Genomic DNA, 57,671 nt, shown 5'->3' on the forward strand with positions numbered 1-57,671 from the left:
GTGAGCATGGTGTCGAGTTCGGCGGAGCTGCGCGCCGCGGAGAAGAGCAGCTCCGCCTCGTCCTCGGCGAACACGCAGCCGGCGGCGCGCAGTCGGGAGACGGTGGCGGAGCGAAGGGAGAGAGAAGGGTCGAGCGACATGGAAACCTTCCGGGAAGCCGATGGGGCGCTCCCGTGGTCACCTGTGTCGGGCGGACCACACGTTCGTCGAGGGGGAGCACCCTGCCTGCATGGCGTTGATGGGGCCCACCTCCTCGGTCGATCTCTGCTGGAATCGCACACATTACATGATCGACATCGCCGTCCCGTGCGGACCGCCCGACAGGTCTCGTCTCAGACCGCGAGCTGCGCCTCGATCGCGGCGACGACCTCGGGCGCCTCGGGCTCGGTGCGCGGGCGGAAGCGCGTCACCTCACCGTCGCGGCCGATCAGGAACTTCTCGAAGTTCCACTGGATGTCCCCGGACTCGCCCTCGGAGTCCGCCGTCTTCGTCAGCTCCGTGTAGAGGGGGTGGCGGCCGTCGCCGTTCACGTCGGTCTTCTCCAGCAGGGGGAAGGACACGCCGTAGGTCGCGGAACAGAAGGTCTGGATCTCGTCGGCGCTGCCCGGCTCCTGGCCCGCGAACTGGTTGCAGGGCACACCCAGCACCGTGAAGCCGCGCTCCCCGTACTCCTTCTGCAGCCGCTCCAGGCCGGCGTACTGCGGGGTCAGACCGCACTTGGACGCCACGTTCACGACCAGGACGGCCTGGTCGCGGTAGTCGGCCAGCGAGATCGGGTCGCCGGTCAGGGTGCGCAGCGGAATGTCGTACAGGCTCATGGACTGCTCCTCGTGAGAACGGGGTCGGTCATAGGGTTGGATCCCAACATGGGTGATGAACCACTGGCAATCGCGATCGATTCCGCACCGGACGGGGAGCCCCGGCGGATCCGGTGCCGCCTGTGCGGCCGGCCGCTGACCGGGACGGAGTCCCGCCGCACGGGACTGGGGCCGTCCTGCGACGCCAAGCTCCATCCCCCGGGCCCGGACATCCGCGCCCGCCGCCACGAGGTCGAGCAGGACCCGCTGCCCGGCACCTGAAGGAACGGACGGGACGACGCGCCACGGCGGCCGTCCCCCGCGCGGGTCTCACAGTTTCCGGAACAGCCCCTCCTGCACCACCGACACCAGCAGCCTGCCCTCGCGGTCGTAGATCCGGCCTCGGGCCAGCCCCCGGCCGCCCGTCGCGATCGGCGACTCCTGGTCGTAGAGGAACCACTCGTCCGCCCGGAAGGGACGGTGGAACCACATCGCGTGGTCCAGCGACGCCATGTCGAAGCCGCGCGGCCCCCACAGCGGCTCGACCGGGATGCGGACCGCGTCCAGCAGCGTCATGTCCGAGGCGTACGTCAGCGCGCAGGTGTGCACCAGCGGATCGTCGCCCAGCGGGCCGACCGCCCGCATCCAGACCGCGCTGCGCGGGTCCGCACCCTTGACCTCGTCCTTCGTCCAGCGCAGCCGGTCGACGTAGCGGATGTCGAAGGGCTGGCGCCGGGCCATCCGCTCCAGCGCCTCCGGGAGCGCGCCCAGATGGTCGCGGATCTCGTCCGCGACCTTCGGCAGGGTCTCCGGATCCGGCACGTGCCGCGGCGGCAGCTGGTGCTCCAGACCCGACTCCTCCGGCCGGTGGAAGGAGGCCGTCAGGTTGAAGATCGTGCGGCCCTGCTGGATCGCGGTGACCCGGCGGGTGGTGAACGAGCGCCCGTCCCGCACCCGCTCGACCTGGTAGACGATCGGGACCCCCGGCCGTCCGGGGCGCAGGAAGTAGGCGTGCAGCGAGTGCACAGGCCGGTCGCCCTCGGTCGTCCGGCCGGCCGCCACCAGGGCCTGGCCGGCGACCTGGCCGCCGAAGACCCGTTGCAGCGACTCCTGCGGGCTCCGGCCGCGGAAGATGTTCGCCTCGATCGGCTCCAGGTCCAGCAGGTCGACGAGCCTCTCGGCGGGGTTGGTCACGGCTGCGCTCCTTCGGTGCCGGCGGGTTGGTTCCAGGGTGTCCTGCCGATCGTGCCGTGCCCGACCGGCAGGACGCTTCCTACAGCTGCCCCACGGACGTCACACGGACGATGGCGCGGCCCTCCTCGTCGGAGGCGGCGAGATCCACCTCCGCGCTGATGCCCCAGTCATGGTCGCCGTTCGGGTCGGCGAAGGTCTGCCGGACGCGCCACAGACCGTGCGCCGCGTCCTCCTCGATCGACAGCAGCTTCGGACCGCGCGCGTCCGGACCGGTGCCCAGGTCGTCGTACTCGTCCCAGTACGCGTCCATCGCCTCACCCCAGGCGTCCGCGTCCCAGCCCGACTCGGCGTCCAGCTCGCCCAGCGCGTCGACGTTGTCCAGGGCCGCCAGCTCGACCCGGCGGAACATCGCGTTGCGGACCAGGACCCGGAAGGCGCGGGCGTTCGCCGTGACGGGCTTGACCTGGTCGGCCTTCTCCTGGGCCTCCTCGGCCGACTCGACCTCGGGGTTGGCCAGCTGCTCCCACTCGTCGAGCAGCGAGGAGTCGACCTGGCGGACCATCTCGCCCAGCCACTCGATCAGGTCCTCGAGGTCCTCGGTCTTCAGGTCGTCCGGGATGGTGTGGTCCAGGGCCTTGTACGCGCTCGCGAGATAGCGCAGCACGATGCCCTCGGTCCGCGCCAGCTCGTACCAGGACGTGAACTCCGTGAAGGAAAGCGCGCGTTCGTACATGTCACGGATGACGGACTTCGGGGAGACCGGGTGGTCCCCCACCCACGGGTGCGACTTCCGGTAGACGTTGTACGCGTGCCAGAGGAGCTCCTCCAGCGGCTTCGGGTACGAGATCTCCTGGAGCCGCTCCATGCGCTCCTCGTACTCGACGCCGTCCGCCTTCATCCGCCCGACCGCCTCGCCGCGCGCCTTGTTCTGCATGGCGGCGAGGATCTGCCGCGGGTCGTCGAGGGTCGACTCGACCACCGACACCATGTCGAGGGCGTACGACGGCGACTCCGGGTCCAGCAGGTCGAACGCGGCCAGCGCGAACGTGGAGAGCGGCTGGTTGAGCGCGAAGTCCTGCTGGAGGTCGACCGTGAGCCGGATGGTGCGCCCCTCGGCGTCCGGGGTGTCGAGCTGCTCCACGACACCGCCGTCGAGCAGCGAGCGGTAGATCGCGATGGCCCGCCGGATGTGCCGCAGCTGCGCCTTGCGCGGCTCGTGGTTGTCCTCCAGCAGCTTGCGCATCGCCTCGAAGGCGTTGCCGGGCCGGGCGATCACCGACAGCAGCATGATGTTCGTGACCTTGAACCGCGAGGTCAGCGGTTCGGGCTCGGAGCCGATCAGCTTCTCGAAGGTGGTGTCGCTCCAGGCGACGAAGCCCTCGGGTGCCTTCTTGCGGACGACCTTGCGGCGCTTCTTCGGGTCGTCGCCGGCCTTGGCGAGCGCCTTCTCGTTCTCGATGACGTGCTCGGGGGCCTGCGCGACCACGAAGCCCGCCGTGTCGAAACCGGCGCGGCCCGCGCGGCCCGCGATCTGGTGGAACTCCCGCGCGCGCAGCGTCCGCACCCGGCTGCCGTCGTACTTGGTGAGCGCCGTGAACAGCACCGTACGGATGGGGACGTTGACGCCCACGCCGAGCGTGTCCGTGCCGCAGATGACCTTCAGCAGACCCGCCTGGGCCAGCTTCTCGACGAGGCGGCGGTACTTGGGCAGCATGCCCGCGTGGTGCACGCCGATGCCGTGACGCACGTAGCGCGAGAGGTTCTGGCCGAACTTGGTGGTGAAGCGGAAGCTGCCGATGAGCTCGGCGATCCGGTCCTTCTCCTCGCGCGAGCACATGTTGATGCTCATCAGCGACTGCGCCCGCTCGACGGCCTGCGCCTGGGTGAAGTGGACGATGTAGACCGGTGCCTGCTTGGTCTCCAGGAGCTCGGTCAGCGTCTCCGTGATCGGGGTCAGCTCGTACTCGTACGACAGCGGGACCGGGCGGGTGGCCGAGCGGACCACCGAGGTGGGCCGGCCGGTGCGCCGGGTGAGGTCCTTCTCGAACATCGCCACGTCGCCGAGCGTCGCCGACATGAGGACGAACTGGGCCTGCGGCAGTTCGAGCAGCGGGATCTGCCAGGCCCAGCCGCGGTCGGGCTCCGCGTAGAAGTGGAACTCGTCCATGACGACCTGGCCGATGTCGGCGTCCTTGCCGTCCCGCAGCGCGATCGAGGCCAGCACCTCGGCCGTGCAGCAGATGACCGGGGCGTCCGCGTTCACGGAGGCGTCGCCGGTCAGCATGCCGACGTTCTCGGTGCCGAAGAGCTTGCAGAGGTCGAAGAACTTCTCCGAGACCAGCGCCTTGATCGGCGCGGTGTAGAAGGTCACCTGGTCGTTGGCCAGCGCGGCGAAGTGCGCACCGGCCGCGACCAGCGACTTTCCCGATCCGGTGGGCGTCGAGAGGATCACGTTCGCCCCGGAGACCACCTCGATCAGCGCCTCCTCCTGGGCCGGGTAGAGGGTGATGCCCCGGCCCTCCGCCCAAGAGGTGAAGGCCTCGAAGAGGGCATCGGGGTCGGCGTTCGGCGGCAGCTGATCGATAAGGGTCACGCCCCCATCTTGCCTGGATTCCGGTCGGATGCGGGAACCGGCCATCGGAACGAAGATCACGGGCGATACGCTGCCCTGTCGACCGGTCGTCAACTGCACGCCGGCGCGTGAGGAATGGGGCGGGACGACCATGATGGGACCGGCGCACTCGCTGTCCGGAGCAGCGGCCTGGCTGGGTGTGGGCGCCGCGTCGGCCGCCCTGGGGCATCCGATGCCGTGGCCGGTACTCGTCGTCGGAGCGCTCATCTGCGCCGGAGCCGCCCTCGCGCCGGACCTCGACCACAAGTCCGCGACCATCTCGCGCGCCTTCGGGCCGGTGTCCAAGGGCCTGTGCGAGATCGTCGACAAGCTGTCGTACGCCGTCTACAAGGCCACCCGCTCCACGGCGGACCCCCGCAGGTCCGGGGGACACCGCACGCTGACCCACACCTGGCTTTGGGCCGCCCTCATCGGCGCCGGGGCCTCCGCCGTGGCCGTCACCGGAGGCCGCTGGGCGGTCCTGGCGATCCTCTTCGTCCACCTGGTCCTGGCCGTCGAGGGCCTGCTGTGGCGGGCCGCGCGGGTCTCCAGCGACATCCTGGTCTGGCTGCTGGGTGCCACCAGCGCCTGGATCCTCGCCGGCGTCCTGGACCAGCCGGGCAACGGCTCGGACTGGTTCTTCACCGGCACGCAGCAGGACTACCTGTGGCTGGGAGCGCCGATCCTCCTCGGCGCGCTGGTACACGACATCGGTGACGCGCTGACCGTCTCCGGCTGCCCGATACTGTGGCCGATCCCGGTGGGCCGCAAGCGCTGGTACCCGGTCGGGCCGCCGAAGGCGCTGCGGTTCCGCGCCGGCAGCTGGGTCGAGCTGAAGGTCCTCATGCCGGCCTTCATGCTGCTCGGCGGGGTGGGCGCCGCGTCTGCCCTCGGCTACCTCTGACCCCGGCGCTGCCGCGCCCGGTGCTCCTGAGCCCGGTGCATCGATGCCTCCGGCACGGTGTTCACGCAGAGTGACGCCCGTCCGACTGTTCGTCCGCCGTCCGCCGCCGGGCCCCAGGGCTGTTCGCGGCCGGGGATGCCCGGCCCGTCCGGGCCAGTCCGCGGCCTCCCGTGGTGGGGGCCCCGGACGGGCCCGGACGCGCCGGCACCGGGCCCGTGGCACGGTCAGCCGTGCCACGACCTCCACAGCGCCGCGTACGCGCCGTCCGCCGCGACCAGTTCGTCGTGGCTGCCCAGCTCGCTGATCCTGCCCTCCTCGACCACCGCGATCACGTCCGCGTCGTGCGCGGTGTGCAGCCGGTGGGCGATCGCGACGACCGTGCGCCCCTCCAGGACCCGGGCCAGCGAGCGTTCCAGGTGACGAGCGGCCCGCGGGTCGAGGAGCGAGGTCGCCTCGTCCAGGACCAGTGTGTGCGGATCGGCCAGGACGAGGCGGGCCAGGGCGATCTGCTGGGCCTGCGCCGGGGTCAGCGCGAGCCCGCCCGACCCCACCTCGGTGTCCAGGCCCGCGTCCAGCGCGCGCGCCCAGCCGTCCGCGTCCACCGCGCCGAGCGCCGCCCACAGTTCGGCGTCCTCGGCACCCGTCCGGGCGAGCAGCAGGTTGTCGCGGAGCGAGCCGACGAAGACGTGGTGCTCCTGGTTGACCAGGGCCACGTGCTCGCGGACGCGCTCCGCCGGCATGTCGGCCAGCTCGGCGGACCCGAGGGTCACCGTGCCGGTGCGCGGGGCGTAGATGCCCGCCAGCAGCCGGCCGAGCGTCGACTTGCCGGCGCCGGAGGGACCCACCAGGGCCAGCCGGGTGCCCGGCGGGACGTCCATCGACACCCGGTGCAGGACGTCGACCCCCTCGCGGTAGCCGAAGCGCACCTCGTCCACCCGGACCGTACGGCCCTCGGGCCGCAGATCCGCGTCGCCCGCGTCCGGCTCGATCTCCCGGACGCCGACCAGCCGGGCCAACGACACCTGTGCCACCTGGAGTTCGTCGTACCAGCGCAGGACGATGCCGATCGGATCCACCAGCATCTGCGCCAGCAGCGCGCCCGTGGTCAGCTGCCCGACGTCGATCCAGCCGCGCAGCACGAAGGCCCCGCCGAGCAGCAGCACGGCCGCGAGGACGGTGACGTGCGTGAGGTTGACGACGGGGAAGAGCACCGACCGCAGGAAGAGGGTGTACCGCTCCCAGGCCGTCCACTCCCGGATGCGCCGGTCGGACAGGGCGATCCGGCCCGCGCCGAGGCGGTGCGCCTCCACCGTGCGGCCGGCGTCGACGGTCTCGGCGAGCGCCCCGGCGACGGCCGCGTACCCCGCCGCCTCCGAGCGGTACGCCGCCGGTGCCCGCCGGAAGTACCACCGGCAGCCCGCGATCAGCAGCGGCGCGGCGATCAGGATCGCGAGGGCCAGGGGCGGCGCGGTCAGGGTCAGGCCGCCGATCAGCAGTCCCACCCAGACGACACCGATCACGAGCTGCGGCACGGCCTCCCGCATCGCGTTGGCCAGCCGGTCGACGTCCGTGGTGATCCGGGACAGCAGATCGCCGGTCCCGGCCCGTTCCAGGACCCCCGGCGGCAGCCCGACCGAACGGACGAGGAAGTCCTCGCGCAGGTCGGCCAGCATCTCCTCGCCGAGCATCGCGCCCCGTAGCCGCACCAGCCGCACGAAGAGGGTCTGTACGACGACCGCGACGGCGAACAGGGCGACGGTGCGCTCCAGATGGAGCTCCCGGCCGCCGTCGCTCAGCCGCTCGACGAGCGAGCCGAGGAGCTGGGGACCGGCCATGGAGGCCAGGACCGCGACCGCGTTGACGCCGATGAGCAGGGCGAACGCCCTGCGATGGCGGCGCAGCAGACCGCGGACGTACCCGCGGACGGTCGTCGCCGTCCCGACGGGCAGGGTGGCCGCCGACTGTGGGGCCGCCGGATCGTATGTCGGTGGCGCCAGGCCGATCATGCCGACTCTCCTTCCAGCGCCGGGAGTTCTTCCATCCCGTCGAGGCCGCGGAGGCCGTCGAGCGTGCCGGGCCCGGCGGGGTTCCCCGGCGCCGTGGATGCCACCGGTGTCCCGGGTGCGGCGGACGCGGCCTGTTCCTCGTCGGTCTCCCGGGTGACGACCGCCCGGTAGAGCGGGGCGTCGCGCAGCAGCTCGCGGTGGGTGCCGACCGCCGCCACCGCGTCCCCGTCGAGCAGCACGACCCGGTCGGCGAGGTCGAGCAGCAGCGGCGACGAGGTCAGCACCACCGTCGTCCCGCCCGCCCGCAGCTTCCTGACGCCCGCCGCGACGCGCGCCTCGGTGTGCGAGTCGACCGCCGAGGTCGGCTCGTCCAGGACGAGCACCTCCGGGTCGGTGACCAGGGAGCGGGCCAGGGCGAGCCGTTGTCGCTGGCCGCCGGAGAGCGACCGGCCGCGTTCGGTGATCCGGGTGCGCATCGGGTCGCCGTCGGTGTCCACGGACGCTTGGGCGAGCGCGTCGAGCACGTCCCCGCACTGCGCGGCGGCCAGGGCGTCCTCCGCCCGGACGGCCCCCGAGGAGGGGACGTCGAGCAGTTCGCGCAGCGTGCCCGAGAGGAGGACGGGGTCCTTGTCCTGGACGAGCACGGCGGTCCGCGCCGCGTCGAGGTCCAGCTCGTCGAGCGGCACCCCGCCCAGGAGCACGGAGGAGTGGCCCTCACCGGGATCCGCCGGGTGGCCGCCGAGGCGCTCCGCCAGCCGTCCGGCGGCGTCGGGGTCCCCGCACACGACCGCGGTGAGGCGGCCCGCGGGGGCCAGGAGCCCGGTCACCGGGTCGTACAGGTCGCCGGTCGCGCCCTGCTCACGGGTTCCGCTCCGGGAGGCCCCGGCCGCGGTCGTCGTCCGGGTCAGCGAGAGGACCCGGGCGGCCCGCTTGGCGGACGGCCGGGAGAAGGAGAAGGCCATGGCGATCTCCTCGAAGTTCCGCAACGGGTGATGGGTCAGCATCACCGCGCCGTAGACGGTGACGAGTTCGCCGACGCTGATCCGGCCGTCCAGGGCGAGACGCGCCCCGTACGCCACCACCGCGATGAGCAGCGCACCCGGCAGCAGGACCTGGATCGCGGCGATCAGCGCCCACATGCGGGCGCTGCGGACGGCTGCCCGGCGGACCTCCTGGGAGGCGGCGCGGTAGCGGCCGAGGAAGAGCTCCTCGCCGCCGATGCCCCGCAGCACCCGCAGTCCCGCCACCGTGTCCGAGGCCAGTTCGGTGGCGCGGCCCGCCTTCTCGCGCTGCTCGTCGGCCCGGCGGGTGGCGCGGGGCAGCAACGGCAGCGCGGCGAGGGCGAGCACGGGGACGCCCACGGCGACGACGACACCCAGAGCGGGCTGGTAGAGGACCAGGCCCACGCAGACGACGACCAGTGTCAGGGCCGCCGCCGCGAACCGGGACAGCGCCTCGACGAACCAGCCGATCTTCTCGACGTCCCCGGTGGAGACCGCGACGACCTCGCCCGCGGCGACCCGCCGGGTCAGCAGGGAGCCCAGCTCGGCCGTCTTGCGCGCGAGCAGCTGCTGCACCCGGGCGGCCGCCGTGATCCAGTTCGTCACGGCGGTGCGGTGCAGCATCATGTCGCCGACGGCGAGGGTCACGCCCAGCAGCGCCAGCAGGCCGCCGGCCAGCCAGAGGCGGCCTTCGTCGCGGTCGACGACCGCCTGCACGGCGAGGCCCACGGCGAGCGGCAGCGCGGCGATGGACAGCTGGAGGAGCAGGCCCCACAGGGTGGACCTGAGCTGCCCGCCGAGTTGGCGTCGGCCGAGCCAGAGGAGGAACCGGGTGCCCGAGCGGACATCCGGGGCCCCTGGGTCGGCGTACGGTAGATCGCGAATCTGCATGGCGTCCCAGGGTCTTCCGGTGCGTGTCCCCGACGGTGGCCGGGGCTCCAAACCGTGCAAGGTTGGCCCTCCGGCGCCGGAGGCGGCAATCGATTTTCTGGCAATCGGCACAGAACGCGCCAAGATCCCCCGACGCCCTCTGGACGCCACCGACGCCCCGCGCTTCACTCGCCTGCCATGAGGCCTCAGAAGATCATGAGCATGATCGGCGGGCTCGTGCTGGCCGCCGGCGCCCTCCTCACCGCGCAGCCGGCGGCGGCGGACGGCCCGACCGGCACCCCGCCCCCCGAGTTCACCAGTGACTGGCACGACCCGGTGACCGCCGCGCCGCCCGTCACGGTCCCCGGCACCCGCTCCTGCGAGGTCGTCCTCGCCGCCGCGCGGTTCCGCGACTTCACCCCGTACAAAGGGAGTTACGCCCCGCCGAAGGAGTGCGGCACCCGCTGGAACAAGGTCGTCCTGCGCCTCGAAGGACAGGTGAAGGGGCGTCAGTACGACCGGCTCGGCCACGTCGCGGTCGGCGGCGTGGAGATCTTCCGCACCTCCACTCCGCAACCCTCGCCCGACGGCATCACCTGGTCGGTGGAGAAGGACGTCACGCGCTACCGCGACACCCTCAGCCGCCCGCAGCCGGTCGAGATGCTCATCGGCAATGTCGTGAACGAGACCTACACCGGCGTCCTCGACGTCCGCGTCACCCTCACCTTCCACACCGCGCGGGGGAGGACGGCGCCCGTCGCCGACACCCCCGACCGGGTGATCCCGCTCGACACCCCGACCGTCACCACCCCGCGCAACACCGAACGCCTGCTGGCCGAGGTGTACGCCACCGGCTCCGGCGGCGGCTGCGAGGAGTACTGGTACCTGACCGTCCCGGACGCCGCCCCCTACTCCTGCAAGGCGACCGACGGCCCGTACCGCGAAGTGCGGATCTCCGTGGACGGCCGCACCGCGGGCATCGCCGCCCCGTTCCCGACCGTGTGGACCGGCGGCTGGTCCAACCCCTTCCTCTGGTACGTCACTCCCGGCCCGCGCGCCTTCGACATCCGGCCCGTCGTCTACGACCTGACCCCCTTCGCCGCCCTCCTCAACGACGGCCGCGCCCACCGCGTCGAGGTGTCGGTGGCCGGTGTGCCCGCCGGGCAGACCGGCTGGTCCACCCCCACCAACCTGCTCCTGTGGCAGGACGGGGGCCGGGCCGTCGTCACCGGCGCGCTCGACCGGTACGAACTCTCCGCCCCGCGCAACTCCTCGGTGCACACGCCGGGGGAGGTCCACCGCCTCGACACCGACGGCGGCCACCGGCTCACCGTCGCCGGCCACCTGGACACCTCGCACGGCCGCGTCGACACCACCGTCACCCGTACCCTCGCGAACACCTCCGTGCACCGCTGGGGCGAGGGCGAGAACCCCGACGCCCTCACCGCCCGGTGGACCGACGACGAGACCGTGACCGTGGGCCGCACCAGCACCCGCACCCACCGCGCCTACACCATGGACGGCGAGACGACCGTCGGTGCCGGGGACCGGCTGCGGACCGTCCTCACCCTCGGGGACCGCGCCGACACCGTCGTCCTGCGCGACGGGAGGCCGCTGTCCTTCTCGCACCTCGACGACACCTACGGCGGCGACGCCACCTACACCACCGGAGTGCCGCGCGACCAGCGTCACGCCGTCGGGACCACGGCCCAGCACTATCGGGTGTACGGCTCGGACGGCTGCTACGACCGGAGCCTGAAGACCGTCCAGGGCACGGTCACGGAGGACCGCCGGCGCTGCTGAACACCCCCGCCGCCGCGCGGCGCGGCGCCGGGTCCGGGGCTCCCGAACCCGACGCCGCCGGCACCGGCTCCGCGCCGGCCGCGGAGCCGGTGCCGGTCCGCACGGCAAGGCCCGGCGCCGCCCGCCCCCGGCTCAGGGGCGCGTCGCCCGCTCCAGGGCCAGCAGCACCGACTCGTAGCTCCGCCCGGTCGCCCGGTCCATCCCGATCTCGCACATCCGGTTGGCCGACAGGTGCGCGTCGAAGGGCCGCGCCGTCACCTCCGCCGCCTCACGGGCCGTCGCGGAGGCCGTCAGCTCGGGATGCAGCATGCCCCGGTCGCCGGCGAAGGCGCAGCAGCCCGCGTCGGCCGGCACCACGACCTCGTCGGCGCAGGCGGCGGCGAGCGCGGTCAGCCGGTCCTCGTCCCCCAGATGCCGCATGGAGCACGTCGGATGGACCACCGCCGACCCGACCTTGCGGCGCACCGTCAGACGCGGCAGCAACTCGTCCGCCGCCCACACGAGGGAGTCGATCACGGTCAGCTCCGCGTGCAACTCCCGGTTCTCCTCGGTCAGATGGGGAACCACCTCGTGCGCGATGCCGAGGGCGCACGAGGAGGCGTCGACCACCAGCGGCAACCGCCCGCCCGCCGTCCAGCCCCAGGCCGCCTCGACGATCCGGTTCGCCATCACCTCGTTGCCGCGTACGTACCCCTTGGAGTGCCAGATCGTCGCACAGCACGTACCGGCGACGTCCTGGGCGATCCACACCGGCCTTCCGGCCCGGGCCGACAGCGTCACCACCGCCTCGGGCAGCGAGGGGCCGCGCCGGCCGGCGGGACCGCCGAAGATCCGGTTCACACACGCCGGGTAGTAGACGGCGACCGCCGCCGGGCGGTGGGTGCGCGGAAGGCGGCGAGGCGCCGCACCGGGGATCTCCGGCAGCCACTTCGGTACGAGGTCCGGCCGTACCGCCGTGCGTGCCAGGGCGGTCACCGACGCCAGGAACCGGTCGCCGACCCGGTCGGCCGCGGCGGCCGCGAGCCGCGCGGACGCCTCCACTGCACGGAAGTTCCGGGCGGTGAGCGCGGCGATCCGCTCCTCGCGCGCGGAGTGCCGCTCGTGCCGGAACTCCTTCATCAGCGCCCCGGTGTCGATCCCCACGGGGCAGGCGAGCTTGCAGGTCGAGTCAGCGGCACAGGTGTCCACGGCGTCGTAGCCGTACTCCTCCAGCAGGGCCGTCTCGACCGGGGACCCGTCGCGCTGCCGCAGCATCTCCCGGCGCAGCACGATCCGCTGGCGCGGAGTCGTCGTCAGGTCGTGGCTGGGGCAGGTCGGTTCGCAGAAGCCGCACTCGATGCACGGGTCGGCGATCGCCTCGACCCTCGGAATCGTCTTCAGGCCGCGCAGGTGCGCGTGCGGATCGCGGTCCAGGACGATCCGCGGGGCGAGTACCCCGTCCGGGTCGATCAGCTCCTTCGTGCGCCACATGAGCTCCGTCGCCCGGGGCCCCCACTCCAGCTCCAGGTACGGCGCGATGTTGCGCCCGGTCGCGTGCTCCGCCTTCAGCGAGCCGTCGAAGCGTTCCACGGTCAGCTTGCAGAACGCGTCCATGAACGCCGCGTACCGCTCGACGTCCGACGGTTCACCGGCGTCGAAGGCGAGGAGGAAGTGCAGGTTCCCGTGCGCGGCGTGCCCGGCGACGGCCGCGTCGAAGCCGTGCCGGGCCTGCAGCTCCAGCAGTTCGGCGCAGGCCTCGGCGAGCCGGGCCGGCGGCACCGCGAAGTCCTCGGTGATCAGCGTCGTACCGGCCGGCCGCGAACCGCCCACCGCGGTCACGAACGCCTTGCGCGCCTTCCAGTACCCGGCGATCGTCCTCGCGTCGCGGGTGAAGGCGTTGTCGACCGAGGCGACGGGAGCGACCAGCTCCAGCCGCTCCAGGACGCCCGCCGCCCTCGCCTCGTACGTCTCCAGGGCCGCGAGGTCCGGGGCGCGGAACTCCACCAGCAGCGCGGCCGTCTCCCGCGGCAGTCCCGCCCAGTCGGCCGGCACCCCGGCCACGCTGACCGAGGCCCGCAGCGTGTTGCCGTCCATCAGCTCGACCGCGACCGCCCCGGCGTCGTTGAAGTGCGGCACGGCCGCGGCGGCGGCCGGCAGCGAGGGGAAGAAGAGCAGCGCCGTCGACACCTCGCGGTCCAGCGGCAGGGTGTCGAAGACGACCTCGGCGATGAAGCCGAGGGTGCCCTCCGAGCCGACCATCAGCCCGCGCAGGATCTCCACCGGGGTGGCGCCGTCCAGGAAGGCGTCCAGCCGGTAGCCGTTGGTGTTCTTGATGGTGTGCTTGGCGCGGATCCGGGCCGTGAGCTCCGGGTCGGCCTCGATCTCGGCCTTGAGCGCCAGCAGCCCGGCGCACAGGCGCGGCTCGGCGCGGGACAGCTCCTCGTCGGCGTCCGGATCCGCCGTGTCGACGACGGTGCCGCTCGGCAGGACGAACGTGAGGGAGGCGACGGTCCGGTACGAGTTCCGGGTGGTCCCGGCCGTCATCCCCGAGGCGTTGTTGGCGACGACGCCGCCGATCGTGCAGGCCACCGCGCTGGCCGGGTCGGGGCCGAGGACCCGGCCGTACGGGGCGAGGGCGACGTTGGCGCGCACGACGGTGGTGCCGGGCCGGATCCTGGCCCGGGCGCCGTCGTCCAGGACCTCGACGCCCACCCAGTGCCGGCGCACGTCCACCAGGATGTCCTCGCCCTGAGCCTGACCGTTCAGGCTGGTGCCGGCCGCCCGGAAGACCACTTCACGGCCTTTGCCGTGCGCGTAGGAGAGCACGGCGGAGATGTCGTCGATGTCCTGAGCGACCACCACGACCTGCGGGACGAACCGGTAGGGGCTCGCGTCGGAGGCGTACCGCACCAGATCGGAGACCGTCGCGAGCACCTTCTCCGCGCCGAGGACCGCGGCCAGCTCCTCCCGCAGGTGCCGCGGCGTGCCCTGGGCCTGGAGGTCGGGGACCCGGTCCGGAGCCGGTCTGCGCCGCCCACCGGGGCGTAGGGCCTGCGGGTTCGGCTCCAGCAGCGGCATGGCACGGCTCCCCTCGGCGCTCCCGGTGCCCCGAGGTCAGCAGCGGCGCTCCGGCCCGGGGTCGACCAGAGCGGACAGCAGACCTCCGAGCTCCTCGCGCTGATCGACGGTCAATGGAGCAAGGATGTCCTCTGCGGCGGCCCGGCGCGCGCTGCGCAGCGCGCGCAGCGTGGCGCGTCCCGCGTCGGTCAGTTCGATCCGCACCACCCGGCGGTTGGTCGGGTCGGCGACCCGGCGCACCCGGCCGGCGGCTTCGAGACCGTCGACGAGGCTGGTCACGGCTCGTGGGACGACCTCCAGGCGGGCGGCGATGTCCGCCATCCGGGGCGGACGGTCGTAGTGCGCGACGGTGCGCAGCAGGCGGGACTGAGCGGGGGTGATGCCCACCGGCTCCAGGTGCAGCTTCTGGATGCGGTGCAGGCGGCGGGTGAGGCGTAGCAGCTGCTCGGCCAGCAGTCCGTCGGCGTCGGTGCCGCCCGTGCGGACGGTGCGGACGAGGCCGTCGGTGCCGTCGGTGCCGTCGGTGCCGCCCGTCGGGCCGGTGGCCGCCGGGTGGCGCGGTGCGTCCTGGCTCGCCGCACCTGCGGGGCGGTCCGTGTCCTGAGGGACGTCCGCGCCCTGCGGGAGGCTCGGGGCGTCCGGGGTATTCATGCCGGGAACCGGGGTGCTCATGCCCGGAACAATATCAGGACCTGGTTCATTGTGAGTATAGGTAACAATGAGCTAGGCTCTCATCCGCCGTACTGTCTCACCTCTCGTAGGAGCTCATGCACCCCCACGAACAGTCCACCTGGACACCTCCCAGCCGCGATCCCGCGGAGCCCAAGGAGCCGGCGCAGGTCCGGCGCATCCTGCGCCTCTTCCGGCCCTACCGCGGGCGCCTCGCCGTCGTCGGACTGCTGGTCGGCGCCTCGTCGCTGGTCTCGGTCGCCTCGCCGTTCCTCCTCAGGGAGATCCTCGACACCGCCATCCCCCAGGGGCGCACCGGGCTGCTCAGCCTGCTCGCCCTGGGCATGATCGCGACGGCCGTCATGACCAGCGTCTTCGGCGTGCTGCAGACCCTGATCTCCACCACCGTCGGACAGCGGGTGATGCACGACCTGCGAACCGCGGTCTACGCCCAGCTCCAGCGGATGCCGCTGGCCTTCTTCACCCGCACGCGCACCGGCGAGGTCCAGTCCCGGATCGCCAACGACATCGGCGGCATGCAGGCGACGGTCACCTCGACCGCCACCTCCCTGGTCTCCAACCTCACCGCCGTCGTCGCCACCGTCGTCGCCATGCTCGCGCTCGACTGGCGGCTCACGGTCGTCTCGCTGCTCCTGCTGCCGGTGTTCGTCTGGATCAGCCGCCGGGTCGGCCGCGAGCGCAAGAAGATCACCACGCAGCGCCAGAAGCAGATGGCCGCCATGGCCGCGACCGTCACCGAGTCCCTCTCCGTCAGCGGCATCCTGCTCGGCCGGACCATGGGCCGCGCCGACTCGCTGACCACGTCCTTCGCCGAGGAGTCCGAGCGCCTCGTCGACCTCGAAGTGCGCTCCTCCATGGCCGGCCGGTGGCGGATGTCGACGATCGGCATCGTCATGGCCGCCATGCCGGCCCTCATCTACTGGGCCGCGGGGCTGGCCCTCCAGTCCGGCGGGCCCGCCATATCGCTGGGCACCCTGGTCGCCTTCGTCTCGCTCCAGCAGGGCCTCTTCCGGCCCGCCGTGAGCCTGCTGTCCACCGGCGTGCAGATGCAGACGTCCCTGGCCCTCTTCCAGCGCATCTTCGAGTACCTCGACCTGCCCGTCGACATCACGGAGCCCGCGGAGCCGGTCCGGCTGGCGAAGATCAGCGGCGAGGTGGCCTTCGAGGGCGTCGACTTCCACTACGACCGCGAGGCGTCCGGCACGGCGACGCTCAGCGGCATCGACCTGGCCGTTCCCGCCGGCGGCAGCCTCGCCGTCGTCGGCGCCACCGGCTCCGGGAAGTCCACCCTCAGCTACCTCGTGCCCCGGCTGTACGACGTGACCGGCGGCCGCGTACTGCTCGACGGGGTCGACGTGCGCGACCTGGACTTCGACACCCTCGCCCGGGCCGTCGGCGTCGTCTCCCAGGAGACCTACCTCTTCCACGCCTCGGTCGCGGACAACCTGCGCTTCGCCAAGCCCGACGCCACGGACGAGGAGATCGAGGCCGCCGCGCGCGCCGCGCAGATCCACGACCACATCGACTCCCTGCCGGACGGATACGACACCCTGGTCGGCGAGCGCGGCTACCGCTTCTCGGGCGGTGAGAAGCAGCGTCTGGCGATCGCCCGGACGATCCTGCGCGACCCGCCCGTGCTGATCCTGGACGAGGCGACCAGCGCGCTGGACACCCGCACCGAACACGCGGTGCAGCGGGCCATCGACGCGCTCTCCGCCGGGCGGACGACGATCACCATCGCGCACCGGCTCTCCACCGTCCGCGACGCCGACCAGATCGTCGTCCTGGAGTCCGGCCGGATCGCCGAGCGCGGTACGCACGAGCAGCTCCTCGCCCAGGACGGCCGTTACGCCGGACTCGTGCGCCGGGACGCGGAATCCGCCTCCGGCGGAGCCGCGGCGGGCGCCCCGCGGGCCGGGACCGCCGACGCCGGCGAGGTCGCCGAAGGGGCCGCACCCGGTGCGGCCCTCGGCTCCGGAAGCGAACAGACGAACGCGGGAGCGGTTGTTCCCCAGAACGTGTGATCGTTCCGCTTTTCGTTGCCCCGCTCCCGTGCGTCGCATGATGATGACGGTGCGCAAGCGACGGGCTGCAGACCGTGACTGCGCAGTCCCACTGATGCACCTGTACGAGGAGAAGCACCACCATGAACGTGATCACCAACCTGCTCGCCGGCGTCCTCCACTTCCTGGGCTGGCTCGTCTGACGATCGCAGTGCCACGGCGCCGCCGGCCCCCCGTCCCAGGGGACCGGCGGCGCCGCCGCGTGTGCGGGGTCCGCGGATTCGCCCGGACACCGGGTTAGCGTGCGCGCATGACGCACCGGTCCTGGCAGCCCGCCCGTCGTCGCCGCACCCGGCTGACCCGCCGCGGCCGGCTGACGGTGCTCGTCACGCTCGCGGTCGCCGTGGCCGCCGCGATCACCCTGCCCCTGCTGCTGACACGGGACGAGCCCGCGGTGGAGAAGCCGCGGACCCTGCTGATCCCCGAGGGCTGGCGTGCCGGACAGGTGTACACGGCCGTCGACCGTTCCCTCGGCCTCGCGGCGGGAGCGACCCGCGGAGCCGCGGGCGGGGACGGCACCACGCTCGGACTCCCGGCCGCCGCGGCGGGCAACCCGGAGGGCTACCTGTTCCCGGCGACCTATCCCGTGCCGGCCGGGACGACGCCGCGGTCCCTGCTGCGCTACATGGTGGACACGGCCAAGCAGAGGTTCGCCGCAGACGACTTCGCCACCGGCGCCCGGCGCAACGGACTGAGCGTGTACCAGGCCGTGATCGTCGCGAGCATCGTGCAGGCCGAGGCGGACAGCGCGCAGGACATGGCCAAGGTGTCCCGGGTCGTCCACAACCGGCTCGCCCGCGGCATGGCGCTCCAGATGGACTCGACCCTGAACTACGCCCTCGGACGCTCGACCGTCGACGTCACCCGGGCGGACACCCGGATCCCCGGCCCGTACAACACCTACACCCGGGCGGGGCTGCCGCCCACGCCGATCGGGAACCCGGGGGAGGACGCCATGTCGGCCGCGATCGCCCCCGCGAAGGGGGACTGGCTCTACTTCGTGACCGTGAAGCCGGGCGACACCCGGTTCACCGCGGACTACGCCGAACACCAGGCCAACGTCGCCGACTTCAACGCGCAGCGGGGCGCGGCGAAGGCGGACTGACGGAACGGCGCTCCGGCCGGAGGCCGGACGGGCAGGGCGCCGAAGGCCCCCGCGTCAGCCCGGCGAACGCCTCCGCGACCCGCGCCCCCGCCCCGTCCCGCAGTGGCCCGCCGGCCTCCGCCGGCACCTGCGCCCGGTCCTGCCCCGGTATCCGTGCCCGGTTCTCCTCCGGCAAGCGTGCCGGGTCCTGCCCCGGCAGCCCGCCCTGTTCCCGTTCCTCCCGCTCCTCGCGCCGCAGCAGGCGCCGGATCTCGCCGACGGCCGCCCGGCCCGCCCGGTTGGCGCCGATGGTCGAGGCGGACGGACCGTAGCCGACCAGGTGGACGCGCGCGTCCCGGACCGCGCGCGTGCCGTCCAACCGGATGCCGCCGCCGGGCTCGCGCAGCCTCAGCGGTGCCAGGTGGTCGATGGCGGCGCGGAACCCGGTCGCCCACAGGATCACGTCGGCGTCCACGGTGCGGCCGTCGTCCCAGGCCACTCCGGTGGGCGTGATGCGGTCGAACATGGGGTTGCGGTCCAGGACGCCCTGCTCCCGGGCCCGCTTGATCGAGTCGTTGAGCGGGAGGCCGGTGACGGAGACGACGCTCTGCGGCGGCAGTCCCTGCCGCACCCGCTCCTCGACCAGGGCGACCGCCGCCCGGCCCTCCATCTCGCCGAACGGGCCGTCGCGGTAGACCGGTTCACGCCGGGTCACCCAGGTGGTCCGTGCCGCGAACTCGGCGATCTCCATCAGGTGCTGGGTGCCGGAGGCGCCGCCGCCGACAACGATCACCCGCAGGCCCGCGAACGCCTCGGGCCCGGGGTAGTCCGCGGTGTGCAGCTGACGCCCGCGGAAGGTCTCCTGTCCCTGGTAGCGCGGCCAGAACGGACGGTCCCAGGTGCCTGTGGCGTTGATGAGCGCCCGGGTGCGGTACGTCCCCTCGGACGTCTCGACCAGCAGCCGACCGGGTGTCCCCGTCCCGTCCGGGTCCGGGTCCGCGCCGGAGTCGGGGGTGGCACCGGCACCGGCGTCGCGTACCGCGGACACCTCCACGGGCCGGTGGACCCGCAGGTCGAAGCGTTCCTCGTACGCGGTGAAGTAGGCCCCGATCACCTCCGACGAGGGCCGGCTCGCGTCGGCGTCGGTGAGCTCCATCCCCGGCAGCGCGTGCATGCCGTGCACCTTGCCGTAGGTGAGGGACGGCCAGCGGAACTGCCAGGCGCCGCCGGGGCGCGGCGCGTGGTCGAGGACGACGAAGTCCCGGTCGGGCCGCAGACCGGTGCGCCGCAGGTGGTAGGCGGCCGAGAGGCCCGCCTGACCGGCACCGATCACGACCACGTCGATGTCCCGGACCGTCGCCTTCGCCTTCACCTCGAAATCGTTCACGATTCCACTAACCGTGGCGCGCGCGAGGATCTTCCCGGACCGGGCGGCGCCCCGCGTTCCCCTCGCCGGGGGATGCGCAGGGCGCCCGTCCCGGGCGCCCCCGTACGGCGCCCGCTCGCAGGCCGGCGGCGCGGGCGGCCCCGCGCCGCCGGCCGGTCCGCCTACCTCCCGCCTCCGACCAGCAGCGGCGCTCCGCCCGGAGCGGAGGCGGGCCTGCCGTTGGACGCGGGGACACCGAGCAGCGGCGACGCCGGGATGGTCGGCAGCAGGCCGCGCGCCGCGAGCTCCGGCGTCACCCCCTCGCCGAACCAGTACGCCTCCTCCAGGTGCGGGTATCCCGACAGGACGAAGTGCTCCACGCCCAGGTCGTGGTACTCCTCGATCCGGTCGGCCACGTCCGCGCGGCTGCCGACCAGGGCGGTGCCGGCGCCGCCCCGGACGAGTCCCACGCCCGCCCACAGGTTCGGAGAGATCTCCAGCTTGTCGCGCTCCAGCGAACCGCCGCGGTGCAGCGCGAGCATCCGCTGCTGCCCGACCGACTCGCTGCGGCCGAGCGTCTGCTGTGCCGCGGCCACGGTCTCCGGATCGAGGTCGGAGAGCAGCCGGTCCGCCGTCGCCCACGCCTCGCGCGACGAGTCACGCGAGATGGTGTGCAGCCGGATGCCGAACCGCACCGTACGGCCGCGCTCCTCCGCGAGCCGGCGGATCCAGTCGATCTTCTCCTTGACCTGCCACGGCGGTTCGCCCCAGGTCAGGTAGACGTCCGCGTGCTCGGCCGCGACCGGGCCCGCCGCCTCCGACGAACCGCCGAAGAAGATCTCCGGCAGCGGGTCCGGCGGCAGCGCCGTGAGCCCGCCCTCCACCTGGTAGTGCTCGCCGTCGAAGTCGTACGGCTTCCCGGCCCACACGCCCCGCACGACCGAGAGGAACTCGGCGGTGCGCGCGTAGCGCCGGTCGTGGTCGAGGTGGTCGCCGAAGCGCCGCTGCTCGATGGAGTCGCCGCCGGTCACCACGTTCAGCAGCAGCCGGCCGCGGGTGATCCGCTGGTAGGTCGACGCCATCTGCGCGGCCAGCACGGGGGAGATGACGCCGGGGCGGAAGGCGACGAGGAACTTGAGGCGTTCGGTGTGCTGCGCGAGCGCCACGGTCGTCAGCCAGGCGTCCTCGCACCACGTCCCGGTGGGCGTCAGCACGGCCTCGAAGCCCAGCCGCTCCGCCGCCTTGGCGATCTGCGCGAGGTACTCGATGTCGGGGGCCCGCACCCCGCTGACCGTACGCGGCCGGGTGATCCCTCCGTCGGTGTAGGCGTGCCGGTCGACCAGGGTGCGGCCGTCGCCGCCCGTCGGCAGGAACCAGTGCAGATGGACGGTCATCAGGAGTTGCCCTTTCCGTAGAGCCGCGCCGGGGTGGTGGACGGCGGCAGGTTCTTGTCGAAGCGGTCGTCGACGTAGTCGGCGAATGCGAACCGCCGGGGAATCAGACCCAGTTCGGCGAAGGTGTCCGCGATCTTCTGTTCCGAGTCGATGGCGGCCTGGTCCAGGGCGACCGGGATCCGGGTTCCGTTGCTGCGCTTCACCGCGGCGAGCGCCACCTCGTACGGCAGGCCCGTCTCCTTCGCCCAGACCTTGGCCCACGCCTCGGGGTGCTTGTGGACCCAGTCCTGGGCGCGGCGCAGTCGCTCGATGAGGTCGCCGATCGCGGCCGCCTTCTCCTTGTCGGCGAGCGCCGACGGCGAGGCCACCTGGAAGCCGAGCCCGTTGACCACGCCGCGGCCGTCGGTCAGCACGCGGCCCTTGCCGCTCTGCAGGACCTGCGAGGTGTACGGATCCCAGACGGCCCAGGCGTCGACCTTCCCGCTGGTGAACGCGGCCAGTGCGTCCGCCGGCTGGAGCAGCGTCACCTTGACGTCGGCGAGCGAGAGCCCGGCCCGCTTCAGCGAGGCGATCAGCTGGAAGTGGGCGGAGCTGCCCTGGGCGACGGCGACCGTCCTGCCCTTCAGGTCCTCGGGCTTGCGCAGCGGGGAGTCGGAGGGGACCAGGATCGTCTCGCCCGCCGAGTCCCCGTGGGTCGCCGCGACCACGGTGATCTTCGAGTTCGCCCCGGCGGCGAAGACGGGCGGCGTGTTGCCGACGGAGCCGAAGTCGACGGCCTTGGCGTTGCCCGCCTCCAGGAGGGGTGGTCCGGAGGTGAAGGTCGACCACTTGATGCGATAGCCGAGGTCGTCGAGTTCTCCGGCGGCGCGCAGGACGGCTTCGGAGCCGCCCTTCTGGTCGCCGACGTTGAGGACGAGCGATCCCTTGCCGTCCGAGTTCGAGGCGGAGTCGGCGACGGAGGCGGTGGTGCAGGCGGAGGCGAGCAGAGCCAGCGGCAGCAGCAGGGCGGCGGGCAGGAGAGAGCGCTTCACGGGGTGTTCCTTCGTGTTCAGGCGGCGGGACGGAGGGCGTCGCCGTCGGCGGCGTCCTCGTCGACGCCGAGTTCGGCGAGCAGGCGGGTGCGGAGGGCGGCGAACGCGGGGTCGCCGGTGGCGCGGGGCCGGTCGAGCGCGACGGGTGTGTCGTACGCGATGACGCCGTCACGCATCACCAGCGCCCGGTCCGCGAGCAGCAGGGCCTCGTCGACGTCGTGCGTGACGAGCAGCACCGCGCAGCCGCGCCGCTGCCACAGGTCGGCGACGAGTCGCTGGGCCTTGATACGGGTGAGGGCGTCGAGGGCGCCGAACGGCTCGTCGAGCAGCAGCAGATCCGGTTCGCGTACCAACGCCCGTGCGAGTGAGGCGCGTTGGGCCTCGCCGCCGGACAGCGTCTTGGGCCACGCACCGGTCCGGTGGGCCAGCCCGACCTCCTCCAGGGCCTGCTCGGCCACGGCCCGGTCGGGCCTGCCGGGGAGTCCCAGCAGGACGTTGCGCCACACCCGCTTCCAGGGCATGAGGCGGGGGGCCTGGAACGCGACGGCCCGGCGCTTGGGGACGAGGACGGTCCCGGAGATGTCCCGGTCGAGGCCGGCCAGGACCCGCAGGAGTGTGGACTTGCCGCAGCCGCTGTGACCCAGGAGCGCCGTGAACTCGCCCGCGTTCAGCGTCAGATCGAGGTCGTCGATGACGGGACGGCCGTCGAAGGAGCGGGTCAGCCCCTTGAGGGTCACTGCCCGGTGAAGGTCGGTCGCCATTGGAGCAGCAGCCTTTCGAGAGTGCGGACGACGGCGTCGGCCAGCAGGCCGAGGAAGGCGTAGACGACGAGGCAGACGACGATGACGTCGGTGCGGAAGAACTCCCGGGCCTGGTTCATCAGGAAGCCGATACCGGCGTCGGCGTTGATGGACTCGCCGAAGACGAGGGCCAGCCAGGCGGTGGCGAGCGAGTACCGCAGGCCGGTCATGGCGCCCGGCAGCGCGCCGGGCAGCACGACGTGCCGGATCAGTCCCCACCGTCCGAGCCCCAACGACTGGCCCGCCTCGACGAGTTGGGCGTCGACCCCGCGGATTCCCGCGTACACGTTGAGATACAGGTGGAACGCCACCCCCAGCGCGATGAGGGCCACCTTGGGGGCCTCGCCGATGCCCAGCCAGATGATGAACAGCGGGATCAGGCCGACCCAGGGCACGGTCCGCAGCATCTGCACGCTCGCGTCCACCAGGTCCTCGCCCAGCCGGGACAGGCCGGAGACGAGGGCCAGGGACACGCCGATCGTGCCGCCCAACAGCAGTCCCACGGCAACGCGTTGGAGGGACACGCCCATCGCGTGGGGGAGTGTGCCGTCGCCGATGAGCTCCCCGGCGGCCCGGGCGATGGTCCCGGGCGAGGCGAGCACATCGGCCGGCAGGACGCCGGTCGAGCTGAAGACCTGCCAGAGCACGAGCAGCAGAAGCGGCCCGACGGTGCGTCGGAGCCAGCGCGGCACGGCGGTGCCATGACCCGATCGGTGATCGGGTGTCAGCTCCTCCAGTTCGGTGGAGGGCAGAGGTCGATCCTCTGAAATGGGGGATATGTCCGGCGGTGATTCGGGCGGGGCATGGCCGACCGTCATGGAGAGCTCCGGGGAAGGGAGAAGAGTGGGAGGTACGCGTCAGCGCCCGTGGGCGCGGAGGATCCACGCGACCACGGTGGTCACTGCGTCAGGGGATGAGAAGGCGTCAGCAGCCGCGACGACAGGCGGCGGAGGCCACCCGCAGCAGGTCGATGTGACCGCGCGTGGTGAGCAGGGCTGTACGCAACATGGCGCGAACGTAGCGGCCTGTTCCGGTCGCGGTCAACGGTGTCTCGGAGTGTGGATGCGCGATCTTGCGGTACGAACGGCAGGATGAACCTATGTCCACTTTCGCGACCCGCGTCCTCACTCTGACCACCGGCACGAACGAGTCGGTCACCGACCTGACGTCCGCCTGCGCCGACTTCCTCACCGAGACGGCCCCGGGCCTCGACGGCCTCCTCAACCTCTTCGTCCCCCATGCCACGGCGGGCCTGGCGATCCTCGAGACGGGCGCGGGCAGCGACCGGGACCTGCTGGCCGCCCTCCACCTCCTCCTGCCGGCCGACGATCGCTGGCAGCACCGCCACGGCACCCCCGGCCACGGCCGCGACCACGTCCTCCCGGCCCTGGTCCCACCGCACGCGACGGTCCCGGTGGTGGCCGGCCGCGTGCAGCTGGGCACGTGGCAGTCGATCTGCCTGGTCGACACGAACAAGGACAACCTGGAGCGCCAGGTACGACTGAGCTTCCTGGGCTGACCCGGGGCGGAATCTGCACGGCCCGGACCCGCGAGCGACCGGGCGACCGGGCGTCGTCGGGGTGGGTGCGGGTGAGGCCCTGTCGGAACGGCTCCGGCCCGACAGGGCCGGAGCCGGCGCCCACGAGCGATCACTTCACGCCACGCGTGGCCAACTCCGCTGCCCGTGCTGCCTTTTGGATCCCTCCAGCAGCTGTTGGCGATATGTTCGTACGGCCCGGTCAGGTCACCGGGAGGTGTATCGGACGGTGGCACGAGGGACCGGCGGGAGCAGATGAGCACAGGGCAGCCAGGCGGAGGGCAGGACCAGCGGTGGAGGGTCCTGCGGAGTACGACGCTCCGGCTGCTGAGCGCGACGCTCATCGGCGCGCTCATCGGGCTTGCCGTCTTCAGCATGACCCAGGTCACGAGCCGTAGCCTCTTCGTGATCACCGGTGGCATCGCGGGCGCGGCGGCGGTACTGGTGGTGCAGTGGTACCAGCGCACCGCCCGCCTCACCGAGGTGAAGGTCACGGTCCCACAGCTGAGCGAACTCACCTTCACCGTCAACAACGATTCCCGGCAAGTGGCTTGGCAGATGTTCGTGGAGACGGTCACGAGGGTGTCCACCCAGCCGCTCGCCAGCGATCAAGGAGTGGTCCGAGAGTCCCTCACGTCGATGTACGGTCTCTTCGCGACGACGCGCGAGACGCTCAAGGCCGCCCGCCCCTCCGCCGCGGTCCCGGGCGGGCAGACGGTGGAATACCTGGCCATCACCATGCTCAACCAGGCGCTCAGGCCGTTCTTGTCCCACTGGCACCCTCGCCTGCAGGAGTTCGAGAGGAACCACCCCAACAGCCGGGAGTCCGAGTGGCCGGAGAACGAGACCTGCCGGGCCGCGCTGCGGGTCGTGCAGCGCGACGTCTACGACTACGCGGTCGGTTTCGCCCGCCTCGCCGGCGTGCGTGAGGCCGAGGCGCTGATCGGAGTCGTTCCCGCCCCCCGTGTTTCCGTCGACGGGGACGGGGCCGGGGGCGGCCAGGCTCATGCGGCGGGCGGCGTTACGCGGCCCGGCGATTGATCGCCGTCCCAGGCGCGGCAGGTCGGCGACAGCGTGCCGGCAGGCCGACGACGGTCCTTCGGTCCCGATCCGAAACGGGGGAATGTCAGTTGCCTCGCCATCCATCACCAGGCGCGCGTCGACGGTCCTTACTACTCGGCCCCCGATCGGCGGTGACTCGGACCGCGCTCCTGGTCTCGGCACTGGCGTTGGCCTTCGCCGCCGGATGCGGCGACGGGGGTGAAGCAGGGCCGACGGCCCCCGGCACAGCACGCGGCGAGACCCGGGCGACCCCCTCGCCCGCCTCGTTCCCGTCCAGCCCGCCGGCTGCCGCGAAGTGCTCCGGCACGGTGCTGGATCACCGGGACGTCCAGCATCCGAGCCTGGGGACGGTCCGCGTCTTCCTGGTCCGGCGGACCACCTACAAGCCTGCCTTCGGATGTGTCGCGGCGGTCACCGGCAGCGGTCGCACCCTGGCGACGACCGACGTGGACATCTACGAGAAGTCCCTGAAGTTCGCCGACCCGGTCACCGACAGCACCAAGAACATCTTCGTGACCTACAACCCGGGTCGCTACGACGGGGTGCTGGTGCTCGTCCCGAAGGCGGACGGATTCGAGGACGTCGACTGGAGCGACGCCACGATCTACTACAGAGGCGGCAGGTACGCCTTCTACAACGCGGGTCTCGTCGGTCCCGGCAAGGACGGACGGTACGAGCTCTTCGTTCTGAGCAACTCGTGCAATCCCAGCTGCGCCGAGGCCGCGATCTCGAAGCAGACACTGCGGTGGAACGGGCGCGACTACGTGCCGATGGACTGATTCCGAGGAGCAGGTCGGCTCGGGTGGGGGATTCGTATGGCGTTCACACGACTGCGGTCGAGAACGGCGCGGCGGGGGCGGGTCAGGACCGACCTCGGGTACGGCGTCTTTCTCTCCTACAGCGGTGACCGTGACCGGCGATGGCTGCCGCATCTCCAACGTGTGATCGAAAGACAGTCCCGCCCCTGGTACAAGCCACCGCGCATCAGGGTCTTCCTCGACGACAGCGGCGTCTCGATCGGGCCGGAGCTCTGGGGCAAGATCGAAGCCGGTCTCGCCCGCTCCGACTGGCTCGTGGTCCTCGCGTCCCCTGAGTCGAAGGCATCTGCATGGGTACGCCGGGAGATCGAGTGGTGGCTGGAGCACAAGACGGTGGAGAGCATCCTGCTCGTCGTCACCGCTGGACAGCTGGTGTGGGACGAGCGGCGAGGCGATTGGGACCCGGAACTGTCCACGGCACTGCCGGCCCCGTTGTCGGGAAGGTTCGAGCAGCAGCCGGTCTGGAAATCCGTGGACCTTCGACATGTCGACGGAGATGGGGACCTCCTGCCCGTTGTCGACGGGGTGGCATTCGGGATCGCCTCGGTCGTGCGCGGCCTTTCCGAGGACGAGCTCAGATCGGAAGGTCTCCGCGACACCCGGCGGAACCTGCGCACCGCCAAGATCGTCGCGGCCGTGCTGGGCCTTCTCTTCCTGATCGCGAGCACGGTGTCGGTGATCGCGATGGTGTCCCGTGCCGAGGCCACCCGGCAGCGGGACCGTGCCGTCGCGCAACAGCTGATCACCCAGAGTGCCCAGCTCGGGACCCAGGACCCCTTCGGTGCCCGGGTGAAGGCGCTGGCGGCGTGGCGTATCGACCCGTCTCCGGAGACGCGCCTCGCGGTGCTCAACGCCTCCGTCGATCCGCCGTCCGGTCTGCTGTCCCACAAATGGCCCGTGCAGTCGGTGGCCTTCAGTCCCGATGGCAGGACGATCGCCTCCGGCGGTGGCGACGGTGTGGTGCGGATCTGGGGCACAGCGAGTCAGCGGAAGACGGGGGAGTCGCTGATCGGGCATCGTCTGACTGTCACGGCGGTGGCCTTCGGGCCGGACGGGAAGACGCTGGCCAGTGCGAGCTTCGACGGCACCGTCCGGGTCTGGGACGTCGCAGGCCGCACACAGATCGGCGCACCGTTCAACCTCCGCGCCGGGATCATCCATTCGGTGGCATTCAGTCCTGATGGCCGGACACTCGTCACCGCAGGTGATGCCCCGGAGTCCTTGCAGGTATGGGACGTCGCGACCCACAGCCGGATGGGTACGCTCGGCGGATACCCCAAGAGCACCTACCAGGTGGCCTTCAGCCCTGACGGCAGGACGATCGCCGCTACGGGCGGTGGCGAGGTGCAGCTCTGGGACGCCGGTAGCCGGACTCCGAAGGGGAAGGCATTCGCCGCCGACTCCTCCTGGGGCGGATCGGTGGCCTTCAGCCCCGACGGCAGGACTCTCGCGTCCGCTTCCGGTGACGCCGTGCAGTTGTGGGACCCGGGCAGCCGGACTCCCAAGGGGGAGCGGCTCTCCTCCGGTTCCGCCCATGTGGAGTCCTTGGCCTTCAGCCCCGACGGCGCGGCGATCGCAGCCGGGTACGGGGACGGCAGTGTGCAGTTGTGGGATGTCCTTCGACGCAGACCGCTGGGGGAGCCGTTCATCGGTCACTCCACGCAGGTGTGGGCTGTTGCCTTCAGCCCTGACGGCTCGGCTCTGGCCAGCGCGAGCGACGACACCACGGTCCGTCTCTGGGACATCCGCACCCAGCGTCAGGCAGGCCCGCCGATCGGCATCGGCGACGAATACGGGACGGCACTGAGCCCGAACGGCCGGACACTCGCCGTCGTCGGCACGGACGACAGCGTGCGCTTCTGGAACGTCGCCACACGTCGCCAGACCGGCGCCCCCCTGGTTGACGCTGCCGTGGTGCTGAGGGCCAGTGTCGCCTTCAGCACGGACAACGCAACACTTGCCGTCGCCTCGAACGAGCTGCGCCTGTGGGACGTCGCGGCACGTCGTCCCATCGGCCAGGTGTCGCTCGGCACGGACGACGTCATGTCGCTGGCCTTCAGCCCGGACGGCAAGACCCTCGCCGGCGCCGGCGCCGGCTCCGCGCACCTGTGGGATCTGACGGCGCCCCGCCTGGCCGGCGCAGCGCTCGACGTCAGTGCGACGGCCGTCGCGTTCAGCCCGGACGGCCGCACCCTCGCCACGAACACGGAGCGCGACACCGTGGTGCTCTGGGACGCCGCCACGCGCCGCCGTATCGGCGAAACGCCTGCCGGCCACACGTCGCAGATTGCCTCCGTGGTGTTCAGCCCCGACGGCAGGGCCCTCGCCACCGCGAGCCGCGACAGCACCGTCCGCTTGTGGGACGTGGACACACGCCGTCAGATCGGGGCTCCGCTGGTCGGGCACCGCAGCGGCGTCACGTCCGCGGTGTTCAGCCCTGACGGGAGCACGCTCGCGACCGGCAGCATGGACCACACCATCCGGCTCTGGGACGTCGCCACCGGGCGACAGGTCGGCGCACCGCTCACAGGACACGAAGGCAAGGTCGTCGGTGTGGCCTTCGATCCCGGTGGTCGAACCCTGACCAGCTGGGGCGAGGACGATACCGCCCGGCTGTGGAACGTCGAAGCGACGGTCGACCCGGTGCGTTCCCTCTGCCGATGGGCGCGAGGTGCCTTCACCCCCGACCGGTGGCGCGAGGAGGTGCCGGCGGGGCCCGCCACTCGCCCCCTGTGCCCGGAGTCCTGACCGGGGCGCCGATCGCGGAGCGCCGGGTGCGGCTCACGTTCCTCCGGTAGGGGCCGCCTCCGCCCGAGGGGCCGGTGCGCGTCCTACGGTGGTTCGATGCGATCTGTGCCGAGATGGTCCCTGATCTCGTCGGGTTGTGCCCCCGTCCTGCTCATCGGAGGCTGGACGGTCGCCGCCAGGCTGGAGGGACCCGCCTACGATCCCGTCAGCCAGACGATCAGCGTGCTCGCGGCCTACGGCGCCGCGGGGTTCTGGGTGATGACGACCGCTCTCTTCGCCCTGGGCGTCTGCCACCTCGTCACCGCGTGGGGGCTCCGCCCCGCCGCGACCGCCGGACGGGTGGCGCTGGCCTGCGGGGGAGTCGCGGCCGTGGCGGTGGCGCTGGTTCCGGCGCCCAGCAGCGGCGGCTCGCTGCGCCACGGATCGGTCGCCGCGGTCGGCTTCGCCCTCCTGGCCGCCTGGCCGGTGCTGGCCACCCGCCGCGAAAGCCGCGCCCCCTGGGGACTGCGACCCGCGCCCGCCGTCACGGCAACCGTCCTGATGGCCCTCGGAGCCGCCTGGTACCTGTTCGCGACGCAGGGGCACGGGCCCGCCGGCGTCGCCGAACGTTTCGTGACCTGTCTCCAGGCCGTCTGGCCCTTCGTGGTCGTCGCCTCGTGCCTGCGCCGTTCCGGCGAGCGGGAGACGCCGCGCGCCCGCGCCCGCGGGTGACGGGGTGCCGTCGGTGGCCGATCCTGGTGACATGAGTGCCAACGGTGCCGACGCCGAGGACACCAAGGGCGCCGAGGTCACCGACCGGGGAAGACGCCCGCGCCGGCTGCCCGCCGCCTACGTCGCCGCGGCCCGCCGCTCGCTGCGGGTGACACTCGCCGCCGGGACCACGTTCTACTTCTTCCTGTACGGCCTCGACCAGCCCGTCGCCGCCACGTACGCGCTGTTCGCGGCGGTCTCGCTGGCCGGTCTCGCCCGCATCCCCGGCACCGGACGGCAGCGCGCGGGCATGCTGCTGCGACTCCTGCCGGTCGCCTGGTTCCTCGTCGCCGCCGGGACCCTGCTCGCCGTGCAGACCTGGAGCGCCGTCGCCGGCATGCTCGTCATCGGCTTCGTCCTCGCGTTCGTCGCCGTCGGCGGCCCACGCCCGGCCGGAGCCGCGCCGGGACTCCAACTGCTGTACATCCTGCCGTCCTTCCCGCCGTTCGCACCGGAGGAACTGGGCGAGCGGCTGATCGGGGCGACCACCGGGATCCTGCTCCTCGTCCTCGCCGAGGCCTTCGTGTTCCCGGAGCCGCCGACCGTGTCGTACCGGGAGCTGTCCGCCCGCGCCGCCCTCGCCGCCGAACGCTGCGCCGCCGACCTCGCCCGGGCGCCCTTCCTCCTGTCCCCGGCGACGGCGGCGGCGGCCGCCGCCGCGTCCGAGGCGCTCCGGCCCTCACGCGTGCCGGAGGCGGAGCGTCCGGCCGGCCCAGGAGTCCGCTCCCGCGGCCTGGCCCACGCCGGGCTCGCCGCGCGGACGCTCCTGCACCGGCTCGTCCGCCTGCCCGCGCTGCCGCCGGGCCACAGCCCCACGCCGTCGGCCCTGGACCTGCTGCACGCCGTCGGGCGCTCCGCGGCGGACAGCGCGGCGCTGCTGCGGGGCGCGCCCTCCGGCGGGCCGGACACCGCACCGGCCCGCGAACGCGCGGCGCTGGCCGCGCTGCCCACCGGAGGGGTGCGCCCGCCGGCCCTGCGCCGCCGGGCCGACCTCCTCGAACTCGCCGACGCCGCGTCGGCGCTGGCCCGCGCCTCCGGGCTCGCCGTACGGGGACGGGAGGCCGCGTCCGGTGTGCCCCTGGACCGGTTCTGGTACGCGCGGATGAGAGCGCCACGGCTGTGGTGGCTGCGCCTCGTCGGGAACGCGGGAAGCCGCTCGGTCTTCTTCCAGAACGCCGTCCGCATCAGCCTGGCCCTGGCCGCCGCCCGCGCCGTCGCCGGCATCGACACCCTGCCGCACGGTTTCTGGGCGATGCTGGCGACCCTGTCCCTGACCCGTACCACCCTGGTCGCCACCCGGGCCGGAATCCGCCAGGCGGTGGCCGGGACCCTGCTCGGAGCGCTGGCCACGGCGGGCATCCTCGCCGTCGTCGGCACGGACACCACCGTCTACGCCGCCGTGCTGATTCCGGTGCTGCTGTTGACCTTCACCGTGGGACCGGTGAAGGGCGTCGGCTGGGCGCAGGCCCTGTTCGCGATCACGGTCGCCCTCGTCTTCGCCCAGCTGGCGCCCGCCACCTGGCAGCTGGCCGAGGTCCGGCTGCTGGACGTCCTGGTCGGCAGCGCGATCGGAGCCGTCTTCGGACTGCTGGCGTGGCCGCGCGGAGCGCAGGACGAGGTACGGCGATCGACCGCGGTGCTCCTGAGGTCCGCCGCCGAGGCCGTCGTCATGACGAGCTCGGCGCTGGCGGCCGGCGGCCTGCGCGACCCGGCCGCGCCGCCGCTCAACGGTCTGCTCCGGCACTCGCTCGTGCTGGCCGAGTCGGCCTTCGCGCAGTTCCAGAGCGAACCGACGGCCCCCGCGGCGGCACGGGCCGGATCGGTCCGGACCCGGGAGGACCCGTCGCGGCCCGTGGACTGGCAGGCCGCGCTGCTGGTCGGCCACCACACACTGTGGGGAGCCGAACGCGTCCTGCTGCCGCCCGCGTCGACGGCCGCGCCCGCGGGGCCCGTCACCGTGCCGCCGCTGGAGCCCGCCGCGGCCGCCGCCCTCACCCGGCTCGGGGAACGGGTGGCGGGGCGGATGCTGCTGCTGTCCGCCGTACTGGACGAGAACGCGCAGGCCGAACGGGTACCGGTACCGCCCCCGCTCGCGGCCCGGCCCCCCGGTCCGCCGCCCGACGACGAGACGGCGACGGAGGTCGCGGGTGCCTGGGCGCCGAGCGGTTCCTACGCGGCGGACGCCTGGCTCCGCTCGCTGCTCCTCGACCTGGACCGGATCACGGGCGGGCACGGGGGCGCGGTAGAGGCAGGCGCCGCGAGTGGGGGAGGGAGACGGGGCCGGGGGAGCAGCCCGGGGCGGGCGGGTGGCGGGGGAGCGCGCGGCGAGCGGGCGGACGGCGGCCGAGGAACGGAGGGACGCCTGACCGGGGCCGCCCCGGCCCGTCCACCGGCCCCCTTCCCGCGGCGCCGGCCCGGGGCCGGAATCCGACCCGAGGGGTACCGTTCCTTCTGAGGAACCCCTCAGTCCGCCGGTCCGTAGGCCGGCCCGCGTCAGAGTGCCCGGAGCGTGCCCCCATGAGCCGACTCCACGCCCACCCGTCCGCCGACGCCGAGGACCTGCTGCACACGCTCGTCCGGCTCACCGGTGAGGTGCTCGAAGGGATCAAGCTCCAGGAAGCCCGCGTCGAGCTGGCCCTCGCGCTGCAGCGACAGGTGCTCCCGGCCGAGCTGCCCACGGTGCCCGGACTCGCCGTCGCCGCCCGTTACGTGCCCGCGCGGCGGGGGCTGGAGATCGGCGGCGACTGGTACGACGCCTTCGTGATGGCCGACGGGACGATCGGTGTGGCGATCGGAGACGTCCAGGGCCACGACGCCGAGGCCGCGGCCTTCGTGGGGCAGGTACGCAGCGGACTGCGCGCCGTAGCCCGGGCGACCACCGACCCCGGCGACGTGCTCGCCCAGGTCAACGAGCTGCTGGTGTCGATGGGCAGCGGACTCTTCGTGACCTGTTCGTTCCTGCGCTTCGACCCCGTCACCCACGAACTCGCCGGAGCCCGCGCGGGCCACACCCCGGCGGTCTGGGCCACGGCCGACGCCGGCCCCCGTTCCGTCCTCGACGCGGGCGGACTGCCCCTGGGCATGTTCCAGGGCGAGCGCTATCCGGTCACCCGCCGTGTCCTCACCACCGAGGGCGCGGTCGTCCTCGTCACCGACGGAGTGGTGGAGGGTCCGCGCTTCCCCATCGAGGACGGCCTGGAAGCGGTGGCCGCGCTGGCGCACGCCGGATTCGACGCCGACGCCGACCTGCTGGCCGCCTCCGTGATCAAGATCGCCGACATGACGGGCCACAGCGACGACGCCGCCGTGGTCGTGCTCCGGCACGCCGCCCCTTCCCCGCCGTGACCGACCCGACCCGCCCCGGCCTTCCGACCCTCCCCGGCCTTCCGACCCGCCCCAGCCTTCCGGCCTTCCGTCCGGCCGTCTGCCGGAGCCCTGCCCTGCGCGTCACCGCCAGGCGTTGTTCGATGAATGCATGACGTTCCAGGAACGGCTGCGGGGACACCCGACCGGCGGTGGCGCCGTCGGCGCCGTCGTCATGGTGCTCGCCGTCGCGGGCGCCTACTACGGGGCGGCCCGGCTCGGACTGCTGCAGGAGCTGGTCCGCGGACAGGTCACCCCGCTGTGGCCGCCGACCGGGATCGCCGTGGCCTGCCTCCTCTGGTTCGGCCTGCGGGTGTGGCCCGGGATCGCGCTCGCCGCCTTCCTGGTCAACCTGCCGATCGGGCCGTCGTTCCCCGCGGTCGTCGCGATCACCGCGGGGAACACCCTGGCGCCGGTCGTCGGCTTCGTGCTGCTGCGCCAGGCCGGCTTCCGCACGGAGCTCGACCGCATCAGGGACGCCCTGGCGCTGGTGTTCCTCGGCGCCCTGGCCGGCATGTTCGTCAGCGCGACCGTGGGCGCCGGTGCGCTGACGCTCTCCGACGCGGTGCCGGACGGCGGCTTCTGGGCCGCGTGGTCGGTGTGGTGGACGGGCGACGCGATGGGCGTCCTCGTGATCACGCCGTTGCTGCTCGTCCTGCCGACCCTGCGCCGGCCGAGCGGCGTCTCTCCCTACCGCTGGGCCGAGGCGGCGCTGCTGCTCGCCGGCACGGCCGTCGTCACGCTCATCGCCACGACGAGCACGGTCAACCTGCTCTTCCTCGTCTTCCCCTTCCTGCTCTGGGCGGCGCTCCGGTTCCAGCTGATCTGCGCCGCGCCCTGCGTGCTGATCGTCTCGCTGCTGGCGATCCGGGCGGCGGCGAACTCGTCCGGGCCGTTCCAGGACCACGACCTCTTCGACCAGATGTTCACGCTGCAGGCCTTCAACGGGGTGGCATCCATGACCGCCCTGCTGCTGTCGGCGATCGTCACGGAACGCAACCGCACCCATGAACAGGTCTCCTACGTGTGCGGGCTCCTCGCCACGGCGGTCGCCCGGCTCACCCACGACGAGGGCTCCGGGGTACGGCTCCGTCCGCCGGAGCACGACCTGCCGGGAACCGCGCCTTTCCCCGACGGTTCCGCCGGTCCCCTGCGGGCAACGGTATCCGGACTCGCCGCCGAGGACCCCGGTCCCGGTCCCGGGCCCGGTGCGGCGCCGGAGCTAGGGGGCCGGGCCCGGGCGGACGGGTCCGGCACGGACGCGAGCCACTGACCGGCGCGCCATCGACCGCCCGTACGCCGGCGGCGGCAGGTTTCCGGTCGTGGATGCCGGAGTGCAGCAGATCCCGACGCCGCGCGGCAGCGCCGCTCACGTCCCCGAGGGTCGCGGCTGTTCCGGCGGAACCGAGCTCTCGGCAACCGCCATCCACTGGTCCAGGTCGGCCTGGGTGAACTCGGTCCACGGCGGGATTCCCGGGAGCCGGCGGAGGAGGTCGTAGGCCTCGGGGATCCGGGCTCCGCGGAGGACCGGGCAGTGGCAGCCGGCGATGACCTCGGCGTCCAGGTGCTGGAAGTCGCTGACGACCGTCCCGAACTTCTCGGCGTCCAGCAGGGCGACCCAGGGGGAGACCAGGCTTCCGCCGAAGAGCTGGCCGTCGCGGAATTCGTCCGGCGACAGCGCCGCCATGTCGGGCACGGGGGTCGGCACGTTCGTGGCGAAGGTGTCCACGGCCCACAGGACGGCGGCCTTCGAGTCGAAGAGGGCGCGGGTCGTGGGGTTGTCGTAGAGGGGCGGTCGCTTGGCGACCAGGGTGCGATCGCCCGCGTCGATCGTGTCGCCGTCGGTCATGAAGCGGCACCGGTTGACGGGAGTCTCCCATTCCTCGGCCATGCGGCCGATGGAGAACCACGTCGTCAGCAGGGTCGCGTTCGGGCATTCCGCGAGGACCGCCAGGAGGTTTCCGGCGTGGTCGCGGTCGTCGTGGGTGAGGAAGATCCACCGCACGTCCAGGGGATCCACGATGGACCAGGCCGCCTCCAGCCACTGGGAGCGCACCGCGGGCGCCCCGGTGTCCACTAGGACCGGTTCGCTTCCCCGGATCACCATCGAGTTCATCGGGAAGTGGCCGACCGGCGGGGCCTCAAGGGCCCACGGGATCACGAATGTCTCCTCGGCGATCTTGTACGGCTGCAGAAGGTCGAAACTCTCCGTGGTTGTCATCGCTGCTCTCCCTAGGACGGAGTCGCCGCAGCGTCCATGAATCCAGTCCAGCCCCGTGCCGGACTGCCGTCAAACGCAGAACTCGTGGCGGTCGGTCTGGGCGGGAGACGGCCCGCGATGAGTTCGGGTCCGCGGGACCCTGCGGCCGTCACCGGGACACCGGTCAGTGATCGCGCCGAGCGGCGTGCGCGCGCTTCACCGTCACGCGTCCCCCCGGGGATCGCTCGGTCGTCGCGACGACGGTATCGGCCACTCGCCCGCGCCTGCGCGTGGTTCCCACGGAGAGGAGGCATCCGAGCCGTTCCCCGGGCTCAGGCGTGTGCCAGTTCCCCGAGCAGTTTCCAGGTGCGGCGGCGGTCGGCCTCGCCGCCGAGGTCGGTGGCCGTGAACACCACCTCCGTCGCGCCGGCGTCGCGGTAGCGCCGTATCCCGGCGGCGACGTGCTCCTCGTCCCCGACCACCGCGAGGTCCGCGGCGCGCGTGGCACCGGAGAGCGCGAGGGCGCGCTGGTAGGAGGGGATGCCCTCGTACAGTGCCAGCGCGCCGGCCGCGGTCTCCCGGACCGCGTCCGGATCGGCGGTCACCACGCCGGGAACGAGGGCCACGACCCGCGGCGCGGGCCGGCCCGCCGCCTCGGCGGCGGCCGTGACGGCCGGGACGATGTGCTCGGCGAGCGCGCGCGGTCCGGCCAGGAACGGCAGGATCCCGTCCGCGAGTTCACCGCTGACGCGGAGGGCCTGTGGTCCCATGGCGGCGACCAGCAGCGGCACGGTCGGCCGCGCGTCGGGCACGGCCGCCGGCAGCGGGGTCGTCGCCGTCAGCAACTCGCCGTGGAAGTCCGCCTCCCCGGTCTCCAGCAAGGGGCGCAGAGCGGTGAGGAACTCCCTGAGGAGCGCCACGGGCCGTTCGTACGGGATGCCGAAGCCCTGCTCGACCAGGTGCCGGGCGCCGAGGGCGATGCCCAGGTGGTAGCGGCCGCCGGTGGCGGCCTGGGCCGTCTGGGCCTGGCTGGAGATCAGCAGCGGGTGACGGCCGAAGACGGGGATCGCCGAGGTGCCCACCTCGAGCCCGGGTACCTCGCGGCCGACGATCGCGGCCAGCAGGGGGGAGTCGTACGAGAAGCTCTGACCGAACCACGCGGAGCGCAGCCCGGCTTCCCGCGCCTCTCTCGCGAGGAGCACCGTGGCGTCGATCGGAAGCTGACGGGAGGTCGCGCTCAGAGTCACACCGATAGTCATGCTCGCGGCAACCGCCAGTGCCGGGAGCGGCATTCCGGATCGTGTGTGACAAGCGTGTGGCGGCTCCGTGACGCGGTCCGGGCGAGGTGGAGTCGGGGGTCACGGGGGACGGGTCGACGGATATGGCCCGCCTTGGGGAGCGCGCTTTCGGTCACCTCGTGTGTCTGGTGTCCTGTCACCACCCGTGGCGACGGGGGGACTTCGATTGCAGAGCCATGGCGGTTGCATGACAAGGCCCCAACTTCCTTGTTCTACGCCCGTAGCGCCGCCAGGCTGCTGATCACGCCGGGAGCGGAACACGCCGTTCCCAGCGGTACGTGCGACCCCACGCACCCCCCACCACCGAGCGCCGCCCCACCAGGGCGCGCCGCCGATGAGGAGGACCACCTCGCCATGGCACTGCCGCAGAACTCCAAGACCCGCCTCGCCGTGACGGTCTCCACCGCGACCGCCGCCGCCCTCCTGGGCACCTTCGCCGCCGTCCCCGCCCAGGCGGCTCCCGCCGAGGGCGTCGTGCTCGCGGCCGGGTCGGCCGACGCCGTACCCGGCAGCTACATCGTCACCCTGAAGCCGGGCGCGGGCATCAAGGCCGGCTCCGCCCGGGGCCGCGACCTGATAGCGGACTACGGCGGCCGGGTCGGCAAGACCTTCGGCTCCGCGCTCAACGGGTACACGGCCACCCTCGGCGCGACCGAGGCCAGGCGGCTCGCGGCGGACCCGGCCGTGGCCTCCGTCGAGCAGAACCAGATCGTCCGCTCCGACGCCACGCAGTCCAACGCGCCCTGGGGCCTCGACCGCATCGACCAGGCGAACCTGCCGCTCTCCGGCACGTACACCTACCCGGACAGCGCCGGCGGCGGAGTCACCGCGTACGTGATCGACACCGGTGTCCGCATCACGCACTCCCAGATCGCCGGGCGCGCCACGAACGGCTACGACGCGGTCGAGGGCGACTCGGTCGCCCAGGACGGCAACGGTCACGGCACCCATGTCGCCACGACCATCGCGGGCTCCACGTACGGCGTGGCCAAGTCGGCGAAGATCGTGGCCGTCCGCGTCCTGGACAACAACGGCTCCGGGACCACGGCCGGTGTCATCGCCGGCATCGACTGGGTCACCGCCCACCACACCGCGGGCGCTCCCGCCGTGGCCAACCTGTCCCTCGGCGGCGGCGCCTCCACCGCCCTCGACAACGCGGTGAAGAACTCCATCGCGGACGGTGTGACCTATGCGGTCGCCGCCGGCAACTCCGGTGTCAACGCGTCCTCGTCGTCGCCCGCACGGGTCCCCGCCGCGATCACCGTCGGCGCCACCGGCAACACCGACGCCAAGGCCAGTTGGTCCAACTACGGCTCGGTGCTCGACCTCTTCGCTCCGGGAGTCTCCATCACCGCGGGCTGGAACACCGGCGACAGCGCCACCAACACCATCTCGGGCACGTCCATGGCCACCCCGCACGTCGCGGGCGCCGCCGCCGTCTACCTGGCCGGCCACCCCTCGGCCACCCCGGCCCAGGTCTCGGCCGCGCTGGTGAACGGCGCCACGCCGAACAAGGTGACCAGCCCGGGCAGCGGTTCGCCGAACCGGCTGCTGAGGCTCGTTCCGTAACGCCGTCGCCCGTCACGGGTGCGCGAACGCCCCCGGAGGCCGCAGCCTCCGGGGGCGTTCGCCGCGCGCGGCCCGGGTCACCACCAGTAGGCGGGATACCTCGGCGCCGTGCGGCGGATGCGGGAGCCGGCGTATCCCGTCAGCACGAGCAGGACGGTGGAGCCGAGGAGCAGGGGCACGAACCGGACCGGATCGGGGGTCTGGAGGACGATCACGACCGAGGTGGCGCAGGCGGCCGCGTGCGGGGTGCGGGCGAGGGTCAGCAGGGCCAGCGTGGCGCCCGCCGCGACAGCCGCCGCCCAGGCGCTGCTGCCCGCGACGGCCAGGGCGGCGTATCCGGCGGCCGCCCCGATCAGGTGGCCCCCGACGACACCGCGGGGCTGCGCGAGCGGCAGGGTGGGCGCGCTGTGCACCAGCGCGGCGCTGGCGGCCAGCGGCGGTATGAGCACCGGCTCGTGGAGGGCCGCGCCGATCGCGACCAGCCCCAGCAGGACGGCGGTCACGGCGCTGATGCTGTGGAAGGCGGCGAGCGGGCTCGGCCGGGCCGGAGCACGACCGGTGATCCGCGCCCTAGGCGGCGGAGTGGTGCGGGTGGTCTCGGGGCGCAGGGGTGTGGCGGTGCTCATGGGGGTGTTTCCGGGGCGGGCGGCCGAAGCCGGGACGGGCGGGGGCAGGGTCGACGGGGCACGGGGCTCTGTGATCGACAGCCGGCCCGCTCCTGCGCCGCACCCGGGTGCGGCGGCGCATCCGGGCACGACCTTATCGTCCGGGTGTGCGACGGAATCGACCGGGGTCGGCGAACGCCGCACGTCAGGGGCGTACGGGCGGTCCGGGGCCAGGGCTGCGAGGCGGCCTTCGGGTCCGCGCGGCGGTCCGGGTCCAGGACTTCGAGGCGGGCTTTCCGGTCCCCGCGGCGGTCCGTGCGCGGGTCCTTGGGCCGATGCGAGGGGCTGTCGGCCTCGGGTCCGAGGGGCCGTGGGCGGGTCGGAGGGGCGCACTCCCTGGCGGCGCCCCGGCCGCCGGTGCCATGACGCGGGATGGCAGGGTCGTACCGACCACCCGGGAGGATCCCGTATGACCCGCACCACGCCCCCGCGCCCCGTCGACGTGGCGGCGCTCTTTCCCGCGCTCGCCGCCCACCGCCGGACCGCGACGCGGCTGCACCCCCGACCGGGTACGGCGAAGGCGGACGAGAGCTCGGTGGGCGGGCCGCTGCTCTGGCCTGCCGACGAGCCCTGGCCGGTGTGCACGGCCGAGCACACCAAGGGCAGGGGTCATCGGCTGTCCGACGTACGGCTCCTCCGCCGCGTCCACGACGAGGCGCGCGGACGGGCGCTCACCCCGCAGGAGCTGCGACTCCTGGACGGCATGACCAGCGGCAGGCACGCCCCGGAGCTGCGGGACGAGGACCCCGTGCCCCTGCTGGCCGTCGCCCAGCTCCACACCCGGGACGTCCCGGACCTCGTCGGTCCGGAGGGCCATGACCTGCTCCAGGTGCTCTGGTGCCCGTTCGAGGCGCACGGCCCGGATCGGACGATCGACGTCCGGCTGGTGTGGCGGCGATCCGCGGACGTCGGCGCGGTTCTCGCACCGCAGCCCGAACCGCAGGTCGTCGGCCGCGAGGCGTGCGTTCCCACCGCCTGTGTCGTCCACCCGGAGCAGGTCGTGGAGTACGAGTACCTCGGGCTGCTCGACGAGGAGCTCCAGGACGCGATCGACGCGTGGGAGGAGAGCCTCGACGATGACGACGACGATGACGACGAGGGGGAGTACGGAGAGAGGGACGACGACGGGGACTCCGGCACCTCGGTGAGCTATGCGACCTACGAGGAGTACGAGGCGGCCATGGCCGCCGCCCGCGCCGCGGAACCCGAGACCGTCGACTACCGAAGCGACCTCTCGATCGCCCCGGGCTGGAAGGTCGGGGGCTTCGCCTCCTGGCATCTCACCGACCCCGCCCCCGTCGACTGCGCCTCGTGCGGGACGCCGATGCCGCCGCTGCTCACCGTCGCCGGAGTGGAATGCGACGGTGCCTCGCACAGCTGGATCCCGGTCGAGGACCGCGATGCCGCCGACGATCCGCGGGTGATCGACCCGGTGGGCGTCTACCTCGGGCGCGGCCTCCTCCGCGTCCACACCTGCCCGGCGGACCCGGACCACCCGCATCGGCTGAGCTTCCAGTGACATCTGCGGGCGGCGCGAGGCACCCCCGGCGCCCTCGCTCCTCCCGGCACCCGACACCCGACACCCACGCTCCTCCTGGCACCCGGCCGCCGGCGCCCGTGTTCCTCCCCGTTCCCGCGTTCCTTCGGGGCCGGGGTGGCGTGCCGCCGGTGCGTCTTCTGCCCGAGCCCCGGCCGGTCTGGAACGATCCGTGGATCTTCCCGTGCTCCGAGCGATGAGGAGTGGCCATGTCCGGACAGTTCGAGGCGACGGTCGACATCGACCGTCCCATCGACGAGGTGTTCGCCTACCTCGCCGACGGACGCAACGATCCGAAGTTCAGCCCCCGTGTGCAGCGGATCGAGCGGATCCCCGAATCGCCGACGGCGGTCGGCACGATCTTCCGCAGCACGGTCAAGGACGCCGGGATGAAGACCGCGCGCGAGTTCCGCATCACCGCCTTCGAACCGCCGCGCTCACTGCGCTGGGCCGAGGTGTCCAAGAACATCGTGACGGCCGCTCAGGGCGGTTACGACCTGGAACCGTTGCCCGACGGCGGGACCCGGGTCCGCATCCACAACGTCCTGGAGGGCCACGGCCTCGGCAAGCTGCTCGTCGGCTTCGCGCTGAGCGCCGCCCGCAAGGACGCCCCCGCCTTCGGCCGACGCATCAAGGCCGCGGTCGAGGCATCCTGATCCGTCGGGGCCCGGCACGGTGCCGGGCCCGTGCGGACAAGGGGAGACATCACCGTGGAACGCTCATTCGAGGACCTCGTCGCGGAGGCCGCGTCGGTCCCGGTCGAGGGCTGGGACTTCTCCTGGCTCGACGGCCGGGCCACCGAGCAGCGCCCGTCCTGGGGCTACCAGCGGGTGATGGCCGAGCACCTGGCCGGGGCGAAGGCCGCGCTCGACATCCAGACCGGCGGTGGCGAGGTCCTGGCCGGTGTCCCCGTCCTGCCTCCGACGGTGGTCGCCACCGAGTCCTGGCCGCCGAACGTCGCCAAGGCCACGGCCCTGCTCCACCCGCGCGGCGTCGTGGTCGTCGCCGACGCGGACGAGCCGCCGCTGCCGTTCGCCGACGCCGCCTTCGATCTGGTCACGAGCCGCCACCCGGTCACCGTGTGGTGGGACGAGATCGCCCGGGTCCTCGCGCCGGGCGGCCGGTACGTCTCCCAACAGGTCGGCCCGGCGAGCGTGTTCGAACTCGTCGAGTACTTCCTCGGCCCGCAGCCCGAGGAGGTGAGCCGGTCGCGGCACCCCGACGACGCGGTGGCCGGCGCCGAGGCCGCCGGGCTGGAGGTCGTCGACCTGCGGTCGGAGCGGCTGCGCACGGAGTTCTTCGACATCGGCGCCGTCGTCTACTTCCTGCGCAAGGTGATCTGGATGGTGCCCGGCTTCACCGTGGACGGATATCTGGACCGACTGCGGGACCTGGACGAACGGATCCGCGCCGAGGGCCCGTTCGTCGCCCACACGACCCGCTTCCTCATCCACGCGCGCAAAGCCGCCTGACCCCGACCGGCGTCGCGCAGGAGCTTCCCGACCGCGGCGGTGTACGGGCGGGCCCGGCGGTCGGGCCTGTGCGACGCCTCGCCGGCGTGGGCCTCGACTCCGCCCTCGAGCGATAGGGGCATTGTCGGAGTTCACGCCTGCCCGGAGACCGGAAGGTCCGCCATCTCGTCCACCGGCTACCGTGAGCGCATGTCCATGCTTCCGCCTGAGGTGGCGGCCTTCGTCGCCACGGCATCCGGGCTGTCCGAACGGACGCTGGACGCGATCCGCCGGGCCACCGCCACGGCGGCGGCATCCGACGCCTACGACGATTCCGCCGTGCCCGGGCTCTCCGCCGCCGAGTTCAGTGCACTGAACAGACAGGTCCGGGACGCCTTCGCCCCGCGCGGCGAGGAGCTCAGAGCCGGACGCCCGGGCGGGCTGCGGTCCGCGATCGCCCGTACGACCCGGACCGCACAAGCGATCTGGAGGCGCGACCGGTTGACCGCCGACCAGTACACCTCCCTCACCGAGGCGTTCACGGCCCACGGCGTCCCGCTGCCTTCCCGCGGATCCAGATCCGGCGTCAGCTCCCTCCGCCCGGACGAAGCACCGGGCGAGGGACTCTGACGACACCCCCTGGCCCTCCCGTCCGGAAAGTCCTGCCTGGCCTCGCGCCGGGTGAGGAGGAGTGTTTCCCTGAAGAGGAGGAGGGACCCGGCCCGAGGACGCGGAGGAGCGGAGACGTGTCGCGCACCGCGCGGTCAGGATCCGCGAGCAGCGGACGAGCCCTTCCTCCTGCCGTCCCCTTCGCACACGCGGACGACGGCGCCCGCGACTCCGGGCGCGGTCCCTGAAAGGCGGTGGAGGCCATGGAGTCGCCTCTCGTCGTAGGAGTCGACGGTTCCGAGAACAGCCTCACGGCGGTGGACTGGGCCGTGGACGAGGCCGTACGCCACGGGCTCCCCCTGCGCCTCGTCCACGCCTCGCTGTGGGAGCGGTACGAGGGCGTCGTGGGTTCCGGAGAGGAACGGCCACCGGGCCAGGTGCTGGCCGAGAACATCACCGCCGCCGCACTCGACAGGGCCCGGCGCCGCGCCCCGGAACTGCGCGTCGACACCGACATCGTCGCCGAGGACGCGTCGAGCGCCCTCCTCGACGAGGGGATGACCGCGTCCGCCCTCGTCGTGGGATCCCGCGGCGGCGGAGGAATGGCCGGGCTGCTCCTCGGCTCGGTCAGTCTTCTCGTGGCGGCCCGCGCCCACTGTCCGGTGATCGTCGTGCGCGGTGAACCGTCCGCGCTGGACAGCCGCCACGCGCGCGTCCTGCTGGGCGTCGGCGGCGACGAGGCGGACGAGCCGGCTCTGCGCTTCGCCTTCCGCGAGGCGGCGGCACGGGGGTGCGAGCTGGAGGTCGCGCACGCCTGGCGACGCTCGGTCCGCGACCCGGTCCACCATCCGTTGATGGCAGGCGGGGCGAGCCCGTACTTCGACGGTCGTGCCGCCGAGCTGCTCGACGAGGTCCTCGGCCCGATGACGCACGCCCACCCGGAAGTGCGCGTGCGGCGGACCACCGGCGAGGGTCCCGCCCGCCGGCTCCTCGTGGAACGCTCGGCCGACGCGGACCTCCTGGTCGTCGGCGCCAGGCGCCGCGGCGGCCTCATCGGTCTCGAACTCGGCCGCATCGCCCACCGCGCCCTTCACCACGCCGCCTGCCCCGTCGCCGTCGTCCCCCGGCACCCGGCCGTACGGGAGGGGGACGCCGAGACCTGAGCGCGGAGCGGGTCTACGGGCGCCTGCCGGGCGTACGGGTGCGCCCCGCGTGCGCGACGCCCTGACGGCAGTGCCCTCGCCGGACCGGGGCACAGGCCGGCCGGCCCCGGACGTGGGCCCGTTCGGCCCGGTCGCACTGCCCGGCCGGCTCTCGGCCAGGGCCGGTCCGCGAGCGACGGTGGAGGCAGGACGACATCGCCGCACGAGGAGGACTCGATCATGGCCACCGGCATGGAACGCCGTCGCTTCATCCCCGACTTCGACACCTGGTTCGGCCGCGAGTTCCCGGGTCTCCCCGGCTGGCGTCCCGCGACCGCCGCCCACTCCATCCCGATCGAGGTGACCGGCCAGGACGGTAGGTACGTCCTGCGCGCGGAGCTGCCCGGGATGGACCCCGACCACGACATCGGCATCACGGTCGACGGCGACCTCGTCACCGTCACCGCCGAGCACACGACCGGCCCGGAGGACACGGAGCACTCCGAGTTCCGCTACGGCTCGTTCCGCCGCAGCGTGCGGCTCCCGGCCCGGATCCCGCCCGAGAGCGTGGACGCCTCGTACGCCGACGGGATCCTCACCGTGCGCATGACCCTGGAACGCCCGGCCGAGGAGACGAGCCGCCGCATCCCCGTGAAGCGGGCCCCGGACGCCGGCTGAGGCGCCCGGTACGAGCGAAGGAGCGCAGCGATGAACCCGAAACGCGTACTCGTCGCCCACGGGAGCAAGCACGGCGCGACCGCCGGGATCGCCGACGAGATCGGCCGGACCCTGCGTGCCGACGGCCTCGACGCGGTCGTCCTGTCCGCCGCCGACGTGACCGACGTCAGCGGCTACGACGGCGTCGTCCTCGGCGGCGCGCTGTACGCCGGGATGTGGAACGGCGCGGCGCGCCGCTGCGCCCGGCGCAACGCCGACCAGCTCAGGCACCGGCCGCTGTGGCTGTTCAGCAGCGGACCGGTGGACCGGTCGGCGGAGGAGCACGACATCCGGCCCGCCCCCGGGGTGGCCCGGCGGATCAAGCGCCTCGGCGCCCGCGAGCACATGACCTTCGGCGGCGCCCTCACGGACGACACCCCGGGCGTGTTCGCCCGGTCCATGGTCCGTTCCGGCAAGGGCGGGGACTTCCGCAACCCCGAGCGGATCCAGGCCTGGGCCCACCACATCGGGACCGAGCTCACCGCCCCCGCCCCGCCGGAAGCCCCCGCCCGGCCTTGACCCCCGGCCCGGGACGGCCGTGACACCGCGGCCCGGCCCGGCACGGGCGACACGTCCCCGGACGCGCTGCCGCCCGTTCCCGGTTGCGCCGTCGCCCGTTCGCGGAACGCTGGAAGCACAGGTGGTGATGCGCATGGGGCAGCGGAACCCGCCCGGAATGCGGGCGGTGCTCTTCGACACCGACGGCGTCCTGCTGGACTCGGCCGTCCTGCACGCCGCCGCGTGGAAGCGGGCCTTCGACGCCTGCCTGACCACGGGGGCGCTCGGCGCCGGGCAGCCCGCCTTCGACGAGGCGGACGAGTACGCCGCCCTCGTCGACGGGAAGTCCCGCTTCGACGGGGCCCGTGACTTCCTGCGGGCACGGGGCGTCGCCCTGCCGGACGGAACCCCCGACGACCCGCCCGGCTGCGCCACCGTCTGGGCGGTCGCGGCGGCGAAGGAACGGGCCATGGCCGCGACCCTCCGGGACACGGCGGTGCGCGTCTACGCCGACGTCGCCCCCGCGCTGCGGGCCCTGCGCGACGCCTCCCTGCTGCTGGCCGCCGTCTCCGCCTCCCGGCACGCCCGGCCGCTGCTCGCCGCCGCCGGACTCGACCTCCTGCTCGACACGGTGCTGGACGGCACGGACGCGGCCCGGCTCGGGCTCCCCGGCAAGCCCGACCCCGCCCTGTTCCTGGCCGCGGCCCACCGCCTGGGCACGCCTCCGGACCGGTCCGCGATCGTGGAGGACGCCCTCGCCGGCGTGGAAGCCGGCCGGCGGGGCGGCTTCGCCCTGGTCGTCGGCGTGGACCGGCGGGCCGCTCCCGGCACGGCGGACGGGCTGCGCCGGCACGGCGCCGGCCTGGTCGTCCCGGACCTCACCGCGCTGGCCGCGCGCCTGGGCGGTGGCGCGGCATGACCGGCGCCCCGTGGACCTGGGAGTACGGCGCGTACGACGCCACGAAGGAACGCCTGGTCGAGACGTTGTGCACCCTCGGCAACGGCCGCTTCGCCACCCGCGGATCCGCACCCGAGACCGCGGCCGACCCGGTGCACTACCCCGGCACGTACGCCGCCGGTTGCTACGACCGTCTCACCTCCGCCGTGGCCGGCCACCGGGTCGAGAACGAGGACCTGGTCAACCTGCCCGACTGGACCCGGCTGCGCTACCGCTGCCTGCCGGACGACGGCCCGCCCGGCGCCTGGCTCACCCCCGACGGTCCCGGCCTGCGCCACCATCGCGTGGTGCTCGACCTGCGCACGGGGGTGCTGACCAGGCGCCTGTTCCACGAGGATGCCGGCGGCCCGCGTCTGGGCGTCACCCACACCCGGATCGTGCACATGGGCACGCCCGCCCTCGCCGCCCAGCGGTCCGTGTTCGTGGCGTACGGATGGAGCGGCGCCGTCGAGGTCGAGTCCCGGATCGACGGTGACGTCACCAACGCGGGCGTGGCGCGCTACCGCGACCTCGACGGACGCCATCTGACCGGCCACCGGGCGGGATTCGAGCCGGACGGCGTCGCCCTGCTCGCCTGCCGCACCGTCTCGTCCCGCATCGCCGTCTGCCTGGCCGTACGCACCGGCACCCGGCCCGGAACCCGCGCGCGGGAGTCGGCGCACCGCGACGGGACCGTGCAGACCTTCCGCGTGCCGCTCTCCTCCCGGCACCCGGCGACCGTCACCAAGACGGCCGCGCTGACCACCTCGCTGGACCGCCCCGCCGGCGACCCGCGGACGGCGGCCCTGGACGAACTCGGCCGGGCGCCCGACTTCCCCGGACTGCTCGCCTCCCACGTCGCGGCCTGGCGACGGCTCTGGAGCCAGGCGGAGTTGGACGTACCCGGCGAGGCAGGACGGATTCTGCGCCTGCACCAGTTCCACGTCCTGCAGACCCTGTCCCCCCACACGGCGGACCTCGACGTCGGGGTCCCCGCCCGTGGCCTGCACGGGGAGGCGTACCGGGGGCACGTCTTCTGGGACGAGCTCTTCGTCCTGCCCCATGTCACCCTGCACTTCCCGGACGTGGCGCGGGCGCTGCTCCTGTACCGCCACCGACGGCTCCCCGCCGCCCGGGACGCCGCCGCGCGCGCGGGCGCCGAAGGGGCGATGTATCCCTGGCAGAGCGGGAGTTCGGGACAGGAGGAGACGCAGTCCCTGCACCTGAACCCGCGCTCGGGGCGCTGGCTCCCCGACCACTCCCGGCTCCAGCGGCACGTCGGTTCGGCGATCGCGCTCAACGTGTGGCGCTACGGCCGGTCGACCGGCGACGTGGGGTTCCTGCACGGTCCGGGCGCGGAGATCCTGCTGGAGGTCGCGCGCTTCTGGGCGAGCGTGGCGACGTTCGACCCGGACCGCGCCCGGTACCGGATCCGGGGCGTCGTCGGACCGGACGAGTACCACGACGGCTATCCGGGCGCGACCGAGCCCGGCATCGACGACAACGCGTACACCAACGTCACGGCCGCCTGGGTGCTCGCCCGGGCCCTGGACCTGTTCGGCGAACTGCCCGCCGCGCGCCGCGCCGAGCTCGCGGAACGGCTCCGGCTCGACGCCGCGGCCCTCGACCGCTGGCAGGACGTCAGCCGGCGCATGTACGTGCCGTTCCACCGGGGCGTCGTCAGCCAGTTCGAGGGCTACGGCGAACTCGCCGAGCTGGACTGGGAGTCGTACCGCTCCCGCTACGCCGACATCCGGCGGCTGGACCGGATCCTGGAGGCCGAGGGCGACACCGTCAACCGCTACCAGGCGTCGAAGCAGGCCGACGTCCTCATGCTGGGCCACCTCTTCCGCCCCGCCCGGCTGCGGGACCTCTTCGAGCGGCTCGGACACCGGCTGGACGACGAACTGTGGCGGGCGACCGTCGCCTACTACCTCGACCGGACCTGCCACGGGTCGACGCTGAGCAGCCTGGTACACGGGTGGGTGCTCGCGCGGCAGCAGGGGCCGGCCGCCTGGCGGTACTGCGAGGAGGCGCTGCTCGGCGACGTCACCGACGTGCAGGGCGGCACGACCGGGGAGGGGATCCACCTGGGGGCCATGGCGGGGACCCTCGACCTCGTGGAGCGCGGCATCACCGGGCTCGACGCGGACGCCGACGGGCTGCGGGTGGCGCCGATCGCGCTGCCCGAGATCCCCCGGCTCTCCGCCACCCTCTGCTTCCGCGGCCACGGCGGACTGCGTCTGCGGATGCGTCCCGGCCGCCTCGGGATCTCCGTGCCGGACTCGCTGCGCGCACCCCTCGTGGTGATCCTGCCGGGGGAGCGCCGGGTCACGGTGGCGGCCGGTGAGGAACGGTGGTTCCGGCTGCCCCCGCCGCCGCAGTCCTGAACGGTGCAGGGGCGGCCGGCCGGTGTCGTGGAGCGGCCGGGAGCACCCCACCTCACGCGCGGGCCCGTCAGCCGAGGTCGAGTACGTCGGAGACCGGCCGCCGGGGCGTGGCGGGGCCGGGAGGGCCGTAGCCGATCCGGAGGATCATCTGGACGCTGCCCGTCACCGCGACCGGGTCGCGGGCCACGCGGCGCAGCTCGGCCCACTCCAGCGGCTGCGAGATCGGGGAGGTGGCGAGGCCGTCGAGCGTGGCCTGCAGCAGGACGCGGTGCATCGCCTGCCCCGCCCGCAGCCAGTCGGCGGGCCGGTCCTCCTCCGTGCCGAGCAGCAGGATCTGGGGGTGTTTCTCGAAGACGGCGGTACCGCGGTCCGCGAGCCGGCGCGGCGCGTCGAAGTCCCGGACGGGGGCGCTCACACCGAACTGCCGGGGCCCGAAGGCGTAGGCCGGGACCCCGTCGCCGGCCTCGCCCGGCGCGCCGGTGCGGGTCCACGCGGCGATCTCCCGCCGGACGGTGGAGTCGGCCGCCTCGAACAGCGCGGAGTCCTGCACCAGGGTGAGGACGGCGTCGGTGTGCCACGGGCCCGGCACGACCAGCCGGCAGCCCTCCATGAGCGCCGCCGCCCGCAGGGCGCCGAGGACCGGGGCGGGGACGGGCTCGTCGCCGTACGGGAATCGGCTGGTGTGCCGGCGGCGCAGTATCGGCTGCAGCGTGGCGAGTTCACGGTCGCGATCCAGGAGGGGATCGGACCCGCGGTGCACGCGGACGTCCGCGAAGTGCCAGGGATCCGCCGGATCGGGCAGCAGCCGCGTGGTGGTGTCCCACCCCCGCCAGGCGGCTGCCACCCGGAGGCCGAACAGGGCTGCGCCGCAACCGAGATGGAGGGCGCGGTGGCGGGGGTCGCCCCGGGGCATGGCCCGGGCGGGGTCGCCGTGCAGCCGGATCGTGTCGGTGCCCGGCCGGTGGGCGAAGCGCCACGGCTGCGCGTTGTGCATCGAGGGCGCCGTGACGGCGTCCTCGACCAGCGAGGTCACGGTCTCCGGGTCGAGTGCGTCGATGCCCACGGGATCGTCCTGTCTGTCCGGGACCGCCGCGCTCCGGCGAGGGGGGGTGCGGTGCGGTGGGGCGGTCGGTGGTGGGGGGAGCCGGGATCCGACGGGCCGGCCCGCGCCCCGGTGCCTCCTCCCTTCACGCTCCGCCCGTCCGCCCTCCGGCACGAGGGCCGAACGGCCCCTCGGCGGGGACCGACCGGGACCCGGTTCCGAGCCGTCCGGCGCCACGCGAGGGCGGGCGACGGGCAGCACCCTCCGGCCGTCCGCACTGCCTCCGCGCCCACCGCCGCTCCTCGCCCCGTGGTCCCGCGTGGTCCCCGGTCGGACCGGTCCCGGGGGAGTCGCCCGGAATCCGGGCTTACGGTGGAACGAGGAGGCGGTGCGCGCTCCCCTGCCGATCTGCACGGAGGCGTCCGTGGCAGAGGAGGCACGGGACGGCACGGCGGCGGAGAGCCCCCGGCCGCGGCTGGACGAACTCCTCGACGACCTCCAGGACCGTCTCGGCGAGGTCCGCGCCACCCGGGACCGGCTGCACGGCCTCCTGACCGCCGTCATGTCCCTCGGCCACCAGCTCGAACTGCCCGAGGTCCTGCACGGCATCGTGGAATGCGCCGTGACCCTCGTGGACGCGCGGTACGGGGCACTGGGAGTGATCGGTGACGACCGCAAGCTGGCCGAGTTCCTCCCGATCGGCGTCAGCGACGCGCTGGGCGCCCGCATCGGCGCACTGCCCCCGGGACACGGCCTGCTCGGCGAGCTGATCCGGCACCCGGAGCCGCTGCGCCTCGCGGACCTGGCCGACCATCCCGCCTCGTACGGCTTCCCGCCGCACCACCCGCCGATGCGCACGTTCCTCGGCGTTCCCATCCGGGTCGGCGACGAGGTCTTCGGCAACCTCTACCTGACCGAGAAGCGGGGCGGGGCGCTCTTCGACCAGGAGGACGAGGCCGTCGTCCTCACCCTCGCGGTGGCGGCGGGCGTCGCCGTCGAGAACGCGCGCCTCTTCGCCGAGGCGCGGCTGCGCGAGCGGTGGCTCACCGCGAGCACGGCCTTCACCAGCGCCCTGCTCTCCGGGACCGAGCAGGAGCAGGTGCTCGAAGGCATGCTGGCGCAGGCCCTCGGAATCACCGGAGCGGACACGGGGGTCTTCTACCTCGTGGGCCGGGGCGGTGAGCTGCGGGGCTCCCCGGCGCTGGGCGAGGGGGCGGAGGCGCACCGCGGGATCGCCCTCGCGAGCAGCGAGGGCACGCTCGCCGCCGCGGCCCTGGCGGCGGACGGACCGGTGATCACGTCCGACGTCGAGCACGACGAGCGGGTCGGGGTGCAGCCGGCTCGGCCGGGCCGTCGACGACCTCGACGCGACCGATCAAGATCATCCGGTCGACCATCTTCGGTCTGCGCGGACAGGGGGACGAGCGGCAGCCGCGGAAGCTCAGGGCCCGGGCCGTCCGCGCCGTGGACACCGCCGGGGCCGCCCTGGGGTTCACGCCCGGCCTGCGCATGGAGGGGCTACTCGACACCGACGTGCCGACCGAGGTCGCGGACGCGGCGCTGGCCGTCATCGGCGAGGCCCTGACGAACGTGGCCCGGCACGCCCGGGCGCGCCGGGCGGACGTGGCCGTCGTCGTCGGCGGCGGAACGCTCACCGTGACCGTGAGCGACGACGGAATCGGCATGCCGGCCGGCGGCCGGCGTAGCGGCCTGCGCAACCTCGCCGAGCGGACGGAGCGCCTGGGAGGGCGGCTGTCACTCGCGGCGAACGGCCCGGAGGGCCGGGGCACGGTGCTGGAATGGCAGGTTCCGTTGCGTGGGGTCCGCCCGGGTGGGCGGGCACGGCGGAGGACGGGGCCGGGGAGGAGGACGGGAGCCTCGCCGGGTAGCCCGTTCAGGGGACCTGAGCCGGCGGGGTCGGGTACGGCGTACGCAGGCTCACAGACGGGTGCGAAGGGCGGAGACGCCGCGCGGTTCCGGGCCGGCACCACCGGGAGCACACCGGGCGGCGGGGCCCGGAGGAGCCCGCCGTGTCGGACCGGGGCGGTCGGCGTACCGCCGTCAGCGCTGCTCCTCGTGCTCGCGCACCTGCGCGGCGATGACCGCCGCCTGGACCCGGCGCTCGACCCCGAGCTTGCCGAGGAGGCGGGAGATGTGGTTCTTGACGGTCTTCTCCGACAGGTACAGGCGCTCGGCGATCCGGCGGTTGGTCAGGCCCTCCCCGATCAGCTCCAGCACGTCCCGCTCCCGCTCCGTGAGGACCGCGAGCCGCTGGTCCTCCGGCGGGCCCGCCGGCTCCGGGTCCCGGAGCGAGTGCATGAGCCGGGCCGTCGTCGCCGGGTCGAGCATCGACTGCCCCGTCGCCACCGTCCGGACGGCCGCCACCAGGTCGGAGCCCTTGATCTGCTTGAGGACGTAGCCGGCGGCACCGGCCATGATCGCGTCGAGCAGGGCCTCCTCGTCGTCGAAGGACGTGAGCATGAGGCAGGCCAGCTCCGGCATCCGGGACCGCAGCTCGCGGCACACGGAGACGCCGTCACCGTCCGGAAGGCGCACGTCCAGGATCGCCACGTCGGGCCGGAGCGCCGGCCCGCGGGCGAGGGCCTGCCCGGCCGTCGCCGCCTCGCCGACCACGGCCAGGTCCGCCTCGGCACCCAGCAGGTCGCGCAGGCCGCGGCGGACGACCTCGTGGTCGTCCACGAGGAACACCCGGACGGGTGCCTCGGCGGAGAAGCCCGGTACGTCGGACATGGCGGCCCCTGAGATCGGTTCCGGTGGTGGCCCGTCCCCACGTCCAGTGTCCCAGGGTGGGCGCCGATGCACCGGAGGAAGGCCGTCCACGCTGCCGGGCCCGTCCCGCGGCGCCGGGCATCGCCCCCTCCGGGCGGGTTCGCCCGGCGGGGTCACCCGATGGTCACCACCCGTGCCCAGGAGGGCGGTGTATCCGGTTCGTGGTCGGGGTCGTCCTCGTCCCAGGAGCCGGTGGACAGCGGCCGGGGGAAGAGGCCCACCACGGTCCGGCACGGTGGCGGCGCGTCCGGCCACGGCGTCTGCCCGTCGGTCAGCACCACGATCACGTCAGGGCGCGGCTGCAGCCGCAGCGCCCGGGTGAAACCCGTGCGCAGATCCGTGCCGCCTCCGCCGAGCAGCGGGATTCCCTCGGCCCGGCAGAGCGGGTACGCGACCCCGGCCGCCGCGTCGCACGGCAGCACGGTGACCAGATCGCGCCGACCGCCCACGGCGCGTGAGATCGCGGCGACCTCGAGGAGCGCGCCGCCCAGTTCGGCGTCGCTGACGGAGCCGGACGTGTCGATGACGACGGCGACCCGGGGCGGTCTGCGCCGCAGACTCGGCAGCACGACGCCGGGGATCCCGGCCGACCGCCGCGACGGCCGCCCGTAGCTGTAGTCCTCGCCGGCGCCGCTGCCGGAGGCCGCCGAGCGGACCGCCGCTCCGAGCAGTTCCCGCCACGGCTGCGGGGGGTGGAACGCCTCCTCCGCCCAGCGCCGCCAGGTCTTCGGCGCGTTCCCCGGCCGTCCCGAGATGCCCTGTGCCACCCGGAACCGCACGGCGTCCTGCTGCTGCGCGGTCAGGCCGTTCGCGCCGTCCGGTCCCAGGTCCCACTCCCGCTCGTCGCCGTCCGCACCGCTGCCGCAGTCCAGCCAGGCCCAGTCCTGGGTCCGCGGCCCGAGCCGGAACTGACGCAGGTAGTCCTCCATGAGCTGCCCCTCGGGCAGCATCAGGTGTTCCGGCCGCACCGCCCCCTCGGGGCCGACCAGCCCGTCGCCGAAGACGTCGTCGTTGATCTCGAAGTCCGCGGCGATGTTCATCCGCAGCCGGTCGCCGGGGGCCGTCAGCCCGCGCTCGCGCGCCACCCGGTCGCTGCGCCCGTGATGGTCGCGCAGCAGGTGCGACACCTCGTGCACCCAGACGCCCGCCAGTTCCTCGACCGGCGTCCCGGCCACGAAGCCCGGCGAGGCGTAGCACCGCCAGTGCCGGTCGACGGCCATCGTCGGTACCCGGCGTGACGCCACGACGTGCAGTGCGAAGAGCGCCGTCGCCAGGTACGGCCGGACGCGGGCGGCGTGCAGCCGTGCCGCGTAGAGCTTGTCGAGGTCCAGTTCCCCCGTGGCGCCGGCGGTCATCGGGGCGCCTTCGCGGTGGCGTCCTTGGCGCGGGACACCGCCTCGTCGGCCCGCCGGGACAACGCGACCACCCCGGCGAGCTTCTCGATCGACTCCGGCAGGTCCCAGTCCTCCCGGCGCAGCGAGGCGAGCGTGGTCGCGGGGACGACCACCAGGTCCGGGGCACCGGTCTCCACGGCCCGGGCCAGCAGCGCCCATGCCGCGTCCCAGCGGGAACGCTCCGGCCGGTTGCGGACGGCGTCCACCACCCCGTCCAGCGCGGCCTGGCGCAGATCTCCGCGCTCGGGCAGTTCGGCGGACGCCGGGTCGGCGAGCAGCAGCTCCGGGTCGGGGAGGTCCATCCGGTCCAGGCTCGCCAGCAGCTCCAGCCCCGGACCGTCCCCCACCGTGCCCCTGACCAGCAGGGCGAGCACCTCGCGGGAGACACCGGCGGCGGTCGCGAAGGCGATCAGGGTCAGGGTCATCTCCCAGGTCCGCGGCGACGGCCAGGCTCCGCCGCGGTGCGTCTCGGTGGTGGGCATCCGGTGGACCAGCGCGGGGCGCGCGGCGAGGAGCCCGCACACCGCGCGGCGGGCGAAGTCCACGGACTCCGCCAGCTTCTCCGGGTCGAGCCGGGGGAGCGTGGCACGGGGCCAGGTGCCGCCGAGGCCGCGGACGACGACGTCCGGGTCGTGGGTCCACTGGAGGTGGACGAAGCGGTTCGCCAGCGGCGGGCTCAGCTCCCAGCCGTCGGCGGCGGAGGAGCGCGGATTGGCGGCGGCGACGATCCGCACGCCGGACGGGAGGCGCAGGGCTCCGACGCGCCGCTCCAGGACGAGCCGGAGCAGGGCCGCCTGGACGGCGGGCGGCGCGGTGGACAGCTCGTCGAGGAACAGCAGCCCCCGGCCCGCCCGGACGAGGCGGACGGCCCAGTCCGGCGGCGCCATCGGGACGCCCTGCTCCGCCGGGTCGTCGCCGACGACGGGCAGACCGGAGAAGTCGGAGGGCTCGTGCACGCTGGCGATGACCGTCGTCAGCGGGAGGTCGAGGGTGGCGGCGAGCTGGGTGAGGGCCGCCGTCTTGCCGATGCCGGGCCGGCCCCAGAGCAGTACGGGCAGGTCGGCCGCCACGGCCAGCGTCAGGGCCTCCAGCTGGATGTCGGCGCGCGCTTCCGTGGTGGTGTCGCGCAGCAGAGCCAACAGCGCTCCGGCGACGTCGAGTTGATTGGCGTCGTAACGGCCGGGGCACGGCGGCGCGGTCCCGGCCGGGTCGGTGGCGCGGCCGGAGCCGAGGTCGACGGCGGGGTCGGTGGCGAGGAGCGGTGCGTAAGAGGTCACGAGTGATCACCTTGGGGTTCGTGGTGAGCGAGTGGGGAAGCGGACGGCAGCGAGAGCGAGGTGGTGGGGGAAGGCGGGAAGGGCCGAGGTGGCGAGCGCACGGGACGGCAGGGGCGGCAGGCCGGACCGGACCGGGCGCGCGGCGACGGCCAGGAGGGCGTACGGGCTCGGAGTCCCGCTCAGCGCCCCGCGGTGTGGCGAGGGTGGGAGCGATGGTCGCGGGGACGCCGCGGGCCGGGCCGGAGGCGGCCGGGCGCGGGGCCGACGAGCCCCGCCCTGAACAGCCCGTAGGTGAGCCGCCGTCGGGCAGCCGCCTCCAGGGCGTCCCGGAGCGCGCCGTTGCGGAGCGTCGCCTCCGGACCCAGCAGCGCCTCGACGATCTTCAGGGCACCCGCGGTGTCGCCGTGGTCCAGGCGCTCCCGCACCCCGCTGAGACAGTGGGGGTTGCGGTGCGCCTCGTCGATCGCCCGCAGGCAGGGCAGGGGGGTGCCGGTCAGCGCGACCAGCAGCTCCTCGCGCCCGATCTCGACCGGATCGTGGTCCAGCGGGGTGAGGACGCCGTCCACCAGGCCGATCCGGTGCTCGGCGCCCCGGCACTCGACCAGGCGTGGCCGTCCCGCCGGCTCCAGGACCGAAGCCCTGGAGAGGCCGTGCGAGGAGTGGTCGGGCAGGAGCGCCGAGACGACGAGCGGATGGAGTTCACCGGCCTCGACCGCGTCCGCACGGAGCAGTTCGAGGTCGGGGAGCAGCCAGGTCGCCGCGTCGGGCAGCACCGGCAGGGCACCGGCCGCACCGTCGGAGGTCGCCGTGGTGACCACCGGCCCGCCACGCGGTGTGCCCGGGCGCTCGCCCCCGGAGCCGTCGCCGCCCGGGGCGAGGTGCAGGACCAGCCGGTGCCGGCCGACCCGCACGGCGACCCGTCCGCCGGCCTCGGGCCGCCCCTCGGCACGGAGCAGGATCGCCGCCTCCGCCGCCCAACGATCCACGGCACAGGGGACGTCGAGCGGCAAGGCGTCCGGGGCGCCCTGGACCAGCTGAGGTCCAGCCGGGCTCCCGGCGTCCTGCGGATCCGAGCGCGTCGGCCCGCCGCCCGCGGATGCCGCTCCGACCGCACCCGACCTGGTCCGGAGCTCGTCCGTCCGCCGCGCGTCCCAGAGATGGCGGTGCAGGTCGAGGCGGAACCGCGGGTGGGGCCGGGGATGCGGATGCCGTCGCGCGTCGGCGCCGGGCCGCGTACCGTCCCACAGCGCGAGGCTCATCCGCTGACCGGCGTCCGCCCAGGCGGGTGCGGTCCGGACGACCAGGTGCACCGGATGCGGTCCGTCGCGCCCGGGAGCGTCGTAGCGCGCCAGAGCGAGGGTCAGACCGGGCCGTAGCAGCCCGTCGGGAGCGACCCTCGGCATGTGCCAGCGCAGCAGATCGGGCGCGAGGTGCCGGAGATCGGCGCGGATTCGGGAGGCCGCCTCCGTGCCGTACGACCGTGCGACGGAACGCAGGTCGAGGTCGACGTCGAAGTGCGCGGCGCTGCACGCGCCCGCCCAGTCGCCGACGGCGCGGCGGGCGGTGGCGGTCTCGATCATGGTGGCCGGCACGGCGTACCGACGCACGCGCGACCAGAGGGAGAGACGGGAGTCGTCGTCCGGGAAGGGAGTGCGCATCAGCACTCACCTTGCGTGGACGGGACCCCCCAACTGTGAGCAGAAAGAGTGATCATCGCGGCGAGCATAGCGCCGTGCCCGGCGCGCTGCCAGGAGATTTCGCGGCGATCGGCCCGCGCGGGCACGGCAGGCGCACAGCGGCGTGAGACGTCGGTCCGGCCTCTTCGACGGTGAGTGACGGTCAGGCGTGCCCCTCGCCCGGGAACACGTCCCGGACGCCGTGCGCCCGCCGGCCGCCCCGGTCGTCCCTGAGCGCACGGCTCTCGGACGTGGGTGCACGGATCGCCGCCCGCCACGCGCCCACCCCGCTCCACACGCGCGGCGCCCACCTCTCCCCACACGCGCGGCGCCCACCACCCTCGGCCGACCCCCTCCGGACCACCCTCCGCCGACTCCCCTCAGGCGGACCCCGACACGCGGTCGACGAGCCGGGCCAGTGCCGCCGCCAGCGCGTCCAGGCCAGGGCCCGCGGGCCCGCCCGGCTCCTCCATGTAGAGGTCACGCCGGATCTCGACCATGAGGGCGCCGACGTTCGCGGCCGTGCCGTAGTACCGCAACGGCACGTACGTGCCCGCGAACGGGCTGTCCAGCCCGATGCCGCCGAAGCCCGCGAACGCCTCCCGTGCCGCGTCGAGCAACGCGGGCGGCGTGTGGAAGGAGTCCGTCCCGAGACAGACCGGCGGTCGCGGCCCGTCGCCGTGGAGCTCGTACGGGAGCGCCTTCGTCGGATACGAGTGGACGTCGATGACCACGGCCCGCCCCACGGCGTCGAGCCGCTCCGTCACCGCGGCCGTCATCGCCGCCGCGTACGGCCGGAAGTACCGCTCGATCAGCGGCCGTCCGTCGAAGTCCGCCCGCCGCAGGTCCTCGCGGTGCGTGGTCCGCGTGTACACGGCGCCCATCCCCGCCGCCAGCATCTCCTCGCGCTCGTCCGGGAAGCGCTCGGGGTCGACGACGAGCCGGGACAGTCCGTTGACGAAGCGCCAGGGGGTGAGGCCCGCCGCCTCCGCCGCCGCCTCGGCGATCTCCGCCGTGTGCGCGTCCGTGATGTGGTCCGACTCCACGCGGAGTTCCCGGTCGTCCAGCACGATGCCGGCGCGGACGTCCTCGGGGATCACCCGGGAGGAGTGCGGGACGTGCAGGATCACCGGGGAGTCGGGAGCGCCGGGGTGGAGCCGGAACGAGGGGGCGGTGTCCGTCATGTGTCTCCTTGGGGTGCGGTACGGGTGGTGTCCCGTCCATGATCGCCCGCCGCACCGACAGGCCGCCGTCGACCGCCACCGAGGCCGCCCCGGCACGCCGTCCGCGCCCCTTGCCACAATGACCCGGACCGAGAAACGCAGGGAACAGGGGGAAGAGCATGATCCTGCTCGTCTTGTCCGTGGTGCTGGCTCTCGTGGTGGCCGGGTGCGTCTGTGTCGTCTGGGGCGCCCGGGGCGGGCCCCGCTGGGTGCGTGGCGTGGCCGCCGTCACACTGGCGGCCGGTGAGGCCGTGCGCCGGTCCGGCCGCCGGCGGGGGCACTCGATCTCCTCCGGGAGCGGCGGGGG

45 protein-coding genes and 2 pseudogenes (2 of these 47 only partly in view) are annotated in these 57,671 nt (G+C 73.7%); 25 read left to right on the top strand and 22 right to left on the bottom strand.

Annotated features, from left to right (window positions below):
* Both ACE1OA_RS30060 and ACE1OA_RS30065 read right to left on the bottom strand, forming a co-directional pair.
* On the bottom strand, nt 1–140 hold the 5' end (the start) of the coding sequence (locus ACE1OA_RS30060) for a putative protein N(5)-glutamine methyltransferase (protein WP_432753647.1). The gene continues 649 nt to the left of window position 1, outside the view; the window shows 140 of its 789 coding nt (coding positions 1–140); the start codon lies at nt 138–140; its stop codon lies beyond the left edge, outside the window.
* 192 nt (nt 141–332) lie between these two features.
* Nucleotides 333–818 (bottom strand): glutathione peroxidase, encoded by a 486-nt coding sequence (locus ACE1OA_RS30065; RefSeq protein ID WP_356602388.1) that lies wholly within the window; start codon nt 816–818, stop codon nt 333–335.
* Between the two features lie 48 nt (nt 819–866).
* On the opposite strand from ACE1OA_RS30065, the gene ACE1OA_RS30070 reads away from it, so the two are divergent.
* Nucleotides 867–1,079 (top strand): DUF6011 domain-containing protein, encoded by a 213-nt coding sequence (locus tag ACE1OA_RS30070; protein ID WP_356602386.1) that lies wholly within the window; start codon nt 867–869, stop codon nt 1,077–1,079.
* A 48-nt stretch (nt 1,080–1,127) separates the two neighbouring features.
* Here ACE1OA_RS30070 and ACE1OA_RS30075 read toward each other — a convergent pair whose 3' ends face one another.
* A complete protein-coding gene (locus ACE1OA_RS30075; RefSeq protein ID WP_384870187.1) occupies nt 1,128–1,991 on the bottom strand; it encodes an acyl-CoA thioesterase in 864 nt (287 codons plus the stop codon).
* A gap of 79 nt (nt 1,992–2,070) precedes the next feature.
* Nucleotides 2,071–4,644, bottom strand: a complete 2,574-nt coding sequence (locus ACE1OA_RS30080; protein ID WP_384870186.1) for a DEAD/DEAH box helicase — start codon at nt 4,642–4,644, stop codon at nt 2,071–2,073.
* 70 nt (nt 4,645–4,714) lie between these two features.
* Here ACE1OA_RS30080 and ACE1OA_RS30085 point away from each other — a divergent pair, with 70 nt between their 5' ends.
* Complete coding sequence (locus ACE1OA_RS30085; protein ID WP_356602380.1) at nt 4,715–5,506, top strand: metal-dependent hydrolase; 792 nt, start codon at nt 4,715–4,717, stop codon at nt 5,504–5,506.
* Nucleotides 5,507–5,730: 224 nt separating this feature from the next.
* Here the strand turns inward: ACE1OA_RS30085 and ACE1OA_RS30090 are convergent, their stop codons facing one another.
* Nucleotides 5,731–7,512, bottom strand: a complete 1,782-nt coding sequence (locus ACE1OA_RS30090) for an ABC transporter ATP-binding protein (RefSeq protein ID WP_432753648.1) — start codon at nt 7,510–7,512, stop codon at nt 5,731–5,733.
* Entirely contained in the window at nt 7,509–9,404 is a 1,896-nt protein-coding gene (locus tag ACE1OA_RS30095; RefSeq protein ID WP_356602376.1) for an ABC transporter ATP-binding protein, read from the bottom strand. Before ACE1OA_RS30095 ends, ACE1OA_RS30090 begins: the two co-directional genes overlap by 4 nt.
* Before the next feature lie 177 nt (nt 9,405–9,581).
* On the opposite strand from ACE1OA_RS30095, the gene ACE1OA_RS30100 reads away from it, so the two are divergent.
* Nucleotides 9,582–11,186: a peptide-N4-asparagine amidase gene (locus tag ACE1OA_RS30100; protein WP_432753649.1), complete on the top strand. Its 1,605-nt coding sequence runs from the start codon at nt 9,582–9,584 to the stop codon at nt 11,184–11,186.
* A gap of 132 nt (nt 11,187–11,318) precedes the next feature.
* On the opposite strand, the gene ACE1OA_RS30105 is transcribed toward ACE1OA_RS30100, so the two are convergent.
* Nucleotides 11,319–14,243 (bottom strand): FAD-binding and (Fe-S)-binding domain-containing protein, encoded by a 2,925-nt coding sequence (locus tag ACE1OA_RS30105; RefSeq protein WP_432753650.1) that lies wholly within the window; start codon nt 14,241–14,243, stop codon nt 11,319–11,321.
* Between the two features lie 36 nt (nt 14,244–14,279).
* On the bottom strand, nt 14,280–14,699 hold the full coding sequence (locus ACE1OA_RS30110) for a MarR family winged helix-turn-helix transcriptional regulator (protein ID WP_356602626.1): 420 nt from the start codon (nt 14,697–14,699) through the stop codon (nt 14,280–14,282).
* Between the two features lie 311 nt (nt 14,700–15,010).
* Here ACE1OA_RS30110 and ACE1OA_RS30115 point away from each other — a divergent pair, with 311 nt between their 5' ends.
* Both ACE1OA_RS30115 and mltG read left to right on the top strand, forming a co-directional pair.
* Nucleotides 15,011–16,957: an ABC transporter ATP-binding protein gene (locus tag ACE1OA_RS30115; RefSeq protein ID WP_356779204.1), complete on the top strand. Its 1,947-nt coding sequence runs from the start codon at nt 15,011–15,013 to the stop codon at nt 16,955–16,957.
* Between the two features lie 289 nt (nt 16,958–17,246).
* Nucleotides 17,247–18,101 carry an endolytic transglycosylase MltG gene (mltG, locus tag ACE1OA_RS30120; RefSeq protein WP_432753651.1) on the top strand — a complete coding sequence of 285 codons (855 nt, stop codon included), beginning with the start codon at nt 17,247–17,249 and terminating at the stop codon, nt 18,099–18,101.
* 232 nt (nt 18,102–18,333) lie between these two features.
* Here mltG and ACE1OA_RS30125 read toward each other — a convergent pair.
* The 5 genes and pseudogenes from ACE1OA_RS30125 to ACE1OA_RS30145 form a co-directional block, all read right to left on the bottom strand.
* A pseudogene (locus ACE1OA_RS30125) lies at nt 18,334–19,467 on the bottom strand (NAD(P)-binding domain-containing protein); the annotation flags it as partial.
* 161 nt (nt 19,468–19,628) lie between these two features.
* Nucleotides 19,629–20,840, bottom strand: coding sequence for an LLM class flavin-dependent oxidoreductase (locus tag ACE1OA_RS30130; protein ID WP_432753652.1), 1,212 nt, complete (start codon nt 20,838–20,840; stop codon nt 19,629–19,631).
* The gene (locus tag ACE1OA_RS30135; protein WP_432753653.1) at nt 20,840–21,871 is read right to left on the bottom strand and encodes an ABC transporter substrate-binding protein; all 1,032 of its coding nucleotides are present in this window, start codon (nt 21,869–21,871) and stop codon (nt 20,840–20,842) included. The genes ACE1OA_RS30130 and ACE1OA_RS30135 overlap by 1 nt, the downstream gene beginning before the upstream one ends.
* A gap of 17 nt (nt 21,872–21,888) precedes the next feature.
* Nucleotides 21,889–22,632, bottom strand: a complete 744-nt coding sequence (locus ACE1OA_RS30140) for an ABC transporter ATP-binding protein (protein ID WP_356602360.1) — start codon at nt 22,630–22,632, stop codon at nt 21,889–21,891.
* On the bottom strand, nt 22,605–23,489 hold the full coding sequence (locus ACE1OA_RS30145; RefSeq protein WP_432753654.1) for an ABC transporter permease: 885 nt from the start codon (nt 23,487–23,489) through the stop codon (nt 22,605–22,607). Before ACE1OA_RS30145 ends, ACE1OA_RS30140 begins: the two co-directional genes overlap by 28 nt.
* 281 nt (nt 23,490–23,770) lie before the next feature.
* Between ACE1OA_RS30145 and ACE1OA_RS30150 the strand changes: the two genes are divergently transcribed.
* The 8 genes from ACE1OA_RS30150 to ACE1OA_RS30185 all read left to right on the top strand — a co-directional run bounded on the left by ACE1OA_RS30150 (nt 23,771) and on the right by ACE1OA_RS30185 (nt 34,222).
* Entirely contained in the window at nt 23,771–24,190 is a 420-nt protein-coding gene (locus tag ACE1OA_RS30150; RefSeq protein WP_384870165.1) for a YjbQ family protein, read from the top strand.
* A gap of 393 nt (nt 24,191–24,583) precedes the next feature.
* A complete protein-coding gene (locus ACE1OA_RS30155) occupies nt 24,584–25,249 on the top strand; it encodes a hypothetical protein (RefSeq protein ID WP_432753655.1) in 666 nt (221 codons plus the stop codon).
* Nucleotides 25,250–25,578: 329 nt separating this feature from the next.
* On the top strand, nt 25,579–26,049 hold the full coding sequence (locus tag ACE1OA_RS30160) for a hypothetical protein (RefSeq protein WP_356779689.1): 471 nt from the start codon (nt 25,579–25,581) through the stop codon (nt 26,047–26,049).
* Nucleotides 26,050–26,085: 36 nt separating this feature from the next.
* A complete protein-coding gene (locus ACE1OA_RS30165) occupies nt 26,086–28,836 on the top strand; it encodes a TIR domain-containing protein (protein WP_386541526.1) in 2,751 nt (916 codons plus the stop codon).
* Nucleotides 28,837–28,932: 96 nt separating this feature from the next.
* The gene (locus tag ACE1OA_RS30170) at nt 28,933–29,547 is read left to right on the top strand and encodes a DUF998 domain-containing protein (protein ID WP_356602354.1); all 615 of its coding nucleotides are present in this window, start codon (nt 28,933–28,935) and stop codon (nt 29,545–29,547) included.
* Nucleotides 29,548–29,578: 31 nt separating this feature from the next.
* Complete coding sequence (locus ACE1OA_RS30175; RefSeq protein WP_432753656.1) at nt 29,579–32,041, top strand: FUSC family protein; 2,463 nt, start codon at nt 29,579–29,581, stop codon at nt 32,039–32,041.
* 62 nt (nt 32,042–32,103) lie between these two features.
* Entirely contained in the window at nt 32,104–32,931 is an 828-nt protein-coding gene (locus ACE1OA_RS30180) for a PP2C family protein-serine/threonine phosphatase (protein WP_432753657.1), read from the top strand.
* 130 nt (nt 32,932–33,061) lie between these two features.
* A complete protein-coding gene (locus ACE1OA_RS30185; RefSeq protein ID WP_432753658.1) occupies nt 33,062–34,222 on the top strand; it encodes an MASE1 domain-containing protein in 1,161 nt (386 codons plus the stop codon).
* 96 nt (nt 34,223–34,318) lie between these two features.
* Here ACE1OA_RS30185 and ACE1OA_RS30190 read toward each other — a convergent pair whose 3' ends face one another.
* Together ACE1OA_RS30190 and ACE1OA_RS30195 are read right to left on the bottom strand one after the other, a co-directional pair.
* Nucleotides 34,319–35,170, bottom strand: coding sequence for an MBL fold metallo-hydrolase (locus ACE1OA_RS30190; RefSeq protein WP_384870151.1), 852 nt, complete (start codon nt 35,168–35,170; stop codon nt 34,319–34,321).
* A 311-nt stretch (nt 35,171–35,481) separates the two neighbouring features.
* Nucleotides 35,482–36,408 carry an LLM class F420-dependent oxidoreductase gene (locus ACE1OA_RS30195; protein ID WP_432753659.1) on the bottom strand — a complete coding sequence of 309 codons (927 nt, stop codon included), beginning with the start codon at nt 36,406–36,408 and terminating at the stop codon, nt 35,482–35,484.
* A gap of 393 nt (nt 36,409–36,801) precedes the next feature.
* Here ACE1OA_RS30195 and ACE1OA_RS30200 point away from each other — a divergent pair, with 393 nt between their 5' ends.
* The gene (locus ACE1OA_RS30200; protein ID WP_356602342.1) at nt 36,802–38,016 is read left to right on the top strand and encodes a S8 family peptidase; all 1,215 of its coding nucleotides are present in this window, start codon (nt 36,802–36,804) and stop codon (nt 38,014–38,016) included.
* A gap of 77 nt (nt 38,017–38,093) precedes the next feature.
* Here ACE1OA_RS30200 and ACE1OA_RS30205 read toward each other — a convergent pair whose 3' ends face one another.
* Nucleotides 38,094–38,642, bottom strand: a complete 549-nt coding sequence (locus ACE1OA_RS30205) for an HPP family protein (RefSeq protein ID WP_356602340.1) — start codon at nt 38,640–38,642, stop codon at nt 38,094–38,096.
* Between the two features lie 448 nt (nt 38,643–39,090).
* Here ACE1OA_RS30205 and ACE1OA_RS30210 point away from each other — a divergent pair, with 448 nt between their 5' ends.
* The 9 genes from ACE1OA_RS30210 (at nt 39,091) to ACE1OA_RS30250 (ending at nt 47,962) form a co-directional block, all read left to right on the top strand.
* Entirely contained in the window at nt 39,091–40,200 is a 1,110-nt protein-coding gene (locus tag ACE1OA_RS30210; RefSeq protein ID WP_432753660.1) for a hypothetical protein, read from the top strand.
* A 227-nt stretch (nt 40,201–40,427) separates the two neighbouring features.
* The gene (locus ACE1OA_RS30215; protein ID WP_432753661.1) at nt 40,428–40,874 is read left to right on the top strand and encodes an SRPBCC family protein; all 447 of its coding nucleotides are present in this window, start codon (nt 40,428–40,430) and stop codon (nt 40,872–40,874) included.
* Nucleotides 40,875–40,928: 54 nt separating this feature from the next.
* On the top strand, nt 40,929–41,690 hold the full coding sequence (locus ACE1OA_RS30220; protein ID WP_432753662.1) for a class I SAM-dependent methyltransferase: 762 nt from the start codon (nt 40,929–40,931) through the stop codon (nt 41,688–41,690).
* A 189-nt stretch (nt 41,691–41,879) separates the two neighbouring features.
* Nucleotides 41,880–42,299, top strand: a complete 420-nt coding sequence (locus tag ACE1OA_RS30225) for a hypothetical protein (RefSeq protein ID WP_432753663.1) — start codon at nt 41,880–41,882, stop codon at nt 42,297–42,299.
* 242 nt (nt 42,300–42,541) lie between these two features.
* On the top strand, nt 42,542–43,441 hold the full coding sequence (locus tag ACE1OA_RS30230; protein ID WP_432753664.1) for a universal stress protein: 900 nt from the start codon (nt 42,542–42,544) through the stop codon (nt 43,439–43,441).
* A gap of 219 nt (nt 43,442–43,660) precedes the next feature.
* Nucleotides 43,661–44,098 carry an Hsp20/alpha crystallin family protein gene (locus ACE1OA_RS30235; protein WP_384870142.1) on the top strand — a complete coding sequence of 146 codons (438 nt, stop codon included), beginning with the start codon at nt 43,661–43,663 and terminating at the stop codon, nt 44,096–44,098.
* A gap of 30 nt (nt 44,099–44,128) precedes the next feature.
* A complete protein-coding gene (locus ACE1OA_RS30240; RefSeq protein ID WP_432753665.1) occupies nt 44,129–44,656 on the top strand; it encodes a flavodoxin domain-containing protein in 528 nt (175 codons plus the stop codon).
* A 133-nt stretch (nt 44,657–44,789) separates the two neighbouring features.
* Nucleotides 44,790–45,554: an HAD family hydrolase gene (locus ACE1OA_RS30245; protein ID WP_356602324.1), complete on the top strand. Its 765-nt coding sequence runs from the start codon at nt 44,790–44,792 to the stop codon at nt 45,552–45,554.
* Nucleotides 45,551–47,962, top strand: a complete 2,412-nt coding sequence (locus ACE1OA_RS30250; RefSeq protein ID WP_384870136.1) for a glycoside hydrolase family 65 protein — start codon at nt 45,551–45,553, stop codon at nt 47,960–47,962. Before ACE1OA_RS30245 ends, ACE1OA_RS30250 begins: the two co-directional genes overlap by 4 nt.
* 67 nt (nt 47,963–48,029) lie before the next feature.
* Here the strand turns inward: ACE1OA_RS30250 and ACE1OA_RS30255 are convergent, their stop codons facing one another.
* Nucleotides 48,030–49,025, bottom strand: a complete 996-nt coding sequence (locus ACE1OA_RS30255; protein ID WP_356602320.1) for an Acg family FMN-binding oxidoreductase — start codon at nt 49,023–49,025, stop codon at nt 48,030–48,032.
* 403 nt (nt 49,026–49,428) lie between these two features.
* Here ACE1OA_RS30255 and ACE1OA_RS30260 point away from each other — a divergent pair.
* Nucleotides 49,429–50,786 (top strand): annotated as a pseudogene (locus tag ACE1OA_RS30260) (GAF domain-containing protein); the annotation flags it as partial.
* A gap of 279 nt (nt 50,787–51,065) precedes the next feature.
* Here ACE1OA_RS30260 and ACE1OA_RS30265 read toward each other — a convergent pair.
* From ACE1OA_RS30265 to ACE1OA_RS30285, 5 genes are all read right to left on the bottom strand, one after another.
* Nucleotides 51,066–51,755, bottom strand: a complete 690-nt coding sequence (locus ACE1OA_RS30265; protein WP_356602318.1) for a response regulator transcription factor — start codon at nt 51,753–51,755, stop codon at nt 51,066–51,068.
* A 152-nt stretch (nt 51,756–51,907) separates the two neighbouring features.
* Complete coding sequence (locus ACE1OA_RS30270) at nt 51,908–53,149, bottom strand: vWA domain-containing protein (RefSeq protein ID WP_432753666.1); 1,242 nt, start codon at nt 53,147–53,149, stop codon at nt 51,908–51,910.
* Nucleotides 53,146–54,330 (bottom strand): AAA family ATPase, encoded by a 1,185-nt coding sequence (locus ACE1OA_RS30275; protein WP_432754107.1) that lies wholly within the window; start codon nt 54,328–54,330, stop codon nt 53,146–53,148. Before ACE1OA_RS30275 ends, ACE1OA_RS30270 begins: the two co-directional genes overlap by 4 nt.
* Nucleotides 54,331–54,644: 314 nt before the next feature.
* Entirely contained in the window at nt 54,645–56,123 is a 1,479-nt protein-coding gene (locus ACE1OA_RS30280; RefSeq protein ID WP_432753667.1) for a hypothetical protein, read from the bottom strand.
* A gap of 398 nt (nt 56,124–56,521) precedes the next feature.
* A complete protein-coding gene (locus tag ACE1OA_RS30285) occupies nt 56,522–57,325 on the bottom strand; it encodes an N-formylglutamate amidohydrolase (RefSeq protein WP_432753668.1) in 804 nt (267 codons plus the stop codon).
* A gap of 158 nt (nt 57,326–57,483) precedes the next feature.
* Here ACE1OA_RS30285 and ACE1OA_RS30290 point away from each other — a divergent pair, with 158 nt between their 5' ends.
* Nucleotides 57,484–57,671: the 5' portion of a hypothetical protein gene (locus ACE1OA_RS30290; RefSeq protein ID WP_356602312.1), read on the top strand. The gene runs 19 nt beyond the window's last position; only the first 188 of its 207 coding nucleotides appear in the window; its start codon is at nt 57,484–57,486; the stop codon falls past the right edge of the window.

The sequence above is a fragment of the Streptomyces sp. JL2001 genome (assembly GCF_050917515.1).
Classification (GTDB): Bacteria; Actinomycetota; Actinomycetes; order Streptomycetales; family Streptomycetaceae; genus Streptomyces.

Coding starts and splice junctions, on each gene's coding strand:
- ACE1OA_RS30130 (WP_432753652.1), bottom strand. CDS start 20,840: ATGACCGTCCATCTGCACTGGTTCCTGCCGACGGGCGGCGACGGCCGC.
- ACE1OA_RS30270 (WP_432753666.1), bottom strand. CDS start 53,149: ATGACCGCCGGCGCCACGGGGGAACTGGACCTCGACAAGCTCTACGCG.
- ACE1OA_RS30195 (WP_432753659.1), bottom strand. CDS start 36,408: ATGACTATCGGTGTGACTCTGAGCGCGACCTCCCGTCAGCTTCCGATC.
- ACE1OA_RS30265 (WP_356602318.1), bottom strand. CDS start 51,755: ATGTCCGACGTACCGGGCTTCTCCGCCGAGGCACCCGTCCGGGTGTTC.
- ACE1OA_RS30065 (WP_356602388.1), bottom strand. CDS start 818: ATGAGCCTGTACGACATTCCGCTGCGCACCCTGACCGGCGACCCGATC.
- ACE1OA_RS30145 (WP_432753654.1), bottom strand. CDS start 23,489: ATGACGGTCGGCCATGCCCCGCCCGAATCACCGCCGGACATATCCCCC.
- ACE1OA_RS30200 (WP_356602342.1), top strand. CDS start 36,802: ATGGCACTGCCGCAGAACTCCAAGACCCGCCTCGCCGTGACGGTCTCC.
- ACE1OA_RS30070 (WP_356602386.1), top strand. CDS start 867: ATGGGTGATGAACCACTGGCAATCGCGATCGATTCCGCACCGGACGGG.
- ACE1OA_RS30170 (WP_356602354.1), top strand. CDS start 28,933: ATGCGATCTGTGCCGAGATGGTCCCTGATCTCGTCGGGTTGTGCCCCC.
- ACE1OA_RS30235 (WP_384870142.1), top strand. CDS start 43,661: ATGGCCACCGGCATGGAACGCCGTCGCTTCATCCCCGACTTCGACACC.
- ACE1OA_RS30215 (WP_432753661.1), top strand. CDS start 40,428: ATGTCCGGACAGTTCGAGGCGACGGTCGACATCGACCGTCCCATCGAC.
- ACE1OA_RS30115 (WP_356779204.1), top strand. CDS start 15,011: ATGCACCCCCACGAACAGTCCACCTGGACACCTCCCAGCCGCGATCCC.
- ACE1OA_RS30155 (WP_432753655.1), top strand. CDS start 24,584: ATGACCCAGGTCACGAGCCGTAGCCTCTTCGTGATCACCGGTGGCATC.
- ACE1OA_RS30095 (WP_356602376.1), bottom strand. CDS start 9,404: ATGCAGATTCGCGATCTACCGTACGCCGACCCAGGGGCCCCGGATGTC.
- ACE1OA_RS30230 (WP_432753664.1), top strand. CDS start 42,542: ATGGAGTCGCCTCTCGTCGTAGGAGTCGACGGTTCCGAGAACAGCCTC.
- ACE1OA_RS30240 (WP_432753665.1), top strand. CDS start 44,129: ATGAACCCGAAACGCGTACTCGTCGCCCACGGGAGCAAGCACGGCGCG.
- ACE1OA_RS30140 (WP_356602360.1), bottom strand. CDS start 22,632: ATGGCGACCGACCTTCACCGGGCAGTGACCCTCAAGGGGCTGACCCGC.
- ACE1OA_RS30245 (WP_356602324.1), top strand. CDS start 44,790: ATGGGGCAGCGGAACCCGCCCGGAATGCGGGCGGTGCTCTTCGACACC.
- ACE1OA_RS30090 (WP_432753648.1), bottom strand. CDS start 7,512: ATGATCGGCCTGGCGCCACCGACATACGATCCGGCGGCCCCACAGTCG.
- ACE1OA_RS30205 (WP_356602340.1), bottom strand. CDS start 38,642: ATGAGCACCGCCACACCCCTGCGCCCCGAGACCACCCGCACCACTCCG.
- ACE1OA_RS30180 (WP_432753657.1), top strand. CDS start 32,104: ATGAGCCGACTCCACGCCCACCCGTCCGCCGACGCCGAGGACCTGCTG.
- ACE1OA_RS30150 (WP_384870165.1), top strand. CDS start 23,771: ATGTCCACTTTCGCGACCCGCGTCCTCACTCTGACCACCGGCACGAAC.
- mltG (WP_432753651.1), top strand. CDS start 17,247: ATGACGCACCGGTCCTGGCAGCCCGCCCGTCGTCGCCGCACCCGGCTG.
- ACE1OA_RS30100 (WP_432753649.1), top strand. CDS start 9,582: ATGAGGCCTCAGAAGATCATGAGCATGATCGGCGGGCTCGTGCTGGCC.
- ACE1OA_RS30225 (WP_432753663.1), top strand. CDS start 41,880: ATGTCCATGCTTCCGCCTGAGGTGGCGGCCTTCGTCGCCACGGCATCC.
- ACE1OA_RS30190 (WP_384870151.1), bottom strand. CDS start 35,170: ATGACAACCACGGAGAGTTTCGACCTTCTGCAGCCGTACAAGATCGCC.
- ACE1OA_RS30210 (WP_432753660.1), top strand. CDS start 39,091: ATGACCCGCACCACGCCCCCGCGCCCCGTCGACGTGGCGGCGCTCTTT.
- ACE1OA_RS30165 (WP_386541526.1), top strand. CDS start 26,086: ATGGCGTTCACACGACTGCGGTCGAGAACGGCGCGGCGGGGGCGGGTC.
- ACE1OA_RS30280 (WP_432753667.1), bottom strand. CDS start 56,123: ATGCGCACTCCCTTCCCGGACGACGACTCCCGTCTCTCCCTCTGGTCG.
- ACE1OA_RS30250 (WP_384870136.1), top strand. CDS start 45,551: ATGACCGGCGCCCCGTGGACCTGGGAGTACGGCGCGTACGACGCCACG.
- ACE1OA_RS30105 (WP_432753650.1), bottom strand. CDS start 14,243: ATGCCGCTGCTGGAGCCGAACCCGCAGGCCCTACGCCCCGGTGGGCGG.
- ACE1OA_RS30175 (WP_432753656.1), top strand. CDS start 29,579: ATGAGTGCCAACGGTGCCGACGCCGAGGACACCAAGGGCGCCGAGGTC.
- ACE1OA_RS30285 (WP_432753668.1), bottom strand. CDS start 57,325: ATGACGGACACCGCCCCCTCGTTCCGGCTCCACCCCGGCGCTCCCGAC.
- ACE1OA_RS30085 (WP_356602380.1), top strand. CDS start 4,715: ATGATGGGACCGGCGCACTCGCTGTCCGGAGCAGCGGCCTGGCTGGGT.
- ACE1OA_RS30185 (WP_432753658.1), top strand. CDS start 33,062: ATGACGTTCCAGGAACGGCTGCGGGGACACCCGACCGGCGGTGGCGCC.